Origin of the sequence: Streptomyces sp. NPDC101191, from assembly GCF_044767915.1 — a bacterium.
In the GTDB taxonomy this organism is placed as follows: domain Bacteria; phylum Actinomycetota; class Actinomycetes; order Streptomycetales; family Streptomycetaceae; genus Streptomyces.
The window spans coordinates 612,913-667,774 of sequence record NZ_JBIWOU010000005.1 but is presented as its reverse complement, the minus strand read 5'-3'; the positions used below and the strand labels follow the sequence as shown (position 1 = coordinate 667,774).

Sequence of the window (54,862 nt, the reverse complement as noted above, 5' to 3'; positions counted from 1 at the left end):
GGTGGACTTGCCGCAGCCGGACGGGCCGATGAAGGCCGTCACGGAGCGGGGCTCGACGGTCATGGAGATGTCGTCGATCGCCTTGTGGGCGCCGTAGTAGGCGGAGAGGCCGCTGACGTCGATTCGCTTGGCCATCTGAATCACTTCCAGTTCGCCGCGGTCAGCGGCCGGTCTTCGGGGCCTTCCAGCGGGCGATGCCGCGGGCCACCAGGTTGAGGATCATGACGAAGGCGATCAGGACGAGTGCTGCGGCCCAGGCACGGGCCACGGCGGCGTCGGTGCCGACCGCGTACTGCTCGTACACGTAGAGCGGCAGGGAGGACTGGGCGCCTTCGAAGGGGTTCGGGTTGATGAGCTTCGTACCGAACACGAGGAGGAGTACGGGGGCCGTCTCACCGGTGATGCGGGCGACCGCGAGCATGACGCCCGTGGTGATGCCGCCGATCGCGGTGGGCAGGACCACCTTCAGGATCGTGCGCCACTTGGGGACACCGAGGGCGAGGGAGGCCTCGCGGAGCTCGTTCGGGACGAGCTTCAGCATCTCCTCGGTGGAGCGGACCACGACCGGCACCATCAGGATCGCGAGGGCCATCGCGCCGGCGAATCCGGAGGGCCCGAAGCCCAGCATCAGATTCCAGGTGGCGAGGATGAACAGGCCCGCGACGATCGACGGGATGCCCGTCATGACGTCGACGAAGAAGGTGACGGCCTTGGCGAGCTTCCCGTTGCCGTACTCGACCAGGTAGACCGCGGTGAGCAGACCGATCGGCGCGGCGATCAGGGTCGCGATGCCGACCTGCTCGATGGTGCCGAGCAGCGCGTGGTAGACGCCGCCGCCGGCCTCGGCGTCGAGGACGCCGTTCATCGAGTGGCCGAGGAAGTACGGGTCGAGGACCTCCAGGCCCTTGCTGATCGTGACCCAGGCGAGGGAGAGCAGCGGGACGACGGCGAGGACGAAGCTGACCCAGATCAGGCTGGTCGCGACGCGGTCCTTGGCCTGGCGGGAGCCCTCGACCTTGGTGGTGATCGCGTAGGTGGCGATCACGAAGACCAGGGCGGAGATCAGGCCCCACTGGACCTTGCTGTGCCAGCCGGCGGCCAGGCCGATCCCGCAGCCCGCGGCGATCGAGCCGACCGCGATCGCGGCGGGGGTCCAGCGCGGGAGGCGGGCGTGCGAGAGGGAGCCGCGCGGGGTCACGGCCACCGGGCGGTCCTGTACGGCGTGGCTCATGCGTTCGCCCCCGAGTACTCCTTGCGGCGCGCGATGATCATGCGGGCGGCGCCGTTGACCAGCAGGGTGATGACGAAGAGGACGAGACCGGAGGCGATCAGGGCGTCGCGGCCGAACTCGTTGGCCTCGTTGAACTTCGCGGCGATGTTCTGGGCGAAGGTGCCGCCGCCCGGGTCGAGCAGGTGGCCCGACAGCACGAAGCTGGGGGAGAGCACGACGGCGACGGCCATCGTCTCGCCGAGGGCGCGGCCGAGGCCGAGCATCGAGGCGGAGATGATGCCGGAGCGGCCGAAGGGCAGCACCGACATGCGGATGACCTCCCAGCGCGTGGCGCCGAGGGCGAGCGCGGCCTCCTCGTGCATCCGCGGGACCTGGAGGAAGACCTCGCGGGTCACGTTGGTGATGATCGGGAGGATCATGATCGCCAGCAGGATGCCGACGGTGAACATGTTGCGGGCGACGCCGTCGCTGGACTTGTCGAAGATGTACGTCCAGCCCAGGTACTGGTCGAGCCACTGGTTCAGGCCGTCCAGGTACGGGACGAGGAAGATCGCGCCCCAGAGGCCGTAGATGATGCTGGGCACGGCGGCGAGCAGGTCGACCACGTACGCGAGCGGCTTGGCCAGCTTGCGCGGCGCGTAGTGCGAGATGAACAGCGCGATGCCGATGGCGACCGGCACGGCGATCAGCATCGCGATGAGCGACGAGACGATCGTGCCGAAGGCGAGGACGGCGATGCCGAAGACCGGCGGGTTGGCCGCCGGGTTCCACTCGAAGGTGGTGAAGAAGTTCGTGCTGTCCTTCGAGATCGCGAGGACGGCGCGATAGGTCAGGAAGACCGCGATCGCGGCCATGATCACGAGAAGGGTGATGCCGGAGCCGCGGGACAGACCGCTGAAGATGCGGTCCCCGGGGCGGGCCGCGCTCTTGGCGCGCCGGCTCCTTTGTATGTCAGGTGATGAGGTAGCCATCTGTTTTCTCCGGTCTGCGGAGCCGGTACGGACGCTCGGCGGCGTGGGTACGGGCTCCTGGCGGCGGTGCACCGGATGCCGGGGACGGCCCGTCCGTCGGTCGACGGACCGTCCCCGGCCGGGGGTCAGGACAGGGTCGGGACGATCTCGCGCACCTTGGCGGCGATCTCGGCCGGGAGCGGGGCGTAGCCGGCGTCGGACAGGACCTTCTGGCCCTCCTCGCTGGCGGTGTAGGTGAGGAACGCCTTCAGGGTCGGCAGGGTCTCCGCCTTGTTGCCCTTGTCGCAGGCGATCTCGTAGGTGACCAGGGTGAGCGGGTAGGCGCCCTCGGCCTTGGTCGTGTAGTCCAGGGACAGGGAGAGGTCCGAGCCGGTGCCCTTGATCTTGGCGGCGGCGATGGCCTTGGAGGCGTTCTCCGTGGTCGCGGCGACCGGGGCGGCGGCACCGGTGTTGATGCTGACCGTGGAGATCTTGTTGGCGGTCGCGTAGGAGAGCTCGAAGTAGCCGATGGAGCCCTCGGCGTCCTTGACCGCGGTGGCGACACCGGAGGAGCCGTTGGCGGCCTGGCCACCCGGGGCGGGCCACGACTTCGTCTTCGGGTCGTACTTCCAGTCGGCGGCCGTGGCGGAGAGGTACTTGCCCAGGTTCTGGGTGGTGCCCGACTCGTCCGAGCGGTGGAAGGCCTGGATGGTGGAGCCGGGGAGCTTGGCGCCCGGGTTCAGCTTGGCGATCGCCGGGTCGTTCCACTTGGTGATCTTCGTGTCGAAGATCTTGGCCAGGGTGGGGGCGTCCAGGACGAGGTTGTCCACACCCTCCAGCTTGTAACCGATGGCGATGGGGCCACCGACCATCGGCAGGTTGACGCCCTTGCCGCCCTTGCAGATCTTCTGCGACTCGGCGACCTCTTCGTCCTTGAGGGCGGAGTCGGAGCCGGCCATGGCGACCTGGCCCTGGTTGAACTTGGTGATGCCGCCGCCGGAGCCGATGGCCTGGTAGTTCACCTCGACGCCGGAGCAGGCGGCCTGGAAGTTCTTGACCCACAGGTCCATCGCGTTCTTCTGCGCGCTGGAGCCCGCGGCGAGCAGCTGGCCCTTGGCGCCGTCGCACTTGATGTTCGACGCGGCGGCGGACGTCTTGCCGCCGTCCTTGGTGGGCTCGTTGTTGTTGTCCGAACCACACGCCGAGAGAACGAGCGCGCCGGAGACGACGAGGGCACCGATCGCGGAGGCGCGAAGCCCGTTTCGCGAAAGCTTCACTTTCGGGTGTTCCTTCCAGAAGCCGCCTTGTCGTGGACCTTGCTGTCCTGAACGTTCTACGGCGGCGCGTGTCGGGGTGGTGGGTGCGGCACTGGGCCGTGCACCTGGTACAGCCGAAATTAGGCAGATCAGGTGAAGCGGTCGACGGGGGAGGGTGAACGGCAAGTGAACCGTGCCGAAAGGTGAGGTGCGGTCCGGCGTGATGCGGCCATGGCGGATCAGCGGGGGGCCGTCGGGCGCGCGTGCCGGGCGCCGCGAACCCGGCGTGGCCGGAAAAGCACGCCCTAGTGTGCTCTCGCCGTGAGGAGGACACTCAGGAGCTCGCGGTCCCTGGGCTGGGTCAGACGCTCGCCGGCCTGGGCCGGCGGCAGCCAGAGGAGGGCGTCGACCTCCTGCGTGGGGGTGAAGGCGCCGCCGAGGGCCCGGGCGGACCAGTAGGTCACTTCCTTGGGGCGGCCGTGCGCCTCGTAGCGGACCGTGGGAAGTCGCCGGCCCAGCTCGCAGGACTGGCCGGTCTCCTCCCGGATCTCCCGCAGCGCGCATTCCGCCACCGTCTCGCCGCGCTTCAACTTGCCCTTCGGGTGCGACCAATCATCATATTTCGGACGATGGACGAGCGCGATCTCGATGCCCTCGCCCGCGGCGGCCGGGCGCCACAGGACGGCGCCCGCCGCCAGGACGGGGTCGGGGCCGGTCATGGCACCGGGGCCGTCGCGCGGGACCAGGCGCGCTGGAAGGCGAAGCGGGCGGCTTCCACCTCGTGGCGCTGGTCGGCGTGGAGGACACCGAGGGCGTAGGCGGTGGCCGGGGCGATGCGCGGGGTGCGGGCCGCCGCCGCCGCGGCGGCCGCGGCCTCGGCGGCGTCCCGGTGCCGGTCGAGCGCCCGCCCGGCCTCGTACAGGACGGGATCCGGTTCGGCGCCGCCGCGGAGGACCTCGCCGGCGTAGCGGTGCAGGCGGAGCAGGCCGCGGGTCTGGTGCCAGGGGGAGTCCTGGGCCTCGCCGGCGGCCAGCGCGAGGGCCTCGGCGTTGTACGGGTGGGCCGCACGGGCCAGCGGCAGGGCGGCCACCGCGTCGAGGAGCCGGTGCTCGACCACCGCCGCCGGCGCGTCCAGGACGTCGACGGCGCGGGCCGAGCCGCCCGGTCCGAGCGGCACCTCGGAGGCCAGCAGGGCGACGGAGTCGGCGACGGCGTGGAAGCGGGAGGAGCCCAGGGCCTGGAGCGCGGCGGAGTGCGCGCGGGTGCGGGCGAGGGTGAGCTGGCGGTCGAGGAGCGCGCCGGCGCGGGCTGCGCCCACGGTCAGGCCGCGGCTGCTCTCCGCGCCCCGGGCGGCCGGTACGGGGCCGCTCTCGGTGCTCGACAGGCGGGACAGCGCGTCCATCAGACGGACGAGCCGGGCGGTGCAGGCGTGCTCCAGGGCGAGGGTGCCGGAGAGCCAGGCCAGCTCGGTGCGGAGCTGGTCCGCCCAGGCGGTGTCGAGGAGCGGCCGGAAGGTGTGGAGGGTGCCGCTGATCCGGCGGGCCGCCGCCCGCAGGGTGCGGGCGGCCTCCCCGGCGCCGGCCGTGTCGGCGCCGCTCTCGGTGTGCAGCCGCACGGCGCGGAGGAAGTCCGCGGCCCGGGCGTGCAGGTAGGGGGCGAGGACCTGGCCCGCCGAGAGTTCGGACGGGACCTCGGTGCGGGTCCCGGAGCGGAGCTCGGGCGGGGCGTCCGGCACGAGGCCCGGCGGGTACTCCGAGGTGATGTCAGGGTTGTGCACGCCGGCGCCTCCGCGCGTCGATGAGCATCTCCTGGACGTGCCGGAGCGGCTGGCCCTCGGGGTCGGTCGCGTGCCGCGTCCAGTTCCCGTCCGGGCCGAGGTGCCAGGAGGAGGTGGTGTCGGACATGCCCGTTTCCAGCAGCCGGGTGAGGGCGGCCCGGTGGGCGGGGTCGGCGACCCGGACCAGGGCCTCGATGCGGCGGTCCAGGTTGCGGTGCATCATGTCGGCGCTGCCGAGCCAGACCTCGGGCTCGCCGCCGTTGGCGAAGGCGAAGATCCGGGAGTGCTCCAGGAAGCGGCCGAGGATCGAGCGGACGCGGATGTTCTCCGACAGGCCGTCGACGCCGGGGCGTACGGCGCAGATGCCGCGGACCCAGATGTCGACGGGGACGCCGGCCTGGGAGGCCCGGTAGCAGGCGTCGATGACGGCCTCGTCGACCATCGAGTTGACCTTGATCTTGACGTACGCGGGCCGCCCGGCGCGGTGGTGGGCGACCTCCTTGTTGATCCGGGAGACCAGGCCGTCGCGGAGCGACTTGGGCGCGGTGAGCAGCCGGCGGTAGGTCTCGCGGCGGGAGTAGCCGGAGAGCCGGTTGAAGAGGTCGGAGAGGTCCGCGCCGACCTGCGGGTCGGCCGTGAGCAGGCCGAGGTCCTCGTAGAGCCGCGCGGTCTTGGGGTGGTAGTTGCCGGTGCCGACGTGCGAGTAGCGGCGCAGCGTCTCGCCCTCCTGGCGCACGACGAGCGACAGCTTGCAGTGGGTCTTCAGGCCGACCAGGCCGTAGACCACGTGGCAGCCGGCCTCCTCCAGCTTGCGCGCCCACTTGATGTTGGCCTGCTCGTCGAAGCGGGCCTTGATCTCGACGAGGACGAGCACCTGCTTGCCGGACTCGGCGGCGTCGATGAGGGCGTCGACTATCGGGGAGTCGCCGGAGGTGCGGTACAGCGTCTGCTTGATCGCGAGGACGTCCGGGTCGGCCGCCGCCTGCTCCAGGAAGGCCTGGACGGAGGTGGAGAAGGAGTCGTACGGGTGGTGCAGCAGCACGTCCCGCTCGCGCACGGCGGCGAAGATGTCGGGCGCGGAGGCGGACTCGACCTCGGCGAGGTCGCGGTGGGTGCCGGCGACGAACTTGGGGTACTTCAGCTCGGGGCGGTCCAGGGACGCGATGCCGAAGAGGCCGGTGAGGTCGAGCGGGCCGGGCAGCGGGTAGACCTCGGAGTCGGAGATCTTCAGTTCGCGGACCAGCAGGTCGAGCACGTACGGGTCGATGGACTCCTCGACCTCCAGACGCACCGGCGGGCCGAAGCGGCGCCGCATGAGCTCCTTCTCCAGGGCCTGGAGCAGGTTCTCGGTGTCGTCCTCCTCGACCTCCAGGTCCTCGTTCCGGGTGACCCGGAACATGTGGTGGGCGAGCACCTCCATGCCGGGGAAGAGCTCCTCCAGGTGCGCGGCGATGACGTCCTCCAGCGGGACGTAGCGCTCGGGGGAGGCCTCCAGGAACCGGGAGAGCAGCGGCGGGACCTTGACGCGGGCGAAGTGGCGGTGTCCGCTGACCGGGTTGCGGACGACGACCGCCAGGTTCAGGGAGAGCCCGGAGATGTACGGGAAGGGGTGCGCCGGGTCCACGGCCAGCGGGGTCAGCACGGGGAAGATCCGCTGCCGGAACAGGGTGAAGAGGCGGGCCTGCTCCTTCTCGGTGAGCTCGGGCCAGCGGATGAGGTGGACGCCCTCGTCGGCGAGCGCGGGGGCGACGTCCTGCTGGAAGCAGGCGGCGTGCCGGGCCATGAGTTCGCGCGAGCGGGTCCAGATGAGGTCCAGCACCTCGCGGGGCTGCAGGCCGGAGGCGGAGCGGGTGGCGACTCCGGTGGCGATGCGGCGCTTGAGGCCGGCCACGCGGACCATGAAGAACTCGTCGAGGTTCGAAGCGAAGATCGCGAGGAAGTTGGCCCGCTCCAGAAGGGGCGTGGTGGGGTCCTCGGCGAGCTCCAGGACCCGCTCGTTGAAGGCGAGCCAGCTGCGCTCCCGGTCGAGGAAGCGGCCCTGCGGAAGCTCTCCGGCGCTGTCGTCGTCCTCGTACGCGTCGAGGTCCGCGTCCAGATCGGGTTCGAGATCGCTCTTCGCCCCGCCGTTGACGGCGTTCGGGCGGTGGGCGGCTATGGACCCCAGGGACGGCTGAGGGGCCGTCGGGGTGGACGACTGGACCGGGACCTCGGCGGGCTGCTGCTTCATGACCCCATTCTTCCGCGCGAAGGGGTGGTCGGGCGCGTCGGAGCGGGCCGTGGGGGAGGGAAGTCTCCCTTTGGGAAGTCTCCCCGGGGAGTTGGCCCGGTTGGGCGCGGGCACGGAGCGCTTCATTGCGTGAGCGTCGCAAGCGCGTCTGAATGGTTGGTAACGAGGACGTGACGTGCGGGAATCGGGGGCGGGGCCGCACGGGCCCCGCCCCCGGTCCGCCGGCGGGGCCGCACGGCCCGTGCCGACGGCGCGCTCCGGGTGGCGCCAGGGGAGCTCGTCCGGGTCGGTCCGCGCGCCCGGTACCGGCCGGAAGACCCGTGATCGGGGAGGCCCGTGATCGGGGAGGCCCGTGACCGGGAGGCCCGTGATCCGGGAGGCCCGTGACCGGGAGGCCCGTGATCGGGGAGACCCCTGATCCGAGAGACGCGTGATCGGGGAGACCCCTGATCCGGGAGACCCGGCCTACGGGTGCCGGGCCCGCAGCACCCGGAAGGCCGCGAACAGCGTGAGGGCCGCGAGGGCGAGGACGATGCCCGTCTCGACGAGCTGGGTGGGCCAGAAGTGGGAGTCGGGGTGGTACTCGGCGTACCGGCTGGTGACACCGTGCCGGGTGAGGCACAGGTCGTGCCACTTCCCCCACGCCTCCGGGTCGTCCCCCACCCCGCTGGTGGTCGCGGCCTCGTTCCAGCAGACCGACTCCTCGAACCGCTCCCCCGTGGCGGTGAGCAGTCCCGAGCCCGTCACGCGGGCGTTCTCCGGAAGCATGAGGGACGGGCCGACCGGTCCGGTGACCGTCCGGGTGGCGAGGAAGCCCCAGCGCAGGGCGCCGAGGCCGAGCAGGACCACGCCCATGACCACCCCCGTGGCGGCCATCGCGAGCAGGGTGCGCCGCACCAGCTGGCCGACGAGGGCGCCGACGGCGACGGCGGCGAGGACGTAACCGAGGAGCACGACGCCGCTCGCCTCGTACGTTCCCCGGTCGCCCCAGCCGGACGGGTAGGTGCCCGAGACGCGGTTCCAGGCGATGTGGAAGACGCCCATGAGGGCGAGGGTGACCGCGAGGGCGGCGACGCCGGTGGTGAGCAGCTTGGCGCGCAGCCAGGCCGCCGGGCCGATCGACTGGGTGAGCCCGAGCCGGTACGTCCCGGACTCGTACTCGCGGGCGACCAGCGGGCCCGCGACGAAGGCGCCGACGAGCAGCGGCAGGAGGAGCATCGCCTGGCTCGCGTACTCCATGGCCAGGCGCAGCATCTCGTAGCCGCGGTTCTCGTCGGCGGGGACCCAGGAGCCGTCCTGCACGTACCGGTCGGGGGTCTGCCCGTCCCACAGGCGCAGTCCGCCGATCACGGCGAGGGACAGGAGTACCAGTGCGCCGGCCGTCCACAGGGTGCGGCGGTACTGGCGGACCGTCACCCAGGAGGAGCCCCTGAGGGCGAGGGTGCTCATGCGGCGGCTCCTTCGAGGGTGCGGAGGTGGGCGAGGAGGAGGTCCTCGAGGGAGGGGGCGGTGGCTTGCCAGGGGCCTTCGACGGGGCCCTCGCGGCGGACCAGGGCGGTGAGCTGACGGCCCGTCGTGCGCGTGTCGATCACCGTGTGCGGGGCGAGGTCGGCGACGGGCCCGGTGAGCAGGGTGTGCGCGGCGAGCAGGTCGTCGACCTCGCCGGCGAGGCGGATCCGGCCGCCGGCGAGCAGCAGGAGGTGGTCGCAGGCGCCCTCCAGCTCGGTGAGGATGTGCGAGGACATGACGACGGTGGTCCCGCGTTCGGCGGCGTCGGCCATCAGCAGGCCCATGAGCTGGTGCCGGGCGAGCGGGTCGAGGTCGGCCATCGGCTCGTCCAGGAGCAGGAGCTCGGGGCGCTTGCCGAGGGCCAGGGCGAGGGCGACGCGGGTGCGCCGGCCGCCGGAGAGCTCGTGCACGAGGGCCTGTGGGTCGACCTCGTCGGCCATGATCCGGCGGGCGGCGGCCTCGTCCCAGCGGCCGGGGTTGAGCTCGCGGCCCATGCGGAGGGTGTCGGCGACGGTGAGCCGGGGGTGCAGCGGTTTGTCCTGGGCGACGTAGGCGAGGCGTTCCCGCCCGGGGGCGGTCAGCGTTCCCTCCGTGGGCCGGAGGAGGCCTGCGGCGAGGGCGAGGAGGGTGGACTTGCCGGCGCCGTTGGGGCCGACGAGGGCGCAGATCCGGCCCGCGGGGAGGGTGAGGTCGCACTCCCGCAGGGCCCAGCGCCGCTGCCTTCTCCCGTAGCGCAGGCCGAGTCCCTCCGCCGCCAGGGCGGTCTCCTGTGTCATACGTCGTCCCCCTCGAAGTGTTCGTTCAGTACGGATGTGAAGAGCGCGGCCACGTCGTCCCGTTCGAGGCCCTCGGCGCGGGCCCGGCGGGCCCAGTCGGCGAGTTCGGCGCGCAGCGGCGAGTCGGCGGGGCCGGTGCCGAGGGTGGCGCGGACGAAGGTGCCGAGGCCGCGGCGGGCCTCGACGAGGCCTTCGCGTTCGAGCTCGCGATAGGCCTTGAGGACCGTGTTGGGGTTGATGGCCGTGGCCTCGACGACCTCGCGGGCCGTCGGCAGCCGGTCGCCGGGTTCCAGCAGGCCCATGCGGAGAGCCTGTTTGGTCTGCTGGACGATCTGGAGGTAGGTGGCGACCCCGCTGCGCCGGTCGATGCGGTAGGCGAGCACGTACCCTTGCACCACCCTTTCACTAATCAAGTAGTGAAAGGGTGGTGCAAAGAAGGGGGCGGTGTCAACCGCCCCCTTCGCACGGCGTGTTACGACTCCGTGCGGTACATCAGGTCCACCTCGTGGGTCCGGAAGCCGAGCCCCTCGTACACCCGCACCGCCGCCGTGTTGTCCGCGTCCACGTACAGCATCGCCGTCGGCAGCGTCTGGGCCGCCAGGTGCCGCAGGCCGATCGCGGTGAGGGCCTTGCCGAGGCCGCCGCCCTGGGCCTCGGGCAGCACGCCGACGACGTAGACCTCGCCCAGCTGCTCCTCGGCGTGCACCTTGGTCCAGTGGAAGCCGACCAGCTTCCCGTCCTTCTCCGCGAGGAAGAAGCCCTTCGGGTCGAACCACGGCTCCGCCATCCGGTCGTCCAGGTCCCGCTGGGTCAGCGAGCCCTGCTCGGGGTGGTGGGCGAAGGCGGCCGCGTTGACCGCGAGCCAGGCGGCGTCGTCCTGACCGGGCGTGAACGTCCGGATCACGACGTCCGCGGGCGGCGTCGGCTCCGGGATGTCGAGCGGCGTCAACGGACGCCGCAGCTGCCGCAGTTCGCGGAAGAGGGTCAGGCCGAGCACCTGGGCCAGGTGCCGGGCCGCCGACTTCCCGCCGTGGGCCCAGACCCGCAGCCGCTTGCCGGAGGCGTCGAGCAGGGCCGTGCCGAGCGCCCGGCCGTGGCCGCGGCCGCGGTGCGAGGGGTGCACGACCAGCTCGGCCGCCGGGGCCTCGACCGGGTCGGTCTCCTCCAGCTGGGCGTAGCCGTAGAGGTGGGAGCCGACCGTCAGGAGGAAGTGCCGGACGCCCTCGCGCCGGCCGTGGCGCAGATACAGCCGCCCCTGCTCGGACACGGCGTGCGCGCCGTCGGCGCGGTCGGCGGCCTCCAGGAGGTCGAGCACGTCCTGGACCTGCTCGGGGTTCAGTTCTTCGTAGCTGGTGATCTGCCGTCCGGGTTCGAGGGCCGGCGCCGCGTCGGAAGTCATGTGTACGAGCCTACGGCGGGCACGCGCCGCCTCGCGGGAAGACAAAGGCAACCAGCTCGTAACCGGCCAACCCCTGTTGCGCTACGCGCGTTGACTCTAGGCTGCGCTGGCAGACCGGCCATGCGGCGAAGGGGAGAAACAAGCGCGATGGCAGCCAGGAAGAAGAACAGGGCGGGGCGGCGGATTCTCGTCGCCGGAGCGGGCCTTGCCACCATCGGGGCGCTGGTCGCCGCGATGCCGGCCGGTGCGTCGCAGGACGACGTCGACGCCGCCGGTGCTTCGTACAGCACCAACGGCAAGGGCTGGGGGCGGATGGTGGACGTCCAGCTGCTCTCCTTCAACGACCTCCACGGCAACCTCGAGCCGCCGGCCGGGTCCTCCGGCCAGGTCACCCGGGTGAAGCCGGACGGCACCACCGAGAAGATCGACGCGGGCGGTGTCGAGTACCTGGCCACGCACCTGCGCCAGGCCCGTCAGGGGAACCGTTACTCCATCACGGCCGCGGCCGGTGACATGATCGGCGCCTCGCCGCTCCTGTCCGGTCTCTTCCACGACGAGCCGACGATCAACGCGCTCAACAAGCTCGACCTGGACGTCACCTCCGTGGGCAACCACGAGTTCGACGAGGGCGCCGTCGAGCTGGCCCGCATGCAGAACGGCGGCTGTCACCCGACCGCCGGCTGCTACGTGGAGGGCAAGGAGTTCCGCGGCGCGGACTTCCCCTACCTCGCGGCCAACGTGACGAAGGAGAAGACCGGCAAGCCGCTGCTCGACCCGTACTTCATCTGGGAGAAGGACGGCGTCCGGATCGGCTTCATCGGCGTGACCCTGGAGGGCACCCCGAACGTCGTCACCGCCGAGGGCGTCAAGGGCCTCAAGTTCGGCGACGAGGTCGAGACGATCAACAAGTACACGAAGATCCTGGAGCGCAAGGGCGTCAAGTCCATCGTCGCCCTGGTCCACGAGGGTGGCATGCCGGCCTCGCAGGCCGTCAACTACAACTGCGACGGTGACGGCGACGGCGACGGCGAGGGCGTCTCCGGCGCGATCGTCGACATCGCGAAGAACGTCTCCCCGCAGGTCGACGCGCTGGTCACCGGCCACACCCACCAGGCCTACGTGTGCAGCATCCCGGACCCGGCGGGCAAGCCGCGCCTGGTCACCTCGGCGTCGTCGTTCGGCAAGCTGTACACGGACACGACGCTGACCTACGACCGCCGCACCAAGGACATCGTCCGCACCGCGGTCGCCTCGGCCAACCACGTCGTCACCCGTGACGTGCCGAAGGCCGAGGACATCAGCAAGCTGATTGGGGACTGGAAGACCCTCGCGGCCCCGATCGCCAACCGGCCGCAGGGCTACATCGCCGCCGACATCAACGGCCGCGGCTCCACCGCGTACGAGAAGCCGCTCGGCGACGTCATCGCCGACGCGCAGCTGGCGGGCCTGTCCCCGGCCGACAAGGGCGGGGCGCAGCTGGCCCTGATGAACCCGGGCGGCATCCGTGCCGACCTGGTCTACAAGCAGGCCGGGGCCGAGGGCGACGGCGTCGTGACCTACGGCGAGGCCTTCACCGTGCAGCCGTTCACCAACATGATGAACGTGGTCGACCTCTCCGGCGCGAACCTGATCACCGCGCTGAAGCAGCAGGTCAGCGGCTCGAACCTGAACTCGGTGAAGATCCTCCAGGTCTCGAAGGGCCTCACCTACACGCTCGACATGACGAAGACGGGCGCGGACCGCGTCGTCGACGGCACCATCATGCTGAACGGGCAGCCGATCGACCCGGCGAAGACCTACCGCGTCGCGATGAACGAGTTCCTCGCGGGCGGCGGCGACGGCTTCGCGGCCCTGGCGACCGGCACGAACAAGCTGGTCGGCGCGTCGGACCTGGACGTCTTCAACGCCTACCTTGCGGCGAACTCCTCGGCCTCGGCGCCGCTGCAGGTGCCGGCGGCGAACCGGATCACGGTCGTGCAGTAGTCACGGGCGACCTCGTCACCGGTGACGGGGACGACTGATCGGAAGGGTGGTGTCCGCTTCGGCGGGCGCCACCCTTTTATCGTTCTGAACGAGTTCGAAGCGCTGTTAACCTCGTCCAACTCGGTATCACAGGGGAGGGGTTCACACGTGACTACAGGGTGGGGGACGGGGCGCAGGCGCGCCCTGTCACTGGCCGCGGCGACCGCGGCACTCATCTCGCTGACGCCCGTGGGGGCGGGCATCGCGTACGCCGCCGACGGGGACGCGCCGGCGGAGCTGGTGATCCCGGCCGAGGAGAGCGTCGCCGCGCGCGTCTCGGAGGTGCGGCCCGGCGCGACCGGCCTCCTGCTGGGCACCAAGGGCAACTACCGCTGGCTCTCGTACGCCGACGGAAGCGTCCGGTGGATCGCCACCGGCATCGAGTCGATCTTCACCAACGGCACCGACACCCTCGCCCGCTGGTACGCCGACCAGCGGAAGGTCACCCTCCGGGACGTCTCCGGCGGTCCCGAGGAGACGATCGCCATCGGCGCCGGGCGCGGCGTTCTCGGCCTGAGCGGCCGCACGGTCGTCACCGACGGGCCGGCGCAGGACGCCGGGCTGCACGCGCTGTCCCTCGTGAACGGCGGCGTGGTGGACCGCCCGGTCACCGGGATCCCCGCCGACGCCGGCACGTTCACCTTCCTGGGCGGCACCCCGGACGGCTTCGCGGTCGGATACGAGGCCGGCTGGGACGACCGTGTCGCCTGGGTCGACCTGAGGGGCGACACCCCGAAGGCGATCCTGATCGGCGACCGGAAGTCCGTGGTCGTCGACGGCGACACCCTGCTCCAGGTCACCACCGCGGGGAAGCTGCGCGTGTGGGACATCAAGGGGGACTGGTCCGCGCCCCTGCGCGAGGTCGACTGGGCCGCCGGCTCCGAACTGCCGGTTGCCGTCGCGGGCGAGCAAATCCTGACCCTGGCCTCCGGTGCCGACGGCACGCGACTGCTCTCCCGTCCGCTCGCGGGCGGCGAGGCCCGCACGGTCCTCGACGGGCTCGTCGGTGCTCCGAAGACGGGGGGCGGCGAACTGCTCGCCGTCGTCACGGGCGAGGGCGCCGAGCGCCCCGTGTACCGGGTGGCGGCGGGGCCCGACGGCGCGTTCACGGCGACGAAGGCCGCCGTCATCCCGTCGGAGCGCACCCGGATCGGCCGGATCTCCGTCGCGCAGGGTGTCCTGCACACGGTCGACGACGTGCCCGGGAACACCTTCCGGCTGCGCTCCGTCGAGACGAAGGCGGCCGGGCCGCTCGTCGCCGGCGCGCGCACCGACCGCGGTACGGACGGCCGGCTCGACCCGTCCTACGAGACGGTGGCCACCGGCGACGGACGGGTCGTCCGCCGGTACGGGTACGGCCTGTACGCGCTGGCCGAAGGGGCGCAGCTGCCCGGCGCCGACCCCCTGGTCGAGGACGTCAGCCGGGACCTGGAGGCCTCCGGCCGCTACGCCTCGTACCTCGACCCCGCCGGGCAGCGCCGTGTCCACGACCTGGACGCCAGGAAGACGGTCTTCGCCCGCGCCCTCGGCACGGGCCCGACCGCGCTGGACGGCGCCACCCTGTGGACCGCCACCGGCACCGTCGGCTCCGTCGCCGCGATCGACCTCCGCACCGGCACCACGACCCGCACGCTCACCGTCGCCGACTGCGTCCTGAAGGACGTCCAGTCCGTCGGCGCGGACCTGTACTGGAAGTGCGACGCGAAGTCCGGTGTCCTCAACACCGCGACGAACGTCAACGCCTCCCTGCCCGCCCACCGCACCGCGCGCCTCGGCGACGGCTACGTCACCCACGAGAAGGACGGCGTCCTCTCGCTCACCCCGCTGCGCGGCGGCGGCGCGACCCGGGAGCTCGGCCGGCCGGCCGACGCACGGCCGGAGCAGGGCTGGAGCGTCGACCGCTTCGGCGGCAACACCGTCTTCACGGACGCCGAGCAGCGCATCCACGTCGTCCCGAGCGGGGTCCCGGCCTCGGCCGAGACCGTCCTCGACGCGGACATCTCCTCCGACAAGGTCGACGTCGAAGGCGGTGACCCCTGGTCCGGCCGCTGGTGGCTGTCCAAGCCCGCCGCCTCCTGGACGCTGAACGTCAGGAACCCGGCCGGCAAGGTCGTGCGCACGTACGGCGGTCAGCAGAGCCGCGGTCTGGTGAAGGCGGCGTGGGACGGCAACGACGCGGCCGGCGCGGCGGTCGCCGACGGCCGCTACACCTGGGAGCTCAGCGCCCCGCCCGCCGACGGCGCCGGCGCCACGCCGACCGTGAGCGGCGCCGTGTTCGTGACGCACGGAGGCGTCTCCACCTTCAAGCCGGTGACCCCCGCCCGGATCCTCAACACCCTCACCGGGGTCGGCGCGCCGAAGGGGAAGGTCGGCCGGAACGGCACGGTGGACCTCCAGGTCACCGGGCGCGGCGGCGTGGCCGCGACGGGCGTCTCGACGGTGGTCCTCACCGTGACGGCGACCAACCCGACCAGCGGCACGTTCATATCGGTCCACCCGTACGGGACGCCCCGCTCGTCCGCCTCGAACCTCAACGTGCCGGCCGGCCGCAACGTCCCGAACCAGGTGACCGTGCCGGTCGGCAAGGACGGCAAGGTCTCGCTGTACAACGCCTGGGGCACGGTCGACCTGCTCGTCGACGTGACCGGCTACTACACGCTGGACGGCTCCGGTGACCGCTTCAAGCCGGTGACCCCGGCCCGCATCCTCGACACCCTCACCGGCGTCGGCGCGCCGAAGGCCAAGGTGGGCGCGGCCAGGACGGTGAACCTGCAGATCGCGGGCCGCGGCGGGGTACCGGCCACGGGCGTGACGGCCGTCGTCATGAACGTGACCGCGACCAACGTGACGTCGTCCAGCTACGTCTCGGTCTACCCCTACGGCACGGCCCGCCCGGCCACGTCCAACCTGAACGTGGTCAGGGGCCAGGTGGTCGCCAACCTGGTGACCGTGCCGGTGAAGAGCGGCAAGGTGACGCTGTACAACCACGGCGGCACGGTCGACCTGCTCGGCGACGTCGCCGGCTACTTCACGAACACGCCCGGCCAGGGCGACCGCTTCGTGCCGCTGAGCCCGGTGCGGCTGCTCGACACCCGCGAGTACGGCGCCGACGGCAAGCTCGGCCCGGACAGCGCGGGCACCCTGGGCGTCGCCGGCTACGGGGGCGTCCCGGAGACCGGCGCGAGCTCCCTGGTCCTGAACGTGGCGGGCACCGACGCGACGGCCGCGACCTACGTCGCGCTCCACCCGAAGCTGACGGCCCGCCCGACGATCTCGAACCTCAACCTGGTGCCGCGGCTCACGGTGGCGAACCAGGTGGTGGTCCCGATCTCGGCCGGGGGCACGATCGACCTGTACAACCGGGGCGGATACGTGGACCTGATCGTGGACGCGGCGGGTTACTACACGAAGTAGCCCGCCGCCCTCGGGCACCCGGGCGACACGAGGAGGGGCGGCCCACCGCGGAAGCGGTGGGCCGCCCCTTCGCCGTCTCCGGGTCAGAGGGTCGCCAGGAAGTCCCCCACCGCCTTCTCGAAGCCCCGCGGGTCCCGCAGCTGTACGAAGTGGTCCGTGTCGAGCTCGACGAGGGTCGTGCGCGGCCGGGCGGTCATCTCCCGGGCGTGGTCGGCGGTGAGGACCTGGCTGCTCGTGCCGCGGACGACCAGGGCGGGGCAGTCGCTGGCGAGCCAGGTGGCGCGGTGGTCGCCGTGGACCAGGTTCTCGGAGTCGACGGTGTCCTGGGGGTGGAAGGGGAGCCGCCAGCCGTCGGCGTGCGGGCGCAGGGCGGGGGCGACCATCGGGCCGACGGGGCCGCAGGCCACGGTCAGTTCCTCGCGGGTGGGGGCGGTGTAGGGGAAGCCGAGGACGAAGGAGAGCGGGCTGGTGCCCGTGTCGGGGAGGAGGGCGGCCGAGTCGGTGCACACGAGCCCGGCGATACGCTCGGGGTGGGCGGCGGCCAGGTGGTACGCGTTGATCGCGCCGAGCGAGTGGCCGACCAGCACCACGCGCTCCAGGCCCAGGTGGTCGAGGAGGGCCAGCGCGTCGGCGACGTAGCCCTCGCGGCGGTAGTCGGGGGCGCGGTCGGAGTCGCCGTGGCCGCGCTGGTCGAGCGCGACGACCCGCCACTCCGGTCCGAGGGCCTCGGCGAGGTGTGCGTAGGAGGCGCCCTCGGACAGGTGCCCGTGGAGGGCGAGCAGCGGGCGGCCCGTGCTGTCGGGGGTGAAGTCCAGGTAGGAGAGCGTGCGGTGGTCGGCGGTGGTGAGTTCCCTGCGCATGTCGTGTCTCCCTGGTCGGTCTGCCGGATGGGCCGGCCGGGTGTGCCGGGCGGCTTTGTGAGCGGGCGTTGCGGGCGGCGGGTGTCGCGGGCGGTCGGAGGTCGTCCGGTGGGCGTCTGGCTTCGTCCCTGACGCGGCCGGCCCGGCGAGGGGAACTATACGCACGTATAGATCGAACGCGCAATACGCTTGTATAGCGCGCTTGCCCAAGACGCCGCGCGTACGATCCCCGCATGGGAAACCGCGAGGAACTGCTGGTCGGAGCCAGGCGCTGCCTGGAGGAGAAGGGGTATCTGCGCACCACCGTGCGCGACATCGCCACGGCCTCCGGGGTCTCCATGGCTGCCATCGGCTACCACTTCGGCTCCCGTGAGGCCCTGCTCAACCAGGCGCTGTTCGCGGCGATGGAGGAGTGGGGCGAGGAGTTCGGCGGGGCGGGTGGCGGCTTCGAGGAGCTCTGGGCGGGCAAGATCCGCTCCTTCGGGGAGCAGCGCTGGCTCTGGCTCGCCAGTGTCGAGGCCTTCGTCCACGCGCAGAGCTCGCCCGAGCTGCTCGCCCTGCTCGCGGCCGGCCAGCGCGAGGGGCGGCGGGGTGCCGCCGCCCAGCTGCGGGGCGTTCCCGAGGCCGAGGTGCCGGAGGGGGACGTGCGCACCCTCGGGTCGGTGCACATGGCGTTGCTGAGCGGCGTGATGCTGCAGTGGCTGACGGATCCCCAGGCGGCGCCGGACGCGCAGGAGATCGCCGCCGGGCTGCGCGCTCTCGCGGACCGGGTCGCCCCTGCGGAACGACCGGCTCCGCATACCGGGCGGTAACGGCTCCGCGCAAGGCTATGGCAGGAGCACGTCAAGCAGTGCCATAGTGCCGCCCATGGACCGACGACGCTTTCTCGCGGGCGCCGCCGCAGCCGGTGCCGCCCTCATCGTGGGCACCCCCTCCGCCCGGGCGGCCACCGCCCTCGGGACGCAGGACTGGATGGCTGCCCACGGCGACCCCACCCCGCTCCAGAAGCTCACGATCCCCGGCACCCACGACTCCGGCGCCCGCTTCGGCGGCCTCTGGACCGAATGCCAGAACACCACCATCGCCCAGCAACTGGACAGCGGCATCCGGTTCCTGGACGTGCGGTGCCGGGTGACCGGGGGCTCCTTCGCGATCCACCACGGGGCCTTCTACCAGAACCTGATGTTCGGCGACGTCCTCGTCGCCTGCTGGAACTTCCTCGCCGCCCACCCCGGCGAGACCGTCCTCATGCGGGTCAAGCAGGAGTACTCCTCCGAGTCCGACGCCACCTTCCGCGCGGTCTTCGACGACTACCTCGACAACCGCGGCTGGCGCCCCCTCTTCCGGATCGGCTCCGGCGTGCCGACCCTCGGCGAGGCCCGCGGCAAGGTCGTCCTCCTCGCCGACAACGGCGGCCTGCCGGGCCTGCGCTGGGCGGACGGCACGTACTTCGACGTGCAGGACGACTACCAGGCCGAGCCCTTCGGCAAGTGGCCCAAGGTCCGGGACCAGTTCCGCAAGGCCGCCGGCCAGCCCGGCCGCTTCTACGTCAACTTCGTGTCCACCGCGGCCGGACTCCCGCCCCGCTGGAACGCCGACCGTCTCAACCCGCAGGTCCACTCGCTCCTCGACGGCGAGGGAGCCGGCTGGAAGGGGCTCGGCATCGTCCCGATGGACTACCCCAACACCCGCTCAGGACTCGTCGAGTCCCTCATCCGGCACAACTGACCGCCCTCCGTCCACCGCCGGCGGCGGTGTCGGCGCCCCCGGCAGCCGCACCGTCGCCACCGTGCCCCCGCCCTCCGCCGCCGCGAGCTCCACCGAGCCGCCCGCCTGCCCCACCGTGCGCGCCACGATCGACAGGCCGAGCCCCGAGCCCGGCAGACTGCGCGCCGACGGCGAGCGCCAGAAGCGGTCGAAGACATGCGGGAGTTCCTCGGGCGCTATGCCCGGGCCGTGGTCCCGTACGGTCAGCTCGCCGCGCATCAGCCGCACCTCGACCACCCCGCGCCGCGGCGAGAACTTCACCGCGTTGTCCAGGACGTTGACCAGGGCCCGCTCCAGGGCCGCCGGCTCCGCCCGTACGTACCAGGGGGCGAGGTCCGTCTCGAAGGTGAGCTCCGGGCCGCGCAGCCGCGCCCGGTCGAGCGCCGAGCGCAGGATCGTGTGCAGCGGCACCACCTCCAGCGGGCCCGGCGTCACCGCCTCCGGCCGGGACAGCTCCTGGAGGTCGCCGATCAGCGCCGCCAACTCCGTCATCTGCGCCTTCACCGAGGCCATCAGCGCCCGCCGGTCGTCCGGCGGCAGCGCGCGGCCGGTCTCCTCGCTGCGGGCGAGGAGTTCGATGTTCGTCCGCAGCGAGGTCAGCGGCGTGCGCAGCTCGTGGCCCGCGTCCGCGATCAGCTGCGCCTGCCGGTCCCGGGAGGTCGCGAGCGCCGCGGTCATCGCGTTGAAGGACCGGGACAGCCGGGCGATCTCGTCCTCGCCCTCCACCGGGATCCGCACCGTCAGGTCCTCGGTCGCCGCCACGTGCTCGACCGCCCCGGTCAGCCGGTCCACCGGGGCCAGGCCCGTCCGCGCCACCCACAGACCGGCCGCGCCCGCGCCCACGACACCGATGCCGGAGACCAGGAGCAGCACCCAGCCGAGCGTCGACATCGAGTTGTCGACCTCGGACAGCGGGCGGGCCAGGGAGACGGCCATGCCGGGCCGGTTCGGGTCGGCGTAGGTGAAGACGCGCATCTCGCGCCCGCCCTCGTCCTTCGTGGTGTGCAGCGCGTCCGTGAGCAGCCCGCGGGCCACTCCCACGTCCGAGGCCTGCGCCGGGATCGGCGCCTTGCCGGACGTGCAGACCGTGCCGTCGACCAGGATCACCTGCACCGTGTACGGCGGCAGCGGCGGAGCCTGGCGGCCGTTCCGGCAGCCGCCGAGCACGAGGTTCAGATAGCCGTTGTCCACCTTGCTGTTGCGCAGCGCCGAGTCCAGCTCGTGCTCCAGCTGCGCCCGCGTCACGAACCAGCAGGCCAGGGAGACCGCCGCCACCGCGACCGCCACCGCGAGCGCGGTGAGCAGGGCCAGCCGGGAGCGCAGCGGGCGGGACCGGAACCAGGCGACGGGGCCGGTCATTCCACGCCCCCACCGCCGCCGCGCAGCACGTAGCCGACCCCGCGCACGGTGTGGACGAGGCGCGGCTCGCCGCCGGCCTCCGTCTTGCGGCGCAGGTACATCACGTACACGTCGAGCGAGTTCGAGCTGGGTTCGAAGTCGAAGCCCCACACGGCCTTCAGGATCTGCTCACGGGTGAGGACCTGCCGCGGATGGGCCAGGAACATCTCCAGGAGCGTGAACTCGGTACGGGTCAGCTCCACCGGCCGCCCGCCGCGCGTCACCTCCCGGGTGGCCAGGTCCATCCGCAGGTCCTCGAAGGACAGCACCTCGCCGCCGGCGGCCGCCGGGGCGGCGGGCGCCGTGTACGAGCTGCGCCGCAGCAGGGCGCGGATCCGGGCGAACAGCTCGTCGAGCTCGAAGGGTTTCACGAGGTAGTCGTCCGCGCCCGCGTCGAGCCCGGTCACCCGGTCCCCGACGGTGTCGCGGGCGGTGAGCATCAGGATCGGCACGGTCGAGCCGGCGGCCCGGATCCGGCGGGCCGCCGTCAGTCCGTCCATGCGGGGCATCTGGACGTCGAGGACGACCAGGTCGGGGCGGTACGACTCCATCCTGGCCAGCGCGTCGAGCCCGTCGACGGCGTCCTCGGTCCCGTACCCCTCGAAGGCGAGGCTGCGGCGCAGCGCCTCCCGGACGGCGGGCTCGTCGTCGACGATGAGGATGCGCTCGGGGCCCTCGGATTCGTTCTGCTGTCCCGTCATGGGCTCAGCGTCCCACGTGCTCAGCCGGCACCGCCCGAGCGCAGGTCGTCGAGGTCGGCCTTGAGGGTGTTCACCGGGATCGCGAATCCGAGACCGACGCTGCCGGCCGAGGAACCGCTCGAAGAACTGGGCGAATACATGGCCGAATTGATTCCGATGATCTCCCCGTTCATATTGATCAACGCGCCGCCGGAATTCCCGGGATTCAGGGAGGCGTCGGTCTGGATCGCCTTGTACGTGGTCTTCGACGAGCCGGTGTCGCCGTTGAACTGCTGCCCGCCGAACTCGAACGGCCAGCCCTGGCGCGGGTCGTACTGCTGGCCCTGGCCCTGGTCCTGTCCGCCGTCGTCCTTGGCGACGGTGACGTCGCGGTCGAGCGCGGAGACGATGCCGCTGGTGACGGTGCCGGTCAGGCCCTCGGGGGAGCCGATCGCGACGACTCCGTCGCCGACCCGCACCCTGGACGAGTCGCCGAGCGTCGCCGTCCTGAGGCCGGAGGCACCCTCCAGCTTGATCAGCGCCAGGTCCTTGTCGGGGTCCGTGCCGACCACCTTGGCGTCGTAGGACTTGCCGTCGGAGGTCTGCACGCTGATCCGGGAGGCGCCGGAGATGACGTGGTTGTTGGTGACGATCTCGCCGTCACCGGTGATGATCACGCCCGAGCCGGTGGACTTGCCCGCGTTCGAGCTCGCGGAGATCTCCACGATGGAGGGGGAGACGGCCTGGGCGACCCCGGCGACCGTGCCCTTGCTGCTCGCGGACACGTTCGTGCCGCTCACCGCGCTGGACGCGCTCGTGCCGCCGTCGGCGGTCCACTGCTGGACGAGGGTCGCGGTTCCCCCGCCGATCGCCGCGGCGGCCAGGGCCACGGCGGCCATCAGGCCGACGCCGCGCCGGGCCCGGCGGTGCGGGGTGGGGGCGGCCGGGAAGGCGCCCACCGGGCCGGCCGGCCCCGTGGGCGGCGGTACGTGACCGCCGGACGGTACGTGACCACCGGACGGCCACACCGTGGTGCCGGGCTCGGTGGTGATCGGCTGCGCCGGGTCGTACGGCGGCCGCGGCGGGTAGTACGGCTGCTGCTGTGGCTGGGGCTGCGTGTCGTCCGTCATGACCACGACTCTCGGAGCCGTTCATGAGAACGGTCTGAGGAGGGGCTGAGAAGCCCGACAGAACCCTGTATGCCCGAAATAAAGACGGGCGCCCGACCGGGGTGCGAGGGCCTCGCCCCGCCCCCGAAGGCGCGGGCCCCGCCCCGAGGGCGCCCGGTGCGGCTCAGCCGCAGCCGCAGGAGCGGCGGACGATCAGCGCCGACGGGAACTGCTTGACCCGCTCGCGCCGAGAGCCCGCGACCCGCAGCGAGTCGTCCAGGACCAGATCCACCGCCGCCCGGGCCATCGCCGGGCGGTCGGAGTAGACCGTGGTGAGCGGCGGGTCGCTCAGCGCCGCCTCCTTCACGTCGTCGAAGCCCGCCACCGCGAGCTCCGTCGGCACGTCGATCCGCAGCTCGCGGGCGGCCCGCAGCACACCGAAGGCCTGGTCGTCCGTCGAACAGAAGATGGCCGGCGGCCGGTCGGGGCCGGAGAGCACCTCCAGCGCGACCTTGTACGCGTCGTAGCGGTTGTACGGCGCCTGGAAGAGCCGGCCCTCGATCGGGAGCCCGGCCTCCTGCATGGCGCGCCGCCAGCCCTCCTCGTGGTCGGCCACCGGGTCGCCGACGGCCGGGGTGTTCGGGATGCCGCCCATGCAGGCCACGTACGGGTACCCGTGCTCCAGGAGGTGCCGGGTGGCGAGCTGGGCGCCGCCGATGTCGTCGGTCACGACGGCGACGTCGTCGATGGCCTCGGGCCGCTCGTGCAGCAGCACCACACGGGCGTCCCAGGCCTCGATCTCGCTCGCGGCCTGCTCGCTCATGCCCTGGCTGACCAGGATCAGCCCGGAGACCCGCATGCCGAGGAAGGCGCGCAGATAGTGGATCTCGCGCTCGGTGCGGTAGTCGGAGTTGCCGACGAGCACCATCTTCCCGCGCTCGGCGGCGGCCTGCTCGACCGCGTGCGCCATCTCCGCGAAGAAGGGCTGGCGCGCGTCCGGTACCACCATGCCTATGAGGTCGGTCCGCCGGGACGCCATCGCCTGGGCCACCCGGTCGGGCCGGTAGCCCAGCTCCTTGATGGCGGCGAGGACACGCTCGCGCGTGGCCGGGGCGACCGGCCGGGGTCCGTTGTTGATCACGTAACTCACGACCGCGGTCGAAGTACCCGCCAGTCGCGCTACGTCATCCCGCGTCACCTTGGCCACGCGCGGAAGTCTACGCGTGGTGACCTAGCTACCGGCAGGTCGCGCTGTGGCGTACGCCACGTTAACGGTCCTCCACCGGAGTGAGTTCCCGCGTGTCCTCCTTGACGCGCGCCTCCGCCCGCGCCTCCGTCCGCCCCTCCGTGCGGTCCGGCTTCTCCGGCGTCACGAAGCGGTAGCCGACGTTGCGGACGGTGCCGATCAGCGACTCGTGCTCGGGGCCGAGCTTGGCCCGCAGTCGCCGTACGTGGACGTCGACCGTTCGGGTGCCGCCGAAGTAGTCGTAGCCCCACACCTCCTGCAGGAGCTGGGCGCGGGTGAAGACCCGGCCCGGGTGCTGGGCGAGGTACTTGAGGAGCTCGAACTCCTTGAAGGTCAGGTCCAGGACCCGGCCCTTGAGCTTGGCGCTGTACGTGGCCTCGTCGACCGACAGGTCGCCGTTGCGGATCTCCATCGGGGAGTCGTCCGCGACGATCTGCTGGCGGCCCATCGCGAGCCGCAGCCGCGCCTCCACCTCGGCGGGACCGGCGGTGTCGAGCAGCACGTCGTCGATGCCCCAGTCGGCGGTGACGGCCGCGAGGCCGCCCTCCGTCACGACCAGGACCAGCGGACAGCCGGGTCCCGTGGAGCGGAGCAGCTGGCAGAGCGAGCGGATCTGCGGCAGGTCGCGCCTGCCGTCCACGAGGATCACGTCGGCGCCCGGGGTGTCCACGAGCGCGGGTCCCTCGGCGGGAGCCACGCGCACGTTGTGCAACAGCAGACCGAGGGCGGGCAGCACCTCGGTCGACGGCTGGAGGGCGTTGGTGAGCAGCAGCAGAGAGCTCATCGCGTCCCCCCTGCCGGGGTCGCGTGTGTCGTCGGTCGGTCGTGCGTCGTTCGCTCGTCCATGACGTCGGTTCCTCCTCGGTCCCTGCGAGGACGTCTGCGGCACTGCTGGGTCGTACTCACACGTGGCTCTCGCGCCCCGAGAGCTTTTGTTCACCTGCTCGTAACAACGGTCGGAAAACACAAAAGGACCCGGGGGCTGCGTTGCCCGGATCCTCTGACAGCAGAATAGCTCACATGACTTCTGCGGTAGAGGGGCGATTTCACATGGTGGATGTTTCCTCGCTCACTTCCGTCACCCGCCGCGCAATCCTGCGCACCGTTGACGATGTCCGTATCGAGGCGGTTTACGAACCGTGTACGGCCAGTGTCACCGATACGGCGGTCGTCGTGGCGCACGGCTTCACCGGCTCGGTCGACCGGCCCGCGCTGCGGCGCGCCGCCCAGGTCCTCCGCCGCCACGCGAACGTGGTCACGTTCTCCTTCCGCGGCCACGGCGGCTCCGGCGGCCTCTCCACGGTCGGCGACCGCGAGGTCCTCGACCTGTCCGCCGCCGTCCGCTGGGCACGTGAGCTCGGCCACGCGCGCGTGGTGACGGTCGGCTTCTCCATGGGCGGCTCGGTCGTGCTGCGGCAGGCCGCCCTGGAGAGGGGGACGGACGCCCGCCCGGACGCCGTGGCCGCCGTCTCGGCCCCCGCGCGCTGGTACTACCGGGGGACCCCCGCGATGCGTCGCGTGCACTGGGTGATCACGCGGCCGGTGGGCCGCCTCGTCGGGCGCTACGGGCTCGGCACCCGGATCGACCGCAAGGACTGGGACCCGGTGCCGCTCGCGCCGTTCGAGGCGGTGCCGCTGATCGCGCCCACCCCGCTGCTCGTCGTGCACGGCGACCGCGACCCGTACTTCCCGGTCGACCACCCCCGGATGCTGGCGGCCGCGGCGGAGGCCGCCGGCACCCCGCTGGAGCTGTGGCTGGAACGGGGCATGGGGCACGCCGAGAACGCCGCCGGCGACGAGCTGCTCGACCGCCTCGGGAACTGGCTCACCCGGCCATAGCCCATCATGGGGGGCGGCGCGCACACGAACGAAGGGAGTGCCGTCATGGCAGCGGGAACCATCCGCTACTGGGCCGCCGCGAAGGCCGCCGCCGGAGTCGCCGAGGAGCCGTACGCCGCCGAGAACCTCGCGGAAGCGCTGGACGCGGCCCGCGAGCGGCACCCGGGCGAGCTGGCACGGGTCCTTCTGCGCTGCTCGTTCCTGATCGACGGCGATCCCGTCGGGACCCGCGCGCATGAGACGGTACGGCTGGCCGAGGGCGGCACGGTCGAGGTGCTCCCCCCGTTCGCAGGAGGGTGAACCGCACACCATGAGCAGTGATCAGCAGTACCCGTACGCGCCGCAGGACGACCCGCACGGGGCCCCGCAGGGCGGTCAGCCGTACGACCCCGGCGTCACCCAGACGTGGGAGGGCCAGACCTGGGACACCCAGTACCAGCCCACGGTCCGGCCCCGTTCCCGGCCCGAGGCGCAGCAGCCCGCGCCCGCGCCGGCGGCCTACGACCACACGACCTACCTGGCGCCCCAGCACCAGCCCCACCAGCCTCACCAGCCTCACGAGTCCCACCCGCAGCAGCCGTACGCAACCGGCGGCCACCCGCTGCCGCCCGAGACGGCCCACCCGCCCGCGTACGGGACGCCGGTGGGCGGGGCGCCCGCGTACGGGGACGTGCCGGCGGCACCCGCGTACGGGACTCCCGCGCACGAGGCGCCCGCGTACGAGGCCTACGCCGCGCCGGCGCAGGAGCCGGTCCCCACCGGCCCCGAGCAGGCCGCCGACCACGAGCGGGCCGCCGCGCCGGTGCCGGGCCCCGCCTACTCCGCGCCCACCACCTCCGGAAACACCCGGATCTCCGACGCCCAGCGCGCCCGCGCCGAGGGGCGCTCGCCGATCATCGAGCCCGGGATGCAGCCCGCCGCCCTGACGGCGGTGCTCGGCGTGCTGCTCGCGGCGGGCGCGGCCGTCGGCCCCTACGCGCTGCTCGTCCCGCTGCTCCTGCTGCAGGCCGTCACCGCCGCCGGCTGGTTCCGGCTCAACGGCATGTGGCCCGCCCGGCAGGGCATCGCCCTCGCCTTCCTCGGGGGCGTCGTCGCCGACGTGGCGCTGCTCGCGGCGGGCCGGGAGCACGCGCCCGCCGCGATCCTCGGCACGCTCGGCGTCTGGGTGCTGCTCACCCTCGTCCTGCAGCTGCGCAGCCACGCCGACCCCGACGAGCGGATGTACGGCCTCATGGCCACGGTCGCCTCGGCGGCCCTCACGGTCCTGGCCGCCGGGCACCTCGGCGCGGAGCCGGACGCCGTCGTGGTCGGGGCCGTCGCGGTCGCCGCCGCCGTCCTCGCCCGGGCGGTCCCGCTGCCGGGACCGGTCTCCGTGGGCGTCGCCCTGCTCGCCGCCGCGGGCGCGGGCATCGCGGCCGGCGGCTTCACGGACCTGGGCGCCTCCGGGGCACTGCTCGGCCTCGGCGCCGGGGTGTGCGCGCTGGTGGGCCTGCGGGCGGCCAGCTACGACTACCCGTCGCGGTTCGTGCACATGACGGCGGGTGTGGCGCTGCCGCTGACCGCCGCCGCGCCCGCCGTCTATCTGCTGGGCAGGGCGCTCGCGTAAGGCGTGCCACGCGCCCAGGGGAACCGACCGGCCCCCCGACACGTCGATCTTCGTGTCGGGGGGCCGGACTCGTGATCAGGGGGCAGAAACGCATGCGAGCACTGCGGATGGTGCTGATCCTCGCGTTGGTGCTCGGCGGGCTGCTCGTCGGCGCGGACCGGATCGCCGCGTCGTACGCGGAGTCGGAGGCGGCCGACGGGGTACGGCTCGGGGCCGTCAAGGCGGAGTCCACCGACGTCGACATCAAGGGCTTCCCGTTCCTCACGCAGGTGGCCGGCCGGCGCTTCGACGAGGTCGAGGTGCGGCTCACCGGGGTCCAGGCGACGGCGGGCGGCCGCCCGGTCAGGATCGGCGAGCTCACGGCCGCGCTCCACGACGTCACCCTGGACGAGGACTACGCGATCGAACGGGCGGGCAGTGCCGACGGCACCGCCCTCATCTCGTACGCGGACCTCGCCGCCGCCTCCGGGCGCGACGCCCAGGTCGGCTACGGCGGCAACGGCAAGGTGAAGGTCACCGGCGGGGTGCGCCTCCTCGGCCGGACGCTCACCCGCAGCGTGCTGTCCACGGTGACCCTGGTCGACGGCGACACCATCCGGGTGCGGGCCGACGAGGTTCCCGGCGAGGGCATCCCGCTCCTGGAGGACAAGGTGCGTTCGGTGACCGACTTCGACCGGCGGATCGAGGGTCTGCCGAAGGGCATGCGGCTGACGAAGGTCGAGGCGCGCGCGGACGGCCTGGTGGTCACGGTGACCGGCCGGAACGTGGCCCTGACGGCGGGCTGAACACCCCGCTGATCACATGCTGAGACGCGGAAGTCCGATCCGCAGAAACACCGGCGGGGAAGTGGGGCGAGGGCGCCTCGCCGGCGATCCGCACCCCTTCGTCGTCCCGCATCCCGGACGATCGCGTCTCAAAATACGACACACCGGTGACACGGCCGCCTGTCCGTCCCTACGATCGGGGGCATGAAGCGACAGGCGGATCTCACGAAGCGGCGGGCAGTAGACCTGTGCCGCATCGCCGCCATGCTCTGTCGCACCGTCTGAGCGGGACGCACTGCTCCCGTATTCCTCAGGCCCTACGACGCCATGTCGGGGCCACCTCGCGCAGCCGTACGCCTCATCCCCGCACGAGCCGACGCGTACCCGCACCACCCCCTGCACGCACCGCCGCACACTGCCCCGGAGGAGAAACAGCATGGCTCGCAGCGACGTCCTGGTCGATGCCGACTGGGTCGAGGCCAACCTCGACAACCCGAAGGTCGCCATCGTCGAGGTGGACGAGGACACCTCGGCGTACGACAAGAACCACATCAAGAACGCCATCCGCATCGACTGGACCAAGGACCTCCAGGACCCGGTCCGTCGCGACTTCGTCGACCAGGAGGGCTTCGAGAAGCTCCTGTCGGCCAAGGGCATCGCGAACGACACGACGGTCGTCCTCTACGGCGGCAACAACAACTGGTTCGCGTCCTACGCCTACTGGTACTTCAAGCTCTACGGCCACCAGGACGTCAAGCTCCTCGACGGCGGCCGGAAGAAGTGGGAGCTCGACTCCCGCGACCTGGTCGACGGCGCCGAGGTCCCGAACCGCCCGGCGACGGACTACAAGGCCCAGGCCCAGGACACCTCCATCCGCGCCTTCCGTGACGACGTCGTGGCCGCGATCGGCACCCAGAACCTCGTCGACGTGCGCTCGCCCGACGAGTTCTCCGGCAAGCTGCTCGCCCCGGCGCACCTCCCGCAGGAGCAGTCGCAGCGCCCCGGCCACGTGCCGAGCGCCAAGAACATCCCGTGGTCGAAGAACGCCAACGACGACGGCACCTTCAAGTCGGACGAGGCGCTGAAGGCCCTCTACGCCGACGAGAACGTCGACCTGGCGAAGGACTCCATCGCCTACTGCCGCATCGGCGAGCGCTCCGCGCTCACCTGGTTCGTCCTGCACGAGCTGCTCGGCGTCGAGAACGTCAAGAACTACGACGGCTCGTGGACCGAGTACGGCAGCCTCGTCGGCGTGCCGATCGAGCTCGGCTCCGGCAAGTAAGCCCCCGGATCCGGATCCACCGGAACCTCCCCCGCCCGGGTACCCGGACCCCTCCGGGACCCGGGACCTCCCGGTATCCCCGGATCCCCGTCATCCGGACCCCTCGACCGTAAGGAATCCAAGAACATGTGTGGAGCGCAGCCCGGCGGCCCCGACGCCTCGACGATCAAGCCCGGTGAGACCACGATCCAGGGCTACGTGACCAAGGACGGCGAGCCCGTCACCGGTTACGTCCGCCTTCTCGACTCGACCGGCGAGTTCACGGCCGAGGTCCCCACCTCCGCCACCGGCCAGTTCCGCTTCTACGCGGCCGAGGGCACGTGGACCGTCCGCGCCCTGGTGCCGGGCGGCACCGCCGACCGTCAGGTCGTGGCCCAGCACGGTGGCCTGGCCGAGGTCGCCATCGCGGTGTGACACCGCACCACCGAACGGCCGGAGGGCCGTGCCTCCTGGGGGGTTGGACGCCGACCAGGACTCGAGGCACGGCCCTTCGGTCTGTCCGGGAACGGGCCGCGGACGTACGCTGAAGGTGTGTACGCACGGCGACGGCGCGTCTACTTCTGGATGATGGGCGTCTGCTTGGTGCTCTTCGTGGGCGCCTGGGCCGTCGTGCGCCTTTTCTCGGTGCAGGCGGCCATCGCGATGTGCGTGGTCGCCATGGTCATCCCGCCCGTCGCCGCCATGATCGCGAACCGGCGCGGCCCGGAAGACCGCTGGTGGGACGACCCGAGCGGCGACCGGCAGTCCGACGAGTGGTGGGACGAGCTGGACGGCAAGAAGCCGCCGGGGAAGTGACCCGCGGGGGCGGAGTCCCCGGCACGCGCCCTAGTAGACGAGCGCCTGGGTGTCGTCCGCCATCGCCTCCTGGACGAAGACCTGCGCGCCCGCGATGCGGACACCCTTCAGGACGTCGTCCTCGGTGATCTCGCGACGGGCCGCGCACTGCGTGCAGAGGGTGACCCGGCCGGCGGCCAGGATCGAGTCGATCAGGTCGGGCAGCGGCGCGGCGTGCGGGAGTTCGAACTCGGCCGCGCGGCCCGGCAGGGCGAACCACGAGGACTCACCGGTCAGCCACAGGGAGACCTCGACGCCGCTCGCGACGGCGACGGCGGCCACGGTGAAGGCCTGGGAGCAGCGTTCGGGGGCGTCGGCCCCGGCGGTCACCTTGATCACGAGCTTCTTCGCCATATGCCGAACTGTAATGCGGGGCGACGCAACCTCGTGCACCCCTCACGTGTCACTTGGGCGCGCGGGTAACGGAATCCGCGCTTCTAGTCTCGTGGGGGGGCTGCTTTGCAAGGCTCAGAAGCGGTGGAATCCGCTCAGAACACCCCGGTGTCCGGGCCGGACCCGGGTCCGGTACCCGCACCGGTGCCGGTTACCGCTCCGGCTCCGGCCGTGGCTCCGGCCGTGGCTCCGGACGAGGCGCCGAAGCGCCGCCGGACCGGCCGCACGCTCGCGCTGATCGCTGTCGCCGCCGTCCTGGGCATCGTCGGCGGCACCGCCGTCGGCTACGGCATCCAGGCCGACCGCGAACCGACCCCGCTCCCGCCGCTCAACCAGCCCGGTCTCGCCTACCCGGCGAAGCCGCTGCCGAAGGGGCAGGAGCCGGTGCCGCTGACGGCGGCCGAGGACCGCGGTCTGAGGACGGAGGGGGACCTGCGGAAGCTCCTGCTGCAGAAGCCGGCGGGTGCCAGGAAGGTCGACTTCGCTCCGGAGGACGGCTGGAAGGGTCTCGCGGCGTACGCCGAGGACTTCGACGGGCCCTCGGGCGAGTTCGAGTACCTGCTGGGCAACGGCGTCCGCAGGATCGCGAGCACGGCCTGGCGCACCGGTGAGTACCGGATCACGCAGATCAACCTGGTGCAGTTCCGCGCGGACGGCGGCCAGGGCGCCGCCGAACACGCCGAGGACCAGCGCGGGTTCATGGAGGACGACGCCGGCTACGGCACGCCGGTCAAGGGCAGCAAGGACGGCCGTACCTACCTGCTCCCCGTCGACCGCAAGGCGGGCTACCACGACCTCTACCAGGCTCGCGCCTACCTGCACCGCGGCGACGTCATGATCGAGATCTTCATGGCGGACGCCAAGAAGATCAGCCAGAAGGACATCTCCTCTCTGGCCGAACGACAGCTGGAGCGCCTGTGAGCGAGGAGACGACCCCGATTTCCGGCACCGAGTCCCCGGCCGGCACCGTGCCCGCCGCCGACGGGGCCGCCGCGCCCGCGGCCGCACCCGGCGCCGCCGCGCGTGCCCCACGGAAGCCGCGCCGCCTGTTCCCGTACGTCCTCGGCGGCGTGCTCGTGCTCGGCGTCGCGGCCGGCGGGACGTACACCGGCGTGACCGTGGCGGGGGCCGAACGCCACGCACCGACGTTCGGCTGGGAGGAGCCGGCCCCGGGCAGCGAGAGCAAGGACCCGGCGGCCGGCACCGCCCTGCGCGGCCGCGCGTCGACGCCGCTGAGCAAGCTGTTGCTGCCCGTACCCGACGGGTACGTGCTCGGTCCGGAGGTCGAGCGGTACGGCAACGACGGCGAGCTCTCCTCGCGCGACGCGACCGCGCTGCTCAAGCAGCAGGGCAAGGGCCTCGCCGGCAAGAAGCGCCGCGAGTTCGACAAGCGGATCGACAAGCTCGGCATCCAGGGCATCGCCGTGCGCTCGTACGCCTCCGAAGACGACGCGCTCGTCGTCCAGGTGCAGGTCGTGCACATGAAGGACAAGCGGTTCGGCAAGGAGCTGCGCAAGATGCAGGCCGAGATCGCCGGTCTCCTGAAGCTCCCCAAGGGGCCCCGGATCGAGGGCCACCGGGACGTTTCCTGCTTCGGGATGCCGAAGCCGAAGGGCGACGACGAGGCCGAGGACGACAGCGACCGCAGCCTCGACGGCATGGTCTGCTCCGCGGCCGAGTCCGACTACTACGTCTCGGTCAACGCCTCGGGCAGCCGTCCCTTCGACAAGTCCGCCGTCGCCACGCTGGTGAAGCAGCAGCTCGACCACATCACGTCCCCGGGGGAGTACGTATGAGCGAGACCGAGCAGCAGTCGCTCCCCGGGGCGGCACCGGCGGACGCCGAGCCGGCCACCCCGGCCACCCGGGGGAACGCCGCCCCGGCCACCGCAGAGCCGGACGTGCTGCCCCAGCCGGGCACCCCCGTGGCCTCCGCGGAGCAGACGAATCCCGTCGGACCCGCTCCCGCCGCTCCCGCCGCGCCCGTCCGCTCGCGGCGGGTGCTCGGCGCCGTCGCCCGCTGGACCGCGGCCGTCCTGGTCTGCGGCGGGCTCGGGGCCGGGACCGCGGCCGGGATCACGGCGATGGAGCGCACCGACGTGCCCGGCCTCGCGACGGCGAGCGACGGCCGGTGGGACTATCCGAAGCTCCGTCTCCCGGCGCTGCCGGAGGGCTCGCCGCGCCCCTTCACGCCCGGCAACGAGGGCGAGATCCACCACGCCGACCTCCGCGCGCTCGTGCTGCCCGCCCCGGCCGGCGCGACCGTGGATCCGAAGGCCGACGGCGGCTGGGTGAGCGTGGAGCGGTTCCTGTCCCTCTACCCGAAGGAGCGGCGCGGTCTGCTGCGCGAGGCCGTGGCCGACTCCGCCCTGCGGCACGTCGCGGGCCGCGCCTGGACCATGCCGGACGGCACGAAGAGCGCCGTCTACCTGCTGCGGTTCAAGTCGGTCGGTTTCTCGGAGTCCTTCAAGGACGACGTGCTGAACGTCGGCGCGGCGGACACCCTGCCCCTGGACGGCACGAACGGGGTCGAGAGCGATTCGCTCGGGACCGGCGTGCGGGTCGACCGCACGGCGCTGTACACGGTCGCCGAGCTCGCGCCGTACGGTCCCGAGCAGACCCGCTGGGCCTACATCCAGGCCGGTGACACGCTCGCCCTGGTCGTCCAGTCCCGCAAGGGCGGGGCTGCCGAGGTCCCCTTCCGGCAGACGTTCACCCTGCAGAACCAGCTCCTCGGCTGACCGCCGGCCGGTGACCCCCGGCCCGTACGGGACCCAGCGTCACCGAGACCCACCTCACCGAGAGCGCCGGACCCCGGCCCACTAAGCTGGGGTCCGGCCCGTTCCGCCTTCACCGCTCACCGAGGAGCACCAAGTGATCGTCTTTTTCGAAGTCCTGCTGGCGCTCGTCTGTGTCGCGGTCCTCGCCTTCGCCGGTCTGACCGTGAAGAAGCTGTACCAGGGCCAGCGCTGAACATCCTCCACACAGAACGTCTGAGCTGCTCATGATCGAGATCCCGTCCGACCTCAATCCGGACCTCGTCCCCCTCGCGTTCCTGCTCGGTACGTGGGAGGGCGCGGGCGTCTCCGACTTCCCCGGCGCCGAGAAGTGCAACTTCGGCCAGTCCGTGACGTTCAGCCACGACGGCCGGGACTTCCTCGAGTACCACTCGCACACCTGGGTGCTGGACGCCGAGGGCAACAAGGTCCGCCCGCTCGAGAGCGAGAGCGGTTACTGGCGCATCGACAAGGACCGCAAGGTCGAGATCGTCATGGTCCGCGACCAGGGCATCGTCGAGGTCTGGTACGGCGAGCTCGCCGACCAGAAGCCGCAGATCGACCTCGTCACGGACGCCGTCGCCCGTACCGCCGCCTCCGGCCCGTACACGGGCGGCAAGCGCCTCTACGGCTACGTCAAGAGCGACCTCATGTGGGTCGGCGAGAAGGCCACCCCCGAGGTGCCGCTCCGCCCCTACATGTCGGCGCACCTGAAGAAGGTCGTCACCCCCGAGGAGGTCGCCGAGATGGCGCGCAACCTCCCCGACATGCCCGACGACGGCATCGCCTTCTTCCGGTAGGCACAAGCAGGCACCGGCGGAACCTGGGGCAGCTCACCGCGCCCTCCTACACTGGGGGCGTGGTGAGCACCGACTGGAAGAGCGACCTGCGGCAGCGCGGCTACCGGCTGACGCCTCAGCGCCAGCTTGTCCTGGAGGCCGTGGACGCGCTCGAACACGCGACCCCGGACGACATCCTCGTCGAGGTCCGCAAGACGGCCTCCGGGGTGAACATCTCCACCGTGTACCGGACCCTGGAGCTCCTGGAGGAGCTCGGGCTGGTCAGCCATGCCCATCTCGGGCACGGGGCGCCGACCTATCACCTCGCCGACCGGCACCACCATCTGCACCTGGTGTGCCGCGACTGCGACGAGGTCATCGAGGCGGACGTCGAGGTGGCCGCCGAGTTCACCGGGAAGCTGCGCGAGACCTTCGGCTTCGAGACCGACATGAAGCACTTCGCGATCTTCGGCCGGTGCCGGGACTGCTCGCGGAAGGACGCCGCCCCGGAGTCGTAGGCTTTTCCCATGAAGAGCCCACTGCTGTCCCTGCCCGGCGCCGTCCCCGCCGAAGGCCGTGACGAAGGCGTCGCCGCGCACTACGGCGATCTGTTCCGCGAGCAGCGGACCCTCGCCGACGGCACCGGTTTCGTCGACCTCTCGCACCGCGGTGTCATCGCCGTCACCGGCGACGACCGGCTGAGCTGGCTGCACCTGCTGCTCACCCAGCACGTCAGCGAGCTCCCGGCCGGCCGCGCCACCGACGCGCTGATCCTCTCCGCGAACGGTCACATCGAGCACGCCCTGTACCTCGTCGACGACGGCGAGACGGTCTGGGCGCACGTGGAGCCGGGCACCCAGGCCGAGCTCCTCGCGTACCTGGAGTCGATGAAGTTCTTCTACCGGGTCGAGGTCGCCGACCGTACGGAGGACGTCGCGGTCGTGCACCTGCCGGCCGGTTCGATCGCCGAGGTGCCCGAGGGCGTGGTCGTCCGGGAGACCTCGCACGGGCGCGACCTGTTCCTGCCGCGGGCGGACCTGGAGTCCTTCGCCGCCTCGCACGGGCCGGCCGCCGGTGTCCTCGCCTACGAGGCGCTGCGGGTCGAGGCGCACCGGCCGCGGCTCGGTTTCGAGACCGACCACCGGACCATCCCGCACGAGATCGGCGTGATCGGCAGCGCCGTCCACCTCCAGAAGGGCTGCTACCGCGGCCAGGAGACGGTCGCCCGCGTGCACAACCTGGGGAAGCCGCCGCGGCGGCTCGTCTTCCTGCACCTGGACGGCAGCGAGGTGCACCTGCCGGGGCACGGCACCCCGGTGCGGCTCGCCGCCGACGGGGCGGAGGGGCGGCAGCTGGGCTTCGTCACCAGCTCGGCGCGCCACCACGAGCTGGGGCCGATCGCCCTCGCCCTGGTGAAGCGGAACGTGCCGGTGGACGCCGACCTCGTCGCGGGGACCACGGCCGCCGCGCAGGAGGTCGTCGTCGAGCCGTAGGGCGAGGAGCACGGCCGGAGGAGCACGGCCGGAGGAGCACCGCCGCTCCCCGCCTCCGGCCGGGCCGAGCCGCACCGGAGTGCCGTGCCCCGGCCCGTACGCGCCGGAGGCGGCACCGGCCCGTACGGCCGGGCGGAGCCCGCTTCCCGCCGGTCAGACCTCCAGCAGGACCGTGAACGGGCCGTGGTTCGTGAGCGACACGCGCATGTCCGCTCCGAAGCGGCCCGTCTCCACCCGCGCCCCCAGCTGCCGCAGCTGCGCCACGACCTCGTCGACGAGCGGCTCGGCGACCGGTCCGGGCGCGGCCGCGTTCCAGGTGGGACGGCGCCCCTTGCGGGCGTCTCCGTAGAGCGTGAACTGGGAGATCACGAGGAGCGGCGCGTTCACGTCGGAGCAGGACTTCTCGCCCTCCAGTACCCGGACGGACCAGAGCTTTCTGGCCAATTGCGCCGCCTTCTCGGGGGTGTCGTCATGGGTCACCCCGACCAGGACGCACAGCCCCTCGCCGACGATCTCCCCGACGGTCTCCCCTGCGACGACGACGCTCGCGCCGTCGACCCTCTGCACCACTGCTCGCATACGGACCAACCTACCGACTGAGCCGGTGAGGGCCGAACGGGTGCAGACCGCCTGCGTCGGCCGGGGCGGGAGTGGCACCATGCGGGAAAGGCGGTGCGGTTCCGCACCGGTCGAGGGGACGATTCACATGAGTGCATCTGGCACCGGGCACACGCCGTCCGGTCCCGTACCGCTGACCCGTGCCGGCGGCTCCGTCGGCGGTGCCGTCGGGCGGCCGCCGGCACAGCGGACCACCGAGCCGGAGCTGCCGGACCGGCCGCGGCCGGATCTGGCCGCGCTGAGGCTGCCCGAGCTGCGGGCGCTGCGCCGCGACGCGCAGGGCGACGAGGCCGATCTCAGCTACGTGCGGCGGATGCTGCAGGGGCGGATCGATATCCTGCGGGCCGAGCTGGCGCGGCGCAGCGATCCGGAGGCGCCGGTTCTCGACCGCCTGTCGGAGATCCTGGCGGACACGCCGTCGCGGCCGGGGGCGGCGACGCGTTCGGCCCGGCACGTGACACTGTCGACGCCGCGCAGCGAGGAGTACCGGCGGCTCGCGGCCGAGATGTTGTCGGAGGTCGAGCTGTCGGACCTGACGGCGCGTACGGACGAGGAGCTGCACACCGCGATGGGGCGGCTCGCGGGCTACGAGCAGCAGGTGTCGCGGCGCCGGCAGGAGCTCCAGCGGACCGCGGACGACTGCAGCGGGGAGATCGCCCGCCGCTACCGGGAGGGTGAGGCGCAGGTCGACGACCTGCTCGCCTGACGCGTTCCGACCGGGGCGAAACTCGGGTGCGGGGGCCTCGACGGGCCGCATAGCCTCGGAGGATGAGCCTTGAGGTGCGCGCGATCGACGAGACCGAGTTCCCCGCCTGGCTGCGGGCCAAGAGGGTGGGCTTCCTCCGGCCGCCGGTGGTGTCGGACGAGGAGGTCGCCGACCGGCTGCCGCACACCGATCTCTCGCGTACCTACGGCGCGTTCGACCGCGGCCGGATGGTCGCCACCTTCCTCTCCTTCGACCAGCGGCTGAGCACGGTCGGCGGCGCGGACCTCGCGGCGAACGCGGTCAGCGGGGTCACGGTCTCCCCGACCCACCGCCGGCGCGGGCTGCTCAGCCGGATGATGGCCGAGGACCTGGCGCTCGCGAAGGAGCGGGGCGACGCGTGCGCGACGCTGATCGCGGCCGAGTACCCGATCTACGGCAGGTTCGGCTTCGGGGTGGCCAGTTGGACCACCGAGTGGGCGGTGGACGTGACGCGGGCCGGGTTCGACCGTCGCCGGCCGGGCCCGGCGGCCGAGGACGGCGGTGGCCGGATCGACCTGTCGGACGGTGCCGAGATCCGCAAGGAGGGCCCGGCGCTGCACCGCCGGCTGGCCGCGCAGCGGGCCGGGGTGACCGACCGCACCGCCCGCCTCTGGGACGTCGGCACGGGGAACGCCCATCACGCCGAGCCGTGGACCGAGCCCTTCTACGCCGTCTACCGCAACGATGCCGGCGAGGCCGAGGGCTATGTCGCCTACACCTCCGACGACAAGTGGAGCGACACCAAGCAGCCGGTGAACACGGCGAGCGTGCGCGACTTGGTCGCCGTCACCCCGGCCGCCGAGCGCGCACTGTGGCGGTACGTGTGCTCGGTCGACTGGATCACCCGCGTACGGACCGGCTACCGCGCGCCCGACGACCTGCTGCCGCTGCTGCTGCCGGACCCGCGGGCCGCGCAGGTCGTGACACACGCCGACATGCTGTGGCTGCGGATCCTGGACGTGCCGAAGGTCCTCGAACCCCGGACGTACGCGACCGAGGGCACGCTGGTCCTGGACGTGCGCGACGGGGCCGGGTTCGCGGGCGGGCGCTTTCGGCTCGACGCCTCTCCCGAGGGAGGCGCGGTGACGCCGGCCGACGCCTCGCCCGATCTGGTGCTCGACGTGGCGGACCTGGCGACCCTGGTGCTCGGTGACGAGTCGGCCGTGCGGCTGGCGGCGCTCGGCCGGGCCGAGGAGGCCGTGCCGGGCGCGGCGGCCCGCGCGGACCTGCTGCTGCGGACCTCGCAGCGGCCGTGGAGTATGGACATCTTCTGATCGAGAGCCGGTCGGGGAACAGGCGGAGGGCGTCGTGAGCGGGCTGCGGGAGCGGAAGAAGGAGCGGACGCGGCAGACGCTCTCCGAGGTGGCCATCGCGCTCTTCCTGGAGAAGGGCTTCGACGCGGTGTCGGTCGCGGAGGTCGCGGCGGCGGCGGAGGTGTCGAAGCCGACGCTGTTCCGCTACTTCCCGGCCAAGGAGGACCTGGCGCTGTACCGGTTCGCCGATCACCAGGACGAGCCGGCCCGGGTGGTGACCGAGGCACGGGCGGCCGGCGTGCCGCCGCTGGACGCGCTGCGCGACCACGTCCTCGACGGACTGGAGCGGCGCGACCCGGTGACGGGCCTGAACGACGTGCCGGCGGTGCTCGACTTCCTGCGGATGCTCTACGGCACACCGGCCCTGGTCGCCCGGATGTCGGCGTTCCGGTCCCGGTCGGAGGAGTTGCTCGCGCAGGCCCTGGGCGGCGCGGACCCGGTGGCGGCGCGGCTGGCGGCGGCGCAGGTGGTGGCGGTCCTGCGGGTCCTGGCGGAGGAGAACGTCCGGCGGATCACGGAGGGGGAGCGGGTCGAGGAGGTGCTGCCGGGGGCGGTGGCGGCGACCCGGCTGGCCTTCCGGCGGCTGGCGGAGGGGCTGCCGTACGGCGCGGACCCGAACCGTGCGTGACCCGGTAAAAAATGTGACTCGGTAACGCTTTTTGTCTATCCTGGCGGGCATGAAGTCGCTCCGTCATGACCTCGACCGGGAACGCACCCACCACGACGCCTGCCGGGCCGCCCTCGTCCGCATGACCGAGGACGTCGAGGAGCAGGTCGTCATCGGCGAGGACACGGCCGCCTCCGGGGCGGACGCCGAGGTCCTCGGCCACCATCTGCGCAGCCGCGCCAAGGTCTTCCGCGAGATGCCGCCCGGCCCCCTCTTCTTCGGGCGCCTCGACCGCGAGGACGGCCAGGTCCACCACATCGGCCGGCGCCGGATCGCCGAGCACCCGGCCGCCCCGCCGCTCGTCGTCGACTGGCGCGCGCCGGTCTCCCGCGCGTACTACCAGGCGGGGCCCCAGGATCCGCAGGGCGTGCTGCGGCGCCGCCGGTTCGGCTGGGCGCCGGGCAGCCTCGGGGCGTCCGAGGACCTGACGGCACTGGAGGACGAGCACCTGACGGGGGTGCGGCCGACGGCCGGGCCGTCCTGGGCGGCGGGCGGGCGCGGATCCTCGCGCGCGCCCGGGGCGGAGGGCGCCGGGGCGGAGGGCGCCGGGGCGCCCGCGGGCGCGGCCGGGCCGGGGACGATCCTCGCCTCGGAGATCGAGCGCCCCCGCGTCGGCCCCATGCGCGACATCGCCGCGACGCTCCAGCCCGAGCAGGACGAGCTCGTGCGATCGGGGCCCGCCGACTCGCTCTGCGTGCAGGGTGCGCCGGGCACCGGCAAGACGGCCGTCGGGCTGCACCGCGCCGCGTATCTGCTCTACACCCACCCGCAGCGCCTCCAGCGCTCCGGGCTGCTCGTCCTCGGGCCCAACCGCACCTTCCTCTCCTACATCTCCGAGGTGCTGCCCGCCCTCGGCGAGACCGGCGTGCGCCAGTCCACCGTCGACGACGAGATCGCCCGCCACGAGGTGCGCGCCGAGGACGGCCCGGCGGCGGCCCGGGTCAAGCACGACGTCCGGATGGCACAGGTGCTGCGCCGGGCCCTGTACGCGCGGGTGGACCCGGCGCCCGCCGAGGACCTGGTGGTGCCGGACGGCTCGTACCAGTGGCGGGTGCCGGCCCGCGAACTCGCCGCGATCGTCGTGGCCGTACGGGAGGAGGCCCCGCCCTACGCCACCGGGCGCGAGCGGGTCCGGGCCCGGATCGTGCGGGCCCTGCAGCTGCGGGCGGAGCGCCGGGCCGGGGTCCTCGGGGCCGCCTGGGTGCGCCGCGTGGAGCGGGCCCGGCCGGTGTCGGCCTGTGTGGACGCCTGCTGGCCCAAGGTCACTCCGGAGGAGGTGCTCGCCGAGGTCCTGACGAAGCCGCGGGACCCGCTGCTCGACGAGGCGGAGCGGGCCGCGCTGCGCTGGGCGCGGGCCCCGCGTTCCTTCCGCAGCGCCCGCTGGAGCGCCGCCGACCTCGTCCTCCTCGACGAGCTGGCCGGCCTCGTCGAGCGGCCCGGGGGCTATGCGCACATCGTCGTCGACGAGGCTCAGGACCTGTCGCCGATGGAGTGCCGGGTCATCGCGCGGCGCGCCGACTTCGGCTCCCTGACCGTTCTCGGCGACCTGGCGCAGGGCACGACCCCGTGGGCGGCACGCGACTGGCGCGAGCAACTGGCCCATCTGGGCAAGCCGGGTGCGGCGGTGGTCCCGCTGACGACCGGCTACCGGGTCCCGGCGGCGGTCGTCGACCTCGCCAACCGGCTGCTTCCGGAGCTGGGCGCGGGGGTCCCGGCCGGGCGTTCGCTGCGCGCGGGCGGCGAGGTGACCGTCCGCAGGGTCGGCGACGTGGTCGCGGGGGTGACCGCGGCGGTCCGCGCGGCCCTGGCGGAAGAGGGCTCGGTGGGCGTCATCGCCGCGGACGCGGCGGTCGCGGGGCTGACGGAAGGCCTGGCCCGGGGCCTGGGGGAGGGCGTGCCGGAAGGGCTCGGGGAAGATGTGCCGGAAAGGCGTGGGGCCGGCGCGTCGGGCGGGCCGGGGGAGGGGGCGGGACTCCCCGGCCGGGTCTCCGTCGTCCCCGCGTCGCTCGCCAAGGGCCTGGAGTACGACCATGTCGTCGTCGCCGAGCCGGCCGCGATCGTGGCGGCCGAGCCGCGCGGCCTGCACCGCCTCTACGTGGTCCTCACCCGCGCGGTGTCACGGCTGGACCTGGTGCACCGGCAGCCGCTGCCGGCGCCGCTGGAACGTACGGGGCGCTGAGTTCGGCGCCGGTCCGGGCGGGGGCGGCGGAGCGCCGGCCGCCGCCCTCGCCCGCCGTCGGGTGGACGGGGACTCCGGCGGCGGCCGGCGCTTCGGGGTCGCGGCGGGGGTCGGTGCGCTCCGACGCCTCGGGCTCGGGGGCGAGCTCGGCGGCCGCTGACGGGGGCGCCCTGTCCGCGGGCCTGCGAGAAGTGCAGGCTGGCGGCGGGTCGGCCCGCTCTCATGCGGCCATGGTCAGCTCCCGGCGGGCGGGCCGGTCCGTGCGGAGCAGCAGGAAGGCGGCGGCGAACGCGGCGACGAGGAGGCCGGCGCCGACGCCGAAGGCGAGGTGGTAACCGCCGGTGAGGGCCTCGGCGGCGGGGCTGCCGGCGGCGGTGAGGGTCTCGGTGCGGGCGGCGGCCAGGGTGGACAGGACCGCGACACCGACGGCCATGCCGATCTGCTGGGTGGTGTTGAACAGACCGGAGGCGAGGCCGGCGTCCTCCTCCTTGGCGCCGGACATGCCGAGCGCGGTCAGCGCGGGCAGCGCGAGGCCGAAGCCGGCGGCGAGCAGCATCACGGGCAGCAGGTCGACGGCGTAGGAGGCGTGGACCGGGGTCCGGGTGAGCAGGCCGAGCACGCCGACGAGCAGGACGAGACCGGTGAGCAGGATGTTCCGCTCGCCGAAGCGGGTGATCAGGCGGGCCGAGAGGCCCAGGGAGACGCCGCCGATGACGACGGCGGCGGGCAGCATCGCGAGGCCGGTCTCCGCGGCGCCGTAGCCCTGGACCTTCTGCAGGTAGAGCGCGACGAGGACCTGGAAGGAGAACAGCGCGGCGACCATCAGCATCTGGACGAGGTTGGCGCCCGCGACGCTGCGGGAGCGCAGGATGCGCAGTGGCATCAGGGGGTGGGCCGCGGTGGCCTGGCGGACCGCGAATCCGGCGAGGAGGACCAGCGCGAGGGCGCCGAGGCCGAGGGTGCGGGCCGAACCGGCCCCGTACTCCTCGATCTTGACGACGGTGTAGATGCCGGTCATGAGTCCGGAGGTGACGAGCAGCGCGCCGAGGACGTCGGCGCCGGCGCGCAGGCCGAGGCCGCGGTCGGCGGGGAGGGCCCGAAGGGCGGCGAGGAGGGCGGCGGCGCCGATGGGGAGGTTGATGAAGAAGATCCAGTTCCAGGCGAGGGCGTCGGTGAGGAGCCCGCCGAGGACCTGGCCGATGGAGGCGCCGGCTGCGCCGGTGAAGCTGAACACGGCGAAGGCCTTGGCGCGTTCGCGGGGTTCGGTGAAGAGCGTGACGAGGATGCCGAGGCTGACGGCGGATGCCGCCGCGCTGCCGACGCCCTGGAGGAAGCGGGCGGCGATGAGGACACCGGGGGAGGTGGCGGCGCCGGCGAGGAGCGAGGCGGCGGTGAAGACGCCGGTCCCGGCGAGGAACACGCGCTTGCGGCCGAGGAGGTCGCCGAGGCGCCCGAAGAGGAGCAGCAGTGCGCCGAAGGCGATGAGGTAGGCGTTCACGACCCAGCTGAGTCCGGTGGGGGTGAAGCCGAGGTCGGCCTGGATGGCGGGCATGGCGACCGTGACGATGCTGCCGTCGAGGACGGTCATCAGCATGCTCGTGGCGAGGACGCCGAGGGCGGTCCAACGGGAAGTACGCATGGCGAGCTCTCCTGTCGAAAGGGGCAACAGGAAGGACGCTAGCAGATAGTTTTGTTGCAGACCATCTATCTCGGTCTTACTCGTGGTTCTCCTCGTCCGGTCGGTCGCGGAGCTCGCCAGGGCCTCGCTCTTCGCGCCGCCGCACCGCTCGCGGGCGGCTTCGCTCTTCGCGCCGGCCGCACCGCTCCTGGCCGGCTTCGATCTTCGCGCCGGCCGCACCGCTCGCGGGCCTCGCTCCTCGCGCCGGCCGCGCCGCGCTCACCTGGCGGACTGGCGGGCCCTCCGCGCGGTGCGCGCCCCCTCGGCGGGCGTCTCCAGATGCCCGGTGACCAGCCGGTTCAGCGCCCGCAGCAGGACCTCGCGCTCCTCGTCCGGCAGCGAACCGAGCGCGCTCAGGTGCACCTCGTCGACGATCTTCTGACTCCGCGCGGCGACCTTCGCGCCCTCCTCGGTCACCGCGATGATCCGCGCCCGCCGGTCGACGCTCGACGGCCGTCGCTCCGCGTATCCGGCCTTCTCCAGCGCGTCCACGGTCACCACCATCGTGGTCTTGTCCATGTCCCCGATCTCGGCGAGCTGCGCCTGCGTCCGCTCCTCCTCCAGCGCGTGCACGAGGACGCAGTGCATCCGCGCGGTCAGTCCGATCTCGCCGAGCGCCGCCGCCATCTGCGTGCGCAGCACATGACTGGAGTGGTCGAGGAGGTAGGAGAGGTCGGGCTCGGTCCGGGTGGGCGCCATGGCAGTCATGCGGCCAGGGTAGCGAGAAAGGTTCCGTTGCGGACGATCAGCGAGGGGCGAGCGGGCGGGAGCGCGTGGCAGGCTGAGGGCATGCGGCCCCTGCTCTTCCTCGACGTGGACGGCCCGCTCCTCCCCTTCGGTGGCCCCGGGCCCTACCCCGCGTACGCCCCCGAGCCGCCCCCGGACGCCCATCCGCTGCTCCACCGCGTGGACCCCGCCCACGGTCGGCGCCTCACGGCCCTGGGCTGCGAGCCGGTCTGGGCGACCACCTGGACCGACCACGCGAACGACGTCCTCGCCCCGCGGCTCGGGCTCGCGCCGCTCCCGGTCGTGCACTGGCCCGAAGAGGACGAGGACGAGGACGACGGCCCGGGCGGGGGGCCGGCGGCCCCGGCGGGCCTGCACTGGAAGACCCGGCCCCTCGCCGCCTGGGCCGCCGGGCGGCCGTACGTCTGGCTCGACGACGAGATCACCGGGGCCGACCGGCTCTGGGTGGCCGCGCGCCACCCCGCCCCCGCCCTCCTCCTCCGCGTCGACCCGCGGACGGGCCTCACGGAGGCGGACTACGCGGTGGTCGCGGCCTGGGTGGATGAGTACGGGGCCCGGCGGAGATGAGCGGGCGTGCTCAGGCCCGGGCGGCGGCGCGCGGTGAGGATGGGGCCCTGACCCCGCACCACACCCGAGGAGCCGACCATGAACCCCGATGCGTACACGGCGCTGTACGGACCCGGCCGCCCGGCGCCGGCGCCCCGCCGCGGGCAGGCGGGCGTCGCGGTCCTGGCCGGGCTGGTGTGGGCGGTGGTGCTGGTGCTGCTGTCCTACCCGGCGATGCTGGTGTTCCTCGCCGTCTTCTTCGGCGCGGCGACGGGGGTGCCGGTCGGTGACGTGGTGCTGTGGAGCACGCTCGTCGGGCTCGGCGCCTTCGGCGTCCCGGTCGGTCTGACCTTCCTCCCGCCGGTGCGGCGCCTGTCCGTGCCGGCGCGCTTCCTGCTCGCCGGTGGCGTGGCCCTTCCGCTCGTGGCCGGGATCCTGGTGTGGATCGCCTCCCAGGGTGGCTGAGGCCCCGGGAGGCGGCACCCGGGTCAGGCGCGCGGCTGGTTGAACCGCAGCATGTTGCCCGCCGGGTCGCGGAACGCGCAGTCGCGCACCCCGTACGGCTGGTCCATGGGCTCCTGGAGGACCTCGCCGCCCGCCGAGCGGATGCGCTCGAAGGTGGCGTCCACGTCGTCCGTCCGGAAGATGACGCCGCGCAGCATGCCCTTGGCGAGCAGCTCGGCGGCCGCCTGGCGGTCGGCGGACGGGGCGTTCGGGTCCGCCAGCGGCGGTTCGAGGACGATCTCGACGTCCGGCTGCGTCGGCGAGCCGACGGTGACCCACCGCATCCCCTCGAAGGAGACGTCGTTGCGGATCTCCAGACCGAGGGCGTCGCGGTAGAACTCGAGCGCCTTGTCGTGGTCGTCGACGGCGATGAAGCACTGGGAGAGGTTGATGGTGTTCATGGCGACGACGCTACGAGCCGGGGGAGCTTTCCGCTTCTCCGTTCCTGATCCGTTGCCGATCCGCCGTGTGCGGCGGCCCCGGGCCGTCGTACGCGGGGATCTCGGGGGCCCCCTACGCGGTGGTCTCCGGGGCCGGACTCTTCGGTGCCCGGGTCGGGCGCGTCAGGAACTTCGCCACGCACGCCGGGATCGGCTCGCCCGCCTCGTGGTCCCGCGCCCGGTACGCGCTCGGGCTCTCCCCGACGAGCTCCGTGAAGCGCGTGCTGAACGAGCCGAGCGACGTACAGCCCACCGCGAAGCAGACCTCCGTCACGCTCAGGTCGCCGCGCCGCAGCAGCGCCTTCGCCCGCTCGACGCGGCGGGTCATCAGATAGCTGTAGGGCGTCTCCCCGTACGCCGCCCGGAAGCTGCGCTGGAAGTGCCCCGCGGACATCAGCGCGGCCCGGGCGAGGGCCGGGACGTCCAGCGGCTCCGCGTAGTCGCGGTCCATCATGTCCCGCGCGCGGCGCAGTCGTACCAGGTCGTCGAGGCTCGGCGGCGGCGTCACGGATCAAGCATGGCACGGCGCGCCCACGGTGGGCCGGTTGTCCACAGGCAGGGCGGTTGTCCACAGGAGAACAGGAATCGAGAAGCAGCGCCGCGCCGTGCCGCCTAGCCTGGCTCCCAGGACCGCAGCGCAGGGGCCGTAGGGGACCGCAGGCACCGCGGGCACCGCGGAACTGCAGGGATCGCAGGGAGAGATGTCAGCCATGAGCAAGTCGCACGCCGCCGACAGCCACGACATGATCCGCGTGCACGGGGCGCGAGAGAACAACCTCAAGGACGTCAGCATCGAGCTCCCGAAGCGCCGGCTCACCGTGTTCACGGGGGTCTCAGGCTCCGGCAAGAGCTCCCTGGTGTTCGACACGATCGCCGCCGAGTCGCAGCGGCTGATCAACGAGACCTACAGCGCCTTCGTGCAGGGCTTCATGCCCTCGCTGGGCCGCCCCGAGGTCGACGTCCTCGACGGCCTGACGACCGCGATCACCGTCGACCAGCAGCGCATGGGCGGCGACCCCCGCTCCACGGTCGGTACCGCCACCGACGCCAACGCGATGCTGCGCATCCTCTTCAGCCGCCTCGGTACGCCGCACATCGGCGGCCCGAAGGCCTTCTCCTTCAACGTCGCCTCGATCAGCGGCGCCGGCGCGGTCGCCGTGGAGAAGGCCGGCAGGACCGTGAAGGAGCGCCGCAGCTTCACCATCACCGGCGGCATGTGTCCGCGCTGCGAGGGCCGCGGCAGCGTCTCCGACATCGACCTCACCGCGCTCTACGACGACTCCAAGTCGCTCGCCGAGGGTGCGCTGACCATTCCCGGCTACACGATGGACGGCTGGTACGGGCGCATCTTCAGCGGCAGCGGCTTCTTCGACATGGACAAGCCGATCCGCCGCTTCACCAAGCGGGAGCTGAACGACCTGCTCCACCGGGAGCCCACCAAGATCAAGGTCGAGGGCATCAACCTCACCTACGAGGGCCTCATCCCCAAGCTGCAGAAGTCGATGCTGTCGAAGGACGTCGACTCCCTCCAGCCGCACGTCCGCGCCTTCGTCGAGCGCGCGGTCACCTTCGCCGTCTGCCCCGACTGCGACGGCACCCGGCTCAACGAGGGGGCCCGCTCCTCGAAGATCGACGGGGTGAGCATCGCCGACGCCTGTGCGATGCAGATCAGCGACCTGGCCACCTGGGTCCGCGGTATCGGGGACCCGTCGGTGGCGCCGCTGCTCGCCACCCTCCAGCAGACCCTGGACTCCTTCGTCGAGATCGGCCTCGGCTACCTCGCGCTGGACCGCCCCTCCGGCACGCTCTCCGGTGGCGAGGCGCAGCGCGTCAAGATGATCCGCCACCTCGGGTCGTCCCTGACCGACGTCACGTACGTCTTCGACGAGCCGACCACCGGTCTGCACCCGCACGACATCCAGCGCATGAACGACCTGCTGCTGCGCCTGCGCGACAAGGGGAACACGGTCCTCGTCGTGGAGCACAAGCCGGAGACGATCGCGATCGCCGACCACGTCGTCGACCTCGGCCCGGGCGCCGGTTCCGGTGGCGGCAGCGTCTGCTTCGAGGGCACCGTCGCCGGGCTGCGCCGGAGCGGCACCGTCACCGGCCGCCACTTCGGCGACCGCGCCTCGCTCAAGGACGCGGTGCGCGAGCCGACCGGCACCCTGGAGATCCGCGGCGCGAAGGCGAACAACCTGCACGACGTCGACGTCGACATCCCGCTCGGCGTGCTCGCCGTCGTCACCGGTGTCGCCGGCTCCGGCAAGAGCTCCCTCGTACACGGCTCCATCCCGGGCGGCGCGGGCGTGATCTCGGTCGACCAGGGCGCCATCCGCGGCTCGCGGCGCAGCAATCCGGCGACGTACACGGGTCTGCTCGACCCGATCCGCAAGGCCTTCGCCAAGGCCAACGGCGTGAAGCCGGCCCTGTTCAGCGCCAACTCCGAGGGCGCCTGCCCCACCTGCAACGGCGCCGGAGTCGTCTACACCGACCTGGCGATGATGGCCGGGGTCGCGACCCCGTGCGAGGAGTGCGAGGGCCGGCGGTTCCAGGCCTCCGTGCTCGACTACCACTTCGGCGGGCGGAACATCGCCGAGGTGCTCGCGATGTCCGTGGCCGAGGCCGAGCAGTTCTTCGGCGCGGGGGACGCGCGCACCCCCGCCGCCCACCGGATCCTGGAGCGGCTCGCGGACGTCGGCCTCGGCTACCTCAGCCTGGGCCAGCCGCTCACCACGCTCTCCGGCGGCGAGCGGCAGCGCCTCAAGCTGGCCACGCACATGGGCGACAAGGGCGGCGTGTACGTGCTCGACGAGCCGACCGCCGGTCTGCACCTCGCCGACGTGGAGCAGCTGCTCGGGCTGCTCGACCGGCTGGTCGACTCGGGCAAGTCGGTGATCGTGGTCGAGCACCACCAGGCGGTCATGGCGCACGCCGACTGGATCGTCGACCTCGGCCCCGGTGCCGGTCACGACGGCGGGCGGATCGTCTTCGAGGGCACCCCGGCCGATCTGGTCGCCGACCGCTCCACCCTGACGGGGCAACACCTCGCGGACTACGTGGGCGCCTGAGCCCCGACCGCCGGCGCCTGAGCCCCGACCGCCGGCGTCGGCGGGCCGTCCCCGGGCGACGGCGGTCCGCCCCCGCCCCCCGGCTGCCCGAGCCGTCGGCCGCCCGTCCGCCGGCGTCCGCCGCCCGTCCCTCGGCGTCCCCCGGCGTCCGCCGGCCGTCCGCGGGGTCCGGGAGGGCGTGTCCGGAACTGTGCGGGCCACGTCGTTTCCGACACTCACGGTGGGCGGCGGGCCCGGCCCAGGATGAGGACATGACCTCAGGACAGACAGTGGTGGTGTACGGCGCCTACGGGCACACGGGCCGTTTCGTGGTGGCGGAGCTGCGCGAGCGCGGTTTCGTCCCGGTGCTCTCGGGTCGCGACGAGCGGAAGCTGAAGGAGATGGCCGAGGACGGCGGGTGGGACGTCCGCCCGGCGCCGGTCGGTGACCCGGCGGCGCTCGACCGGGCGCTCGCGGGCGCGGCGGCGGTGGTGAACTGCGCCGGCCCCTTCGCCACGACGGCCGGACCCGTGGTCGAGGCGGCCCTGCGGGCGGGCATCCCGTACGTGGACGTGGCGGCCGAGATCGAGGCCAACCTGGACACGTTCGAGCGCTTCGCCGACCGGGCCCGGGCGGCCGGGACGGTCGTCGTGCCCGCCATGGCCTTCTACGGCGGCCTCGGCGACCTGCTCGCCACCGCCGCGATGCGCGACTGGACGGCGGCCGACGAGGCGCACGTCGCCTACGGCCTGGACAGCTGGCACCCGACGGCGGGGACGCGCGCCGCGGGTGTGGTCTCGCGCGAGCGGCGCGGCGGCCGGCGCCCGGTCTTCACGGACGGCCGGCTCCGCTACCGGGACGACGCCCCGCCCACCCTGGAGTGGGCGTTCCCTGAGCCCATGGGTACGCGGAGGATGATCGGCGAGTTCACGATGGCCGACGTCGTCACGCTGCCCAGTCACCTGGCGATCCCCGAGGTGCGGACCTCCATGGCGGTCGAGGCGGCGGGAGACCTGGCCGCCGCGGACACGCCGGCGCCGACCCCGGCCGACGCGAGCGGGCGCTCGGCACAGACCTTCCTCGTCGACGTCGTCGTCCGCTCCGGAGCGCGGGAGCGGCGCGCGACGGCGACGGGCCGGGACATCTACGCCGTGACGGCGCCCCTCGTGGTGGAGGCCGTCGCGCGGGTCCTCGCGGGCCGTACCCGCGCGGCGTCGGGCGTGCTGTCGGCGGGCGCCCTGTTCGACGCCGAGGACTTCCTGCGCGCCCTGTCCCCGCACGTGACGGTTGAGCTCCCCGCGTAACAAAACTATTGCAAGCGCCTGCTTGCAATAGTTAGCAACGGCTGGCAGGGTCGTGGCATGGCTTCACTCAACGTCGGCAACCTTGGCGAGTACCTCCGCGAGCAGCGGCGCACCGCGCAGCTGTCCCTGCGGCAGCTCGCCGAGGCGGCGGGAGTGTCGAATCCGTATCTGAGTCAGATCGAGCGGGGGCTGCGCAAGCCCAGCGCCGAGGTGCTCCAGCAGGTCGCGAAGGCCCTGCGGATCTCCGCCGAGACGCTGTACGTGCGCGCCGGGATTCTCGACGAACAGGAGCGGGACGAGCTGGAGACGCGCGCCGTCATCCTGGCCGATCCCTCGATCAACGAGCGGCAGAAGCAGGTGCTGCTCCAGATCTACGACTCCTTCCGTAAGGAGAACGCCGCCGAGAGCGCCACGGGGCAGCAGGCGCCGCAAGCGCCGCAGACGCAGCCCACCGACACGTAGAAACCTCTGGGAGGACCACGACCATGGCCATCATCGACGAACTGCGTACCCCTCTCTACTTCGCCGCCGGCACCGCCGACCTCGCCGTGCAGCAGGCGAAGAAGGTCCCCGGCCTGATCGAGCAGATCGCCGCCGAGGCGCCGGGCCGGATCGAGGCCGTGAAGAACACGGACACGAAGGCGGTCCAGGAGAAGGCGCAGGCGAGGTTCGCCGAGTTCGTGGGCGGGCTCGACACCGACCTGAAGAAGCTCGGCGAGCAGGCCCAGGACCTGGCCCTGCGCGGGGTCGGGGTCGCGGCCGAGTACGCGGTGAAGGCCCGTGAGAAGTACGAGGAGCTCGCCGCGCACGGCGAGGAGGCCGTGAAGGCCTGGCGTGGCGAGGTCGCGGAGGAGATCGTCGAGATCGCGGTCGTGGTCGAGCCCGAGACCGAGCCCGAGGCGAAGACCGCGGTCGTGGAGGAGCCCGCGGCCGAGAAGGCCCCGGCCCGCAAGACCACCGCCCGCAAGACCTCGGCCAAGAAGGCCGCGGCCGAGAGCGTCGAGGGCTGAGTCCCCGCGTGACGGGACGTCCCGAAGCCGAACGTCCGGAAAACGGGGCGTCGCGGAACGGGACGTCCATGAGACGGGCGTCGCGGGGCGAAGGCGCCGTCCGGTAGGCGAAGCGCCCGGTCCGGGCACCAATCCCGGTGTCCGGAGCGTTGTACCGGGTACCTTGGCCGCGAGGCGCTCCACCCACTCACCTAGGCGGTGCTCAGCATGTTGGCGAACGGCTTCGACTCGATCCTCTCCTTGGTGACCTTTCTGGTCTTCACCGGCTTCGCCGTCGCCGCGTTCGTCTTCGCCGCCACGGCGCGCGAGGACGCCTATCGTGCGGCCGACAAGCAGACCAAGAAGTTCTGGCTGATCCTGCTCGGCGTCAACCTGCTGCTGAACCTGCTGCTGCCGATGCTGTTCCTGCAGATCGCCGGGCTCATCGCCGCCATCGTCTTCATGGTCGACGTGCGCCCCGCGCTCCGGCAGGTCACGGGTGGCGGCGGCGGGCGTCGCGGCGGGGGTTCGAGCAGCGACGGCCCGTACGGCCCGTACAACGGCGGCCGGTAGCGGCAGCCGTGCGCGAGTGAGCCGGGCCCGGGGTCATCCCCGGGCCCTCTCGCGTTCCAGGGCCAGGACCGCCACGTCGTCGGTCAGCTCCCCGCCGTTCAGCGAGCGCACCTCGGTCACCGCCGCGTCGAGCAGTTCCTCGCCCCGCAGCCCCTCGGCCAACTGACGGTTGATCATCTCGACCATGCCGTCCTGGCCGAGCCGCGGCGAGTCCGGGCCCGCCGAGCGGCCCTCGATCAGGCCGTCGGTGTACATGAGCAGACTCCAGGTCGGGCCCAGCTCGACCTGTCGGCGCGGCCAGCGGGCGCGCGGCAGCACACCGAGGGCCGGCCCGCTGTCCTCGTACGGCAGGAGCTGCGCCGCCCGGCCGTGCCGGGCGATCAGCGGCGAGGGATGACCGGCCAGGCACAGCCCGGCCCGGCGTCCGTCGGGCGCGATGTCGACCGTGCACAGGGTCGCGAAGATCTCGTCGCTCTCCCGCTCGTGTTCCAGGACCTGCTGGAGGGTGGACAGCAGCTCGTCCCCGCACAGGCCCGCGAAGGTCAGCGCGCGCCAGGCGATCCGCAGCTCGACGCCGAGCGCGGCCTCGTCGGGACCGTGCCCGCAGACGTCGCCGATCATGGCGTGGACGGTGCCGTCGGGCGTGCGGACGGTGTCGTAGAAGTCGCCGCCGAGCAGCGCACGGGACCGGCCGGGCCGGTAGCGCGCGGCGAACCGCAGGTCGGAGCCCTCCAGGAGCGGCGTGGGGAGCAGCCCGCGCTCCAGGCGCGCGTTCTCCTGGGCGCGCAGCCGCGACTCGGCCAGCTTGATCTTCACGACGTCGTTGCGCTTGCGCTCGACGGCGTAGCGGATGGCGCGGCTGAGCAGCCGCCCGTCGAGCTCCTCACGGAAGAGGTGGTCCTGGGCCCCGACGCGTACGGCCTCGGCGGCGAGGTCGGCGTCCGCGGACGCGGCGAGCGCGAGCACGGCGTGCCGCGGTGCGAGCCGCAGGATGTGCTGCAGCGGTGCGAGCGGGTCGTCCTCGGCCCCGCGGGGGGTGGGCAGGGCGAGGTCGACGAGCACGCAGTGCACGTCGTCGGTGAGGAGCCGCTCGGCCTCGGTGAGGTTGCGGGCGGTACGGATACGGACCCGGGTCCCGGCCGCGTCGAGCAGTTCGGGTACGGCGAGGGCGCCGGCCGGGTCGTCCTCGACGACCAGGAGCGTGAGGTCGTGGGAGGTGCCGGGCGTTCCGGGTGCCGCGGGAGAATCGATTCTCTGGCGCGGTACGGGTACGGGCATCGGTCTGGGTTTCCTTCCCCTCCCCCCGAGGGCCGGGGACCGACCATAGCGGTACCGCGCGCCGCAGCGGAATGGCGATCACGCGGTGAACCGGCAGGCCGGTATGGCATATGCCACGGATGGGGAGGTAGTCGCCGCCCAGGGGCTCCCGGGGAGGCCCCCGGGGGCGCTCCGGGCGATGAGAAAGGTCACTCCGCAGCCCGCCCGGGCGGCCGGCCCCTGGACGTTCCGGATGTCAGCCCGGCGGCCGGCCCCGGACGTTCCAGATGTCAGCCCGGCCGGACGCCCCCGGACGTTCCGGATGTCAGCACGCGCGGCCGGCCCCGGACGATCCGGATGTCAGCCCGGCCGGACGACCCCGAGGATCTCCATCGTGCCCGCGCCCGTGATCGTCACGTTCCGCCCGGGCCGGGGCGCGTGGACGATGGCCCCGTTGCCCACGTACATCCCGATGTGGCTGGCGTCCTTGAAGTAGACGATCAGGTCGCCGGGGCGCATGTCCTCGATGGCCACGTGCGGCAGCAGCCGCCACTGCTCCTGCGAGGTGCGCGGGATGTTCCGGCCGGCCGCGGACCACGCGGTCTGGGTCAGCCCCGAGCAGTCGTACGAGCCCGGGCCCTCGGCCCCCCACACGTACGGCTTGCCGATCTGCGCCGTCGCGAACTCGACCGCCCGCTTGCCCGCCGGGGTCGTCTTGTCGCTCAGGCCCTTGAGGATGCCCGAACCGATCCAGGCGGTCTGGTTCCGGTACTGCTCCTGCTCCTCCAGGCGCAGCAGCCTCGCCCGCTCCTCGGCGGCGAGCTCGGACTCCAGCTTCTTCGCCGCCTCGATCTTGGCGTCGATCTCCTTCTTCGCCTTGGCCTGCTTGACGCGGTTGGCCTCCAGCTTGGTCCAGTTGACGCTGGCGTCGTTGGCGTACGCGGTCAGCTCGACCTGCGTGCGGTTCATCTCGCCGAGCAGGTCCCTGGTGGCCTTGTGGCCCTCCTTGAGGCGTCCCGCGTTGTCGAGGAAGAGCTGGGGGTCGTCGGTCAGGACGAACTGGGCGCCGTCCGGCAGTCCGCCGTTGCGGTACTGCGCGCGGGCCGCGGCGCCCGCGCGGGCCTTGAGGTCCTCGATCTTCTCCCGGCCGGCCACGATCATCCGGGCCAGCTTCACGATCTCCTCGGACTGCTCCTTGCTCTTCTCCTCGGCGAGGTTGTACGCGTCGGTGGCGGACGCGGCCTGGCGGTACAGGCCGTCGATCTCCTGACGGACCTCTTCGAGGGTCTTCTTCTGCTGCTTCGGCGGCGGCGGGAGCGGCGCGGCGGAGGCCTGCAGGGTGAGCACGGGTGAGGCAAGCACCGTCAGGGCGCAGACCACGGTGAACGTGGCGATGGCATGGCGGCGTCGATTCACTGGCTCCCCCTCGGACACCCATCTGATTTACCGTCAGTAACGTGGTCGTGACCTGGCGATAGTGCCATGCGGAACACGAAAGCGACAGGGGAAAGCGGGGCCTGTCGGGTCACTTCCCCCCAGGGGGGACGAGTGTTGCTCCTGCTGCGTTCCCCGACGGGGAAGAATTCAGGGAGAGTTGGGAAAGCGGAAGGGTGACGCGGCCGGGCCGGGGCGCCCGGCCGGGCGCTCAGCCCCGCGGCGCCAGCGCCTCCCAGCGCACCGTCACCTCGCCCTGCCGCCACCGTCGCGGACCGTCCGTCAGCGGCCAGTCGGCCGCCAGGTCGCGCACGGCGCGGATCCAGCGCTGCCGGGCGCCCAGCGAGGCGAACGGCGCGGCCGCCGCCCAGGCCCGGTCGAAGTCGCGCAGGAAGGCGTGCACCGGCTCGCCCGGGACGTTGCGGTGGATCAGCGCCTTGGGCAGCCGTTCCGCGAGGTCGGAGGGCCGGTCGAGCGAGCCCAGCCGGGTCGCGAAGGTCACCGTCCGGGGCCCCGTCGGGTCCAGCGCGACCCACACGTGCCGCCGGCCGATCTCGTCGCAGGTGCCCTCCACCAGGAGCCCCTCGGGGGCGAGCCGCGCGCACAGGCGCTCCCAGACGGCGGCGACCTGCTCCTCGTCGTACTGGCGCAGCACGTTCGCCGCGCGGATGAGGGAGACCTCGCCGGGCACCGGCACCTCGAAGCCGCCGTGCCGGAAGGTCAGCCCCTCGCGCTCGTAGGGCCGGGCCGCGGCGACCCGCGCCGGCTCGATCTCGATGCCGACCACGAGGGTGCGGGGGTCGGCGGTGCGCAGCCGCTCCAGGAGCTCGAGCGGGGTCCAGGGCGCGGCGCCGTAGCCGAGGTCGACGGCGACGGGCGGCGTGCCGGAGCGGCGCAGGGCGGGGCCGTGCACGGCGGCGATCCAGCGGTCCTGACGGCGCAGACGGTTGGGGTTGGTGGTCCCGCGGGTGACCGTGCCGACAGGGCGGGCGGCGGGGCGGGTGGTGCGCGGGGCCATGGAACGAGCGTAAGGGGTGCGGCGGGGTGCCCCCGGCGGTGCGCCGGGGGCGCCCCCGGCGCGCTCCTGGTGCGGGGCGCGGCGGGCCTGGCGGGCGCGCCTGGCGCCGGGGCGCCGGGCTGTCGGACGCCCTTGCCGCCGGGTGCGGCGGGGCCCGCCGGGTGTCCGTGCCGCGGGGTGAGGCGGGCCCTGTCGGACGTGCCCGCCGCGGGGTGTGCCGGGGTCTCCCGGGCGCCCCTGCCGCGGGGTGAGGCGGGGCCTGTCGGATGTCCCTGCCGCAGGGTGTCGGACGTGCCCGCCGCCGGGTGTGCCGGGGTCTCCCGGGCGCCCCTGCCGCGCCCCGACACGCCTCCCTACCGGTAATGAATTGGCAAAACGCGGCTGCCGAAGGAAATGAAAGGGGGCATTCCGGT

54 protein-coding genes (1 of these 54 cut by a window edge) are annotated in these 54,862 nt (G+C 72.8%); 28 read left to right on the top strand and 26 right to left on the bottom strand.

Annotated elements, in window-relative coordinates; translation table 11 throughout:
• The 11 genes from pstB to mshD all read right to left on the bottom strand — a co-directional run.
• Positions 1–135, bottom strand: the beginning of a protein-coding gene (gene pstB / locus ACIRQF_RS22920) for a phosphate ABC transporter ATP-binding protein PstB (RefSeq protein WP_376632657.1). The gene continues 642 nt to the left of window position 1, outside the view; the window shows 135 of its 777 coding nt (coding positions 1–135); the start codon lies at positions 133–135; its stop codon lies beyond the left edge, outside the window.
• A 25-nt stretch (positions 136–160) separates the two neighbouring features.
• Positions 161–1,231 (bottom strand): phosphate ABC transporter permease PstA, encoded by a 1,071-nt coding sequence (gene pstA / locus ACIRQF_RS22915; RefSeq protein ID WP_376632659.1) that lies wholly within the window; start codon positions 1,229–1,231, stop codon positions 161–163.
• Positions 1,228–2,202: a phosphate ABC transporter permease subunit PstC gene (pstC, locus tag ACIRQF_RS22910; protein ID WP_376632661.1), complete on the bottom strand. Its 975-nt coding sequence runs from the start codon at positions 2,200–2,202 to the stop codon at positions 1,228–1,230. The genes pstA and pstC overlap by 4 nt, the downstream gene beginning before the upstream one ends.
• A 125-nt stretch (positions 2,203–2,327) precedes the next feature.
• On the bottom strand, positions 2,328–3,458 hold the full coding sequence (gene pstS / locus ACIRQF_RS22905; RefSeq protein ID WP_404094494.1) for a phosphate ABC transporter substrate-binding protein PstS: 1,131 nt from the start codon (positions 3,456–3,458) through the stop codon (positions 2,328–2,330).
• Between the two features lie 284 nt (positions 3,459–3,742).
• On the bottom strand, positions 3,743–4,156 hold the full coding sequence (locus ACIRQF_RS22900; RefSeq protein WP_376632665.1) for an NUDIX hydrolase: 414 nt from the start codon (positions 4,154–4,156) through the stop codon (positions 3,743–3,745).
• Positions 4,153–5,085 carry a CHAD domain-containing protein gene (locus ACIRQF_RS22895; protein ID WP_404094572.1) on the bottom strand — a complete coding sequence of 311 codons (933 nt, stop codon included), beginning with the start codon at positions 5,083–5,085 and terminating at the stop codon, positions 4,153–4,155. The genes ACIRQF_RS22900 and ACIRQF_RS22895 overlap by 4 nt, the downstream gene beginning before the upstream one ends.
• A 115-nt stretch (positions 5,086–5,200) precedes the next feature.
• Positions 5,201–7,441, bottom strand: coding sequence for an RNA degradosome polyphosphate kinase (locus tag ACIRQF_RS22890; protein ID WP_404094491.1), 2,241 nt, complete (start codon positions 7,439–7,441; stop codon positions 5,201–5,203).
• 465 nt (positions 7,442–7,906) lie between these two features.
• Positions 7,907–8,890: an ABC transporter permease gene (locus tag ACIRQF_RS22885; RefSeq protein ID WP_404094488.1), complete on the bottom strand. Its 984-nt coding sequence runs from the start codon at positions 8,888–8,890 to the stop codon at positions 7,907–7,909.
• On the bottom strand, positions 8,887–9,726 hold the full coding sequence (locus ACIRQF_RS22880; protein ID WP_404094485.1) for an ATP-binding cassette domain-containing protein: 840 nt from the start codon (positions 9,724–9,726) through the stop codon (positions 8,887–8,889). The genes ACIRQF_RS22885 and ACIRQF_RS22880 overlap by 4 nt, the downstream gene beginning before the upstream one ends.
• Positions 9,723–10,109: a GntR family transcriptional regulator gene (locus tag ACIRQF_RS22875; protein WP_376633233.1), complete on the bottom strand. Its 387-nt coding sequence runs from the start codon at positions 10,107–10,109 to the stop codon at positions 9,723–9,725. Before ACIRQF_RS22875 ends, ACIRQF_RS22880 begins: the two co-directional genes overlap by 4 nt.
• An 89-nt stretch (positions 10,110–10,198) precedes the next feature.
• Positions 10,199–11,125 (bottom strand): mycothiol synthase, encoded by a 927-nt coding sequence (mshD, locus tag ACIRQF_RS22870; protein WP_376632673.1) that lies wholly within the window; start codon positions 11,123–11,125, stop codon positions 10,199–10,201.
• Positions 11,126–11,272: 147 nt separating this feature from the next.
• Here mshD and ACIRQF_RS22865 point away from each other — a divergent pair, with 147 nt between their 5' ends.
• Positions 11,273–13,108 (top strand): bifunctional metallophosphatase/5'-nucleotidase, encoded by a 1,836-nt coding sequence (locus tag ACIRQF_RS22865; RefSeq protein WP_404094482.1) that lies wholly within the window; start codon positions 11,273–11,275, stop codon positions 13,106–13,108.
• 147 nt (positions 13,109–13,255) lie between these two features.
• Positions 13,256–16,561, top strand: coding sequence for a FlgD immunoglobulin-like domain containing protein (locus ACIRQF_RS22860; protein WP_404094480.1), 3,306 nt, complete (start codon positions 13,256–13,258; stop codon positions 16,559–16,561).
• 83 nt (positions 16,562–16,644) lie between these two features.
• On the opposite strand, the gene ACIRQF_RS22855 is transcribed toward ACIRQF_RS22860, so the two are convergent.
• The gene (locus ACIRQF_RS22855; RefSeq protein WP_404094478.1) at positions 16,645–17,421 is read right to left on the bottom strand and encodes an alpha/beta fold hydrolase; all 777 of its coding nucleotides are present in this window, start codon (positions 17,419–17,421) and stop codon (positions 16,645–16,647) included.
• A gap of 233 nt (positions 17,422–17,654) precedes the next feature.
• On the opposite strand from ACIRQF_RS22855, the gene ACIRQF_RS22850 reads away from it, so the two are divergent.
• Complete coding sequence (locus ACIRQF_RS22850; protein WP_404094475.1) at positions 17,655–18,233, top strand: TetR/AcrR family transcriptional regulator; 579 nt, start codon at positions 17,655–17,657, stop codon at positions 18,231–18,233.
• Positions 18,234–18,288: 55 nt separating this feature from the next.
• A complete protein-coding gene (locus ACIRQF_RS22845) occupies positions 18,289–19,149 on the top strand; it encodes a phosphatidylinositol-specific phospholipase C (RefSeq protein WP_376632682.1) in 861 nt (286 codons plus the stop codon).
• Here ACIRQF_RS22845 and ACIRQF_RS22840 read toward each other — a convergent pair.
• The 5 genes from ACIRQF_RS22840 to ACIRQF_RS22820 all read right to left on the bottom strand — a co-directional run bounded on the left by ACIRQF_RS22840 (position 19,114) and on the right by ACIRQF_RS22820 (position 24,405).
• The gene (locus tag ACIRQF_RS22840; RefSeq protein ID WP_389751081.1) at positions 19,114–20,547 is read right to left on the bottom strand and encodes a sensor histidine kinase; all 1,434 of its coding nucleotides are present in this window, start codon (positions 20,545–20,547) and stop codon (positions 19,114–19,116) included. The two genes, ACIRQF_RS22845 and ACIRQF_RS22840, sit on opposite strands and share 36 nt — an antisense overlap.
• Entirely contained in the window at positions 20,544–21,287 is a 744-nt protein-coding gene (locus ACIRQF_RS22835) for a response regulator transcription factor (RefSeq protein WP_382479419.1), read from the bottom strand. Before ACIRQF_RS22835 ends, ACIRQF_RS22840 begins: the two co-directional genes overlap by 4 nt.
• Positions 21,288–21,307: 20 nt before the next feature.
• On the bottom strand, positions 21,308–22,396 hold the full coding sequence (locus ACIRQF_RS22830) for a S1C family serine protease (RefSeq protein ID WP_404094470.1): 1,089 nt from the start codon (positions 22,394–22,396) through the stop codon (positions 21,308–21,310).
• A gap of 163 nt (positions 22,397–22,559) precedes the next feature.
• Complete coding sequence (locus tag ACIRQF_RS22825; RefSeq protein ID WP_376632688.1) at positions 22,560–23,582, bottom strand: LacI family DNA-binding transcriptional regulator; 1,023 nt, start codon at positions 23,580–23,582, stop codon at positions 22,560–22,562.
• Between the two features lie 61 nt (positions 23,583–23,643).
• Complete coding sequence (locus ACIRQF_RS22820; protein ID WP_404094468.1) at positions 23,644–24,405, bottom strand: response regulator transcription factor; 762 nt, start codon at positions 24,403–24,405, stop codon at positions 23,644–23,646.
• A 236-nt stretch (positions 24,406–24,641) separates the two neighbouring features.
• Here ACIRQF_RS22820 and ACIRQF_RS22815 point away from each other — a divergent pair, with 236 nt between their 5' ends.
• The 7 genes from ACIRQF_RS22815 to ACIRQF_RS22785 all read left to right on the top strand — a co-directional run bounded on the left by ACIRQF_RS22815 (position 24,642) and on the right by ACIRQF_RS22785 (position 29,907).
• Positions 24,642–25,460 carry an alpha/beta hydrolase gene (locus ACIRQF_RS22815; RefSeq protein ID WP_376632692.1) on the top strand — a complete coding sequence of 273 codons (819 nt, stop codon included), beginning with the start codon at positions 24,642–24,644 and terminating at the stop codon, positions 25,458–25,460.
• Between the two features lie 45 nt (positions 25,461–25,505).
• Positions 25,506–25,760, top strand: coding sequence for a MoaD/ThiS family protein (locus tag ACIRQF_RS22810; RefSeq protein ID WP_376632694.1), 255 nt, complete (start codon positions 25,506–25,508; stop codon positions 25,758–25,760).
• Positions 25,761–25,770: 10 nt separating this feature from the next.
• Entirely contained in the window at positions 25,771–27,066 is a 1,296-nt protein-coding gene (locus ACIRQF_RS22805) for a hypothetical protein (RefSeq protein WP_404094464.1), read from the top strand.
• A 92-nt stretch (positions 27,067–27,158) separates the two neighbouring features.
• Complete coding sequence (locus ACIRQF_RS22800; protein ID WP_389751085.1) at positions 27,159–27,851, top strand: DUF2993 domain-containing protein; 693 nt, start codon at positions 27,159–27,161, stop codon at positions 27,849–27,851.
• 415 nt (positions 27,852–28,266) lie between these two features.
• The gene (locus ACIRQF_RS22795) at positions 28,267–29,112 is read left to right on the top strand and encodes a sulfurtransferase (RefSeq protein ID WP_376632699.1); all 846 of its coding nucleotides are present in this window, start codon (positions 28,267–28,269) and stop codon (positions 29,110–29,112) included.
• A 126-nt stretch (positions 29,113–29,238) separates the two neighbouring features.
• A complete protein-coding gene (locus ACIRQF_RS22790) occupies positions 29,239–29,526 on the top strand; it encodes a DUF1416 domain-containing protein (protein WP_376632701.1) in 288 nt (95 codons plus the stop codon).
• 117 nt (positions 29,527–29,643) lie between these two features.
• The gene (locus tag ACIRQF_RS22785) at positions 29,644–29,907 is read left to right on the top strand and encodes a DUF3099 domain-containing protein (protein WP_376632703.1); all 264 of its coding nucleotides are present in this window, start codon (positions 29,644–29,646) and stop codon (positions 29,905–29,907) included.
• 30 nt (positions 29,908–29,937) lie between these two features.
• Here the strand turns inward: ACIRQF_RS22785 and ACIRQF_RS22780 are convergent, their stop codons facing one another.
• Entirely contained in the window at positions 29,938–30,300 is a 363-nt protein-coding gene (locus tag ACIRQF_RS22780; RefSeq protein ID WP_376632705.1) for a DsrE family protein, read from the bottom strand.
• A gap of 222 nt (positions 30,301–30,522) precedes the next feature.
• On the opposite strand from ACIRQF_RS22780, the gene ACIRQF_RS22775 reads away from it, so the two are divergent.
• From ACIRQF_RS22775 to ACIRQF_RS22750, 6 genes are all read left to right on the top strand, one after another.
• Entirely contained in the window at positions 30,523–31,260 is a 738-nt protein-coding gene (locus ACIRQF_RS22775; protein WP_404094460.1) for a hypothetical protein, read from the top strand.
• Positions 31,257–32,135 (top strand): hypothetical protein, encoded by an 879-nt coding sequence (locus tag ACIRQF_RS22770; RefSeq protein WP_404094457.1) that lies wholly within the window; start codon positions 31,257–31,259, stop codon positions 32,133–32,135. Before ACIRQF_RS22775 ends, ACIRQF_RS22770 begins: the two co-directional genes overlap by 4 nt.
• On the top strand, positions 32,132–33,079 hold the full coding sequence (locus tag ACIRQF_RS22765; protein ID WP_404094455.1) for a hypothetical protein: 948 nt from the start codon (positions 32,132–32,134) through the stop codon (positions 33,077–33,079). Before ACIRQF_RS22770 ends, ACIRQF_RS22765 begins: the two co-directional genes overlap by 4 nt.
• Positions 33,080–33,342: 263 nt before the next feature.
• The gene (locus tag ACIRQF_RS22760; RefSeq protein ID WP_376632713.1) at positions 33,343–33,915 is read left to right on the top strand and encodes an FABP family protein; all 573 of its coding nucleotides are present in this window, start codon (positions 33,343–33,345) and stop codon (positions 33,913–33,915) included.
• Between the two features lie 59 nt (positions 33,916–33,974).
• Entirely contained in the window at positions 33,975–34,412 is a 438-nt protein-coding gene (locus tag ACIRQF_RS22755; RefSeq protein ID WP_376632715.1) for a Fur family transcriptional regulator, read from the top strand.
• Between the two features lie 9 nt (positions 34,413–34,421).
• Positions 34,422–35,387 carry a YgfZ/GcvT domain-containing protein gene (locus ACIRQF_RS22750; protein ID WP_376632717.1) on the top strand — a complete coding sequence of 322 codons (966 nt, stop codon included), beginning with the start codon at positions 34,422–34,424 and terminating at the stop codon, positions 35,385–35,387.
• Between the two features lie 153 nt (positions 35,388–35,540).
• On the opposite strand, the gene dtd is transcribed toward ACIRQF_RS22750, so the two are convergent.
• On the bottom strand, positions 35,541–35,966 hold the full coding sequence (gene dtd, locus ACIRQF_RS22745; protein WP_128977900.1) for a D-aminoacyl-tRNA deacylase: 426 nt from the start codon (positions 35,964–35,966) through the stop codon (positions 35,541–35,543).
• A gap of 127 nt (positions 35,967–36,093) precedes the next feature.
• On the opposite strand from dtd, the gene ACIRQF_RS22740 reads away from it, so the two are divergent.
• The 4 genes from ACIRQF_RS22740 to ACIRQF_RS22725 all read left to right on the top strand — a co-directional run bounded on the left by ACIRQF_RS22740 (position 36,094) and on the right by ACIRQF_RS22725 (position 40,909).
• Entirely contained in the window at positions 36,094–36,711 is a 618-nt protein-coding gene (locus ACIRQF_RS22740) for an ABC transporter substrate-binding protein (RefSeq protein WP_376632719.1), read from the top strand.
• Positions 36,712–36,773: 62 nt separating this feature from the next.
• Positions 36,774–38,024: a GNAT family N-acetyltransferase gene (locus ACIRQF_RS22735; RefSeq protein WP_404094449.1), complete on the top strand. Its 1,251-nt coding sequence runs from the start codon at positions 36,774–36,776 to the stop codon at positions 38,022–38,024.
• Positions 38,025–38,058: 34 nt separating this feature from the next.
• Positions 38,059–38,691, top strand: coding sequence for a TetR/AcrR family transcriptional regulator (locus ACIRQF_RS22730; RefSeq protein WP_404094447.1), 633 nt, complete (start codon positions 38,059–38,061; stop codon positions 38,689–38,691).
• Between the two features lie 49 nt (positions 38,692–38,740).
• A complete protein-coding gene (locus ACIRQF_RS22725) occupies positions 38,741–40,909 on the top strand; it encodes a HelD family protein (protein WP_404094445.1) in 2,169 nt (722 codons plus the stop codon).
• A 220-nt stretch (positions 40,910–41,129) separates the two neighbouring features.
• On the opposite strand, the gene ACIRQF_RS22720 is transcribed toward ACIRQF_RS22725, so the two are convergent.
• Complete coding sequence (locus ACIRQF_RS22720; RefSeq protein ID WP_404094443.1) at positions 41,130–42,548, bottom strand: MFS transporter; 1,419 nt, start codon at positions 42,546–42,548, stop codon at positions 41,130–41,132.
• A 258-nt stretch (positions 42,549–42,806) separates the two neighbouring features.
• Entirely contained in the window at positions 42,807–43,295 is a 489-nt protein-coding gene (locus ACIRQF_RS22715) for a MarR family winged helix-turn-helix transcriptional regulator (protein WP_376632729.1), read from the bottom strand.
• Positions 43,296–43,376: 81 nt separating this feature from the next.
• Between ACIRQF_RS22715 and ACIRQF_RS22710 the strand changes: the two genes are divergently transcribed.
• Both ACIRQF_RS22710 and ACIRQF_RS22705 read left to right on the top strand, forming a co-directional pair.
• The gene (locus ACIRQF_RS22710) at positions 43,377–43,901 is read left to right on the top strand and encodes an HAD domain-containing protein (RefSeq protein ID WP_382479394.1); all 525 of its coding nucleotides are present in this window, start codon (positions 43,377–43,379) and stop codon (positions 43,899–43,901) included.
• Positions 43,902–43,979: 78 nt separating this feature from the next.
• Positions 43,980–44,345 carry a hypothetical protein gene (locus tag ACIRQF_RS22705; protein ID WP_382479392.1) on the top strand — a complete coding sequence of 122 codons (366 nt, stop codon included), beginning with the start codon at positions 43,980–43,982 and terminating at the stop codon, positions 44,343–44,345.
• Between the two features lie 23 nt (positions 44,346–44,368).
• Here the strand turns inward: ACIRQF_RS22705 and ACIRQF_RS22700 are convergent, their stop codons facing one another.
• Both ACIRQF_RS22700 and ACIRQF_RS22695 read right to left on the bottom strand, forming a co-directional pair.
• Positions 44,369–44,785: a VOC family protein gene (locus ACIRQF_RS22700; RefSeq protein ID WP_376632733.1), complete on the bottom strand. Its 417-nt coding sequence runs from the start codon at positions 44,783–44,785 to the stop codon at positions 44,369–44,371.
• A gap of 112 nt (positions 44,786–44,897) precedes the next feature.
• Positions 44,898–45,278, bottom strand: coding sequence for a helix-turn-helix transcriptional regulator (locus ACIRQF_RS22695; protein ID WP_382479436.1), 381 nt, complete (start codon positions 45,276–45,278; stop codon positions 44,898–44,900).
• Between the two features lie 256 nt (positions 45,279–45,534).
• On the opposite strand from ACIRQF_RS22695, the gene ACIRQF_RS22690 reads away from it, so the two are divergent.
• The 5 genes from ACIRQF_RS22690 to ACIRQF_RS22670 all read left to right on the top strand — a co-directional run bounded on the left by ACIRQF_RS22690 (position 45,535) and on the right by ACIRQF_RS22670 (position 50,740).
• Positions 45,535–47,895 carry an ATP-binding cassette domain-containing protein gene (locus tag ACIRQF_RS22690; RefSeq protein WP_404094439.1) on the top strand — a complete coding sequence of 787 codons (2,361 nt, stop codon included), beginning with the start codon at positions 45,535–45,537 and terminating at the stop codon, positions 47,893–47,895.
• Positions 47,896–48,146: 251 nt separating this feature from the next.
• A complete protein-coding gene (locus ACIRQF_RS22685) occupies positions 48,147–49,178 on the top strand; it encodes a saccharopine dehydrogenase family protein (RefSeq protein ID WP_404094436.1) in 1,032 nt (343 codons plus the stop codon).
• Positions 49,179–49,235: 57 nt separating this feature from the next.
• Positions 49,236–49,640, top strand: coding sequence for a helix-turn-helix domain-containing protein (locus ACIRQF_RS22680; RefSeq protein WP_376632739.1), 405 nt, complete (start codon positions 49,236–49,238; stop codon positions 49,638–49,640).
• Between the two features lie 23 nt (positions 49,641–49,663).
• The gene (locus tag ACIRQF_RS22675; RefSeq protein ID WP_382479386.1) at positions 49,664–50,188 is read left to right on the top strand and encodes a hypothetical protein; all 525 of its coding nucleotides are present in this window, start codon (positions 49,664–49,666) and stop codon (positions 50,186–50,188) included.
• Positions 50,189–50,395: 207 nt separating this feature from the next.
• Entirely contained in the window at positions 50,396–50,740 is a 345-nt protein-coding gene (locus ACIRQF_RS22670) for a DUF2516 family protein (protein ID WP_376632743.1), read from the top strand.
• A gap of 33 nt (positions 50,741–50,773) precedes the next feature.
• Here the strand turns inward: ACIRQF_RS22670 and ACIRQF_RS22665 are convergent, their stop codons facing one another.
• The 3 genes from ACIRQF_RS22665 to ACIRQF_RS22655 all read right to left on the bottom strand — a co-directional run bounded on the left by ACIRQF_RS22665 (position 50,774) and on the right by ACIRQF_RS22655 (position 54,449).
• Positions 50,774–52,018: a PP2C family protein-serine/threonine phosphatase gene (locus ACIRQF_RS22665; protein WP_376632744.1), complete on the bottom strand. Its 1,245-nt coding sequence runs from the start codon at positions 52,016–52,018 to the stop codon at positions 50,774–50,776.
• A gap of 339 nt (positions 52,019–52,357) precedes the next feature.
• Positions 52,358–53,413 carry an NlpC/P60 family protein gene (locus ACIRQF_RS22660; protein WP_376632745.1) on the bottom strand — a complete coding sequence of 352 codons (1,056 nt, stop codon included), beginning with the start codon at positions 53,411–53,413 and terminating at the stop codon, positions 52,358–52,360.
• Between the two features lie 229 nt (positions 53,414–53,642).
• Positions 53,643–54,449, bottom strand: a complete 807-nt coding sequence (locus tag ACIRQF_RS22655) for a class I SAM-dependent methyltransferase (RefSeq protein WP_389751097.1) — start codon at positions 54,447–54,449, stop codon at positions 53,643–53,645.
• Positions 54,450–54,862: the final 413 nt, after the last annotated feature.

Excerpts from the sequence above, each read along its gene's own strand:
- pstC (WP_376632661.1), bottom strand. The coding sequence starts at position 2,202 with ATGGCTACCTCATCACCTGACATACAAAGGAGCCGGCGCGCCAAGAGC.
- ACIRQF_RS22720 (WP_404094443.1), bottom strand. The coding sequence starts at position 42,548 with ATGCGTACTTCCCGTTGGACCGCCCTCGGCGTCCTCGCCACGAGCATG.
- ACIRQF_RS22865 (WP_404094482.1), top strand. The coding sequence starts at position 11,273 with ATGGCAGCCAGGAAGAAGAACAGGGCGGGGCGGCGGATTCTCGTCGCC.
- ACIRQF_RS22710 (WP_382479394.1), top strand. The coding sequence starts at position 43,377 with ATGCGGCCCCTGCTCTTCCTCGACGTGGACGGCCCGCTCCTCCCCTTC.
- pstA (WP_376632659.1), bottom strand. The coding sequence starts at position 1,231 with ATGAGCCACGCCGTACAGGACCGCCCGGTGGCCGTGACCCCGCGCGGC.
- mshD (WP_376632673.1), bottom strand. The coding sequence starts at position 11,125 with ATGACTTCCGACGCGGCGCCGGCCCTCGAACCCGGACGGCAGATCACC.
- ACIRQF_RS22855 (WP_404094478.1), bottom strand. The coding sequence starts at position 17,421 with ATGCGCAGGGAACTCACCACCGCCGACCACCGCACGCTCTCCTACCTG.
- ACIRQF_RS22820 (WP_404094468.1), bottom strand. The coding sequence starts at position 24,405 with ATGAGCTCTCTGCTGCTGCTCACCAACGCCCTCCAGCCGTCGACCGAG.
- dtd (WP_128977900.1), bottom strand. The coding sequence starts at position 35,966 with ATGCGAGCAGTGGTGCAGAGGGTCGACGGCGCGAGCGTCGTCGTCGCA.
- ACIRQF_RS22890 (WP_404094491.1), bottom strand. The coding sequence starts at position 7,441 with ATGAAGCAGCAGCCCGCCGAGGTCCCGGTCCAGTCGTCCACCCCGACG.
- ACIRQF_RS22850 (WP_404094475.1), top strand. The coding sequence starts at position 17,655 with ATGGGAAACCGCGAGGAACTGCTGGTCGGAGCCAGGCGCTGCCTGGAG.
- ACIRQF_RS22715 (WP_376632729.1), bottom strand. The coding sequence starts at position 43,295 with ATGACTGCCATGGCGCCCACCCGGACCGAGCCCGACCTCTCCTACCTC.
- ACIRQF_RS22655 (WP_389751097.1), bottom strand. The coding sequence starts at position 54,449 with ATGGCCCCGCGCACCACCCGCCCCGCCGCCCGCCCTGTCGGCACGGTC.
- ACIRQF_RS22810 (WP_376632694.1), top strand. The coding sequence starts at position 25,506 with ATGGCAGCGGGAACCATCCGCTACTGGGCCGCCGCGAAGGCCGCCGCC.
- ACIRQF_RS22805 (WP_404094464.1), top strand. The coding sequence starts at position 25,771 with ATGAGCAGTGATCAGCAGTACCCGTACGCGCCGCAGGACGACCCGCAC.
- ACIRQF_RS22815 (WP_376632692.1), top strand. The coding sequence starts at position 24,642 with ATGACTTCTGCGGTAGAGGGGCGATTTCACATGGTGGATGTTTCCTCG.
- ACIRQF_RS22835 (WP_382479419.1), bottom strand. The coding sequence starts at position 21,287 with ATGACGGGACAGCAGAACGAATCCGAGGGCCCCGAGCGCATCCTCATC.
- ACIRQF_RS22725 (WP_404094445.1), top strand. The coding sequence starts at position 38,741 with ATGAAGTCGCTCCGTCATGACCTCGACCGGGAACGCACCCACCACGAC.
- ACIRQF_RS22900 (WP_376632665.1), bottom strand. The coding sequence starts at position 4,156 with ATGACCGGCCCCGACCCCGTCCTGGCGGCGGGCGCCGTCCTGTGGCGC.
- ACIRQF_RS22735 (WP_404094449.1), top strand. The coding sequence starts at position 36,774 with ATGAGCCTTGAGGTGCGCGCGATCGACGAGACCGAGTTCCCCGCCTGG.
- ACIRQF_RS22840 (WP_389751081.1), bottom strand. The coding sequence starts at position 20,547 with ATGACCGGCCCCGTCGCCTGGTTCCGGTCCCGCCCGCTGCGCTCCCGG.
- ACIRQF_RS22740 (WP_376632719.1), top strand. The coding sequence starts at position 36,094 with ATGAGTGCATCTGGCACCGGGCACACGCCGTCCGGTCCCGTACCGCTG.
- ACIRQF_RS22750 (WP_376632717.1), top strand. The coding sequence starts at position 34,422 with ATGAAGAGCCCACTGCTGTCCCTGCCCGGCGCCGTCCCCGCCGAAGGC.
- ACIRQF_RS22880 (WP_404094485.1), bottom strand. The coding sequence starts at position 9,726 with ATGACACAGGAGACCGCCCTGGCGGCGGAGGGACTCGGCCTGCGCTAC.
- ACIRQF_RS22795 (WP_376632699.1), top strand. The coding sequence starts at position 28,267 with ATGGCTCGCAGCGACGTCCTGGTCGATGCCGACTGGGTCGAGGCCAAC.
- ACIRQF_RS22780 (WP_376632705.1), bottom strand. The coding sequence starts at position 30,300 with ATGGCGAAGAAGCTCGTGATCAAGGTGACCGCCGGGGCCGACGCCCCC.
- ACIRQF_RS22690 (WP_404094439.1), top strand. The coding sequence starts at position 45,535 with ATGAGCAAGTCGCACGCCGCCGACAGCCACGACATGATCCGCGTGCAC.
- ACIRQF_RS22765 (WP_404094455.1), top strand. The coding sequence starts at position 32,132 with ATGAGCGAGACCGAGCAGCAGTCGCTCCCCGGGGCGGCACCGGCGGAC.
- ACIRQF_RS22790 (WP_376632701.1), top strand. The coding sequence starts at position 29,239 with ATGTGTGGAGCGCAGCCCGGCGGCCCCGACGCCTCGACGATCAAGCCC.
- ACIRQF_RS22800 (WP_389751085.1), top strand. The coding sequence starts at position 27,159 with ATGCGAGCACTGCGGATGGTGCTGATCCTCGCGTTGGTGCTCGGCGGG.
- ACIRQF_RS22700 (WP_376632733.1), bottom strand. The coding sequence starts at position 44,785 with ATGAACACCATCAACCTCTCCCAGTGCTTCATCGCCGTCGACGACCAC.
- ACIRQF_RS22685 (WP_404094436.1), top strand. The coding sequence starts at position 48,147 with ATGACCTCAGGACAGACAGTGGTGGTGTACGGCGCCTACGGGCACACG.
- ACIRQF_RS22885 (WP_404094488.1), bottom strand. The coding sequence starts at position 8,890 with ATGAGCACCCTCGCCCTCAGGGGCTCCTCCTGGGTGACGGTCCGCCAG.
- ACIRQF_RS22705 (WP_382479392.1), top strand. The coding sequence starts at position 43,980 with ATGAACCCCGATGCGTACACGGCGCTGTACGGACCCGGCCGCCCGGCG.
- ACIRQF_RS22695 (WP_382479436.1), bottom strand. The coding sequence starts at position 45,278 with ATGATGGACCGCGACTACGCGGAGCCGCTGGACGTCCCGGCCCTCGCC.
- ACIRQF_RS22670 (WP_376632743.1), top strand. The coding sequence starts at position 50,396 with ATGTTGGCGAACGGCTTCGACTCGATCCTCTCCTTGGTGACCTTTCTG.
- ACIRQF_RS22760 (WP_376632713.1), top strand. The coding sequence starts at position 33,343 with ATGATCGAGATCCCGTCCGACCTCAATCCGGACCTCGTCCCCCTCGCG.
- ACIRQF_RS22845 (WP_376632682.1), top strand. The coding sequence starts at position 18,289 with ATGGACCGACGACGCTTTCTCGCGGGCGCCGCCGCAGCCGGTGCCGCC.
- ACIRQF_RS22830 (WP_404094470.1), bottom strand. The coding sequence starts at position 22,396 with ATGACGGACGACACGCAGCCCCAGCCACAGCAGCAGCCGTACTACCCG.
- ACIRQF_RS22665 (WP_376632744.1), bottom strand. The coding sequence starts at position 52,018 with ATGCCCGTACCCGTACCGCGCCAGAGAATCGATTCTCCCGCGGCACCC.
- ACIRQF_RS22675 (WP_382479386.1), top strand. The coding sequence starts at position 49,664 with ATGGCCATCATCGACGAACTGCGTACCCCTCTCTACTTCGCCGCCGGC.
- ACIRQF_RS22680 (WP_376632739.1), top strand. The coding sequence starts at position 49,236 with ATGGCTTCACTCAACGTCGGCAACCTTGGCGAGTACCTCCGCGAGCAG.